The organism is Saccharopolyspora flava, from assembly GCF_900116135.1.
GTDB classification, from domain to species: Bacteria; Actinomycetota; Actinomycetes; order Mycobacteriales; family Pseudonocardiaceae; genus Saccharopolyspora; species Saccharopolyspora flava.
This window is the reverse complement of the sequence record NZ_FOZX01000015.1, coordinates 57,672-112,473: the sequence shown is the minus strand read 5'-3', so window position 1 is coordinate 112,473 and position 54,802 is coordinate 57,672. Positions and strand designations below refer to the sequence as shown.

At 70.5% G+C, this 54,802-nt stretch carries 61 protein-coding genes (2 of these 61 only partly in view); 36 read left to right on the top strand and 25 right to left on the bottom strand.

Annotated elements, in window-relative coordinates; genetic code table 11:
* The 7 genes from BM424_RS27750 to BM424_RS27720 all read left to right on the top strand — a co-directional run.
* Positions 1-104, top strand: partial view of a sodium/solute symporter gene (locus tag BM424_RS27750; protein WP_093424147.1) — the 3' portion only. 1,570 nt of this gene lie to the left of the window's left edge; the window shows 104 of its 1,674 coding nt (coding positions 1,571-1,674); its start codon lies beyond the left edge, outside the window; it ends in the stop codon at positions 102-104.
* 167 nt (positions 105-271) lie between these two features.
* A complete protein-coding gene (locus tag BM424_RS27745) occupies positions 272-613 on the top strand; it encodes a DUF485 domain-containing protein (protein ID WP_093424144.1) in 342 nt (113 codons plus the stop codon).
* Between the two features lie 18 nt (positions 614-631).
* The gene (locus BM424_RS27740; RefSeq protein ID WP_093424141.1) at positions 632-2,239 is read left to right on the top strand and encodes a solute symporter family protein; all 1,608 of its coding nucleotides are present in this window, start codon (positions 632-634) and stop codon (positions 2,237-2,239) included.
* A 411-nt stretch (positions 2,240-2,650) separates the two neighbouring features.
* The gene (locus tag BM424_RS27735; protein ID WP_217649864.1) at positions 2,651-4,123 is read left to right on the top strand and encodes an FAD-binding protein; all 1,473 of its coding nucleotides are present in this window, start codon (positions 2,651-2,653) and stop codon (positions 4,121-4,123) included.
* Positions 4,124-4,287: 164 nt separating this feature from the next.
* Positions 4,288-5,277, top strand: coding sequence for a TerC/Alx family metal homeostasis membrane protein (locus BM424_RS27730; protein ID WP_093424139.1), 990 nt, complete (start codon positions 4,288-4,290; stop codon positions 5,275-5,277).
* Positions 5,278-5,426: 149 nt separating this feature from the next.
* Positions 5,427-5,783: an ArsR/SmtB family transcription factor gene (locus tag BM424_RS27725; protein WP_175548293.1), complete on the top strand. Its 357-nt coding sequence runs from the start codon at positions 5,427-5,429 to the stop codon at positions 5,781-5,783.
* A gap of 2 nt (positions 5,784-5,785) precedes the next feature.
* Complete coding sequence (locus BM424_RS27720) at positions 5,786-6,271, top strand: SRPBCC family protein (RefSeq protein WP_093424135.1); 486 nt, start codon at positions 5,786-5,788, stop codon at positions 6,269-6,271.
* A 101-nt stretch (positions 6,272-6,372) separates the two neighbouring features.
* Here the strand turns inward: BM424_RS27720 and BM424_RS27715 are convergent, their stop codons facing one another.
* The gene (locus tag BM424_RS27715) at positions 6,373-6,597 is read right to left on the bottom strand and encodes an HC3 family zinc finger protein (protein ID WP_093424132.1); all 225 of its coding nucleotides are present in this window, start codon (positions 6,595-6,597) and stop codon (positions 6,373-6,375) included.
* Positions 6,598-6,762: 165 nt separating this feature from the next.
* Complete coding sequence (locus BM424_RS27710) at positions 6,763-7,986, bottom strand: helix-turn-helix domain-containing protein (RefSeq protein ID WP_093424130.1); 1,224 nt, start codon at positions 7,984-7,986, stop codon at positions 6,763-6,765.
* Between the two features lie 225 nt (positions 7,987-8,211).
* Here BM424_RS27710 and BM424_RS27705 point away from each other — a divergent pair, with 225 nt between their 5' ends.
* Positions 8,212-8,754, top strand: a complete 543-nt coding sequence (locus BM424_RS27705) for a GNAT family N-acetyltransferase (protein ID WP_093424127.1) — start codon at positions 8,212-8,214, stop codon at positions 8,752-8,754.
* Here the strand turns inward: BM424_RS27705 and BM424_RS27700 are convergent.
* From BM424_RS27700 to BM424_RS27685, 4 genes are all read right to left on the bottom strand, one after another.
* Entirely contained in the window at positions 8,745-9,521 is a 777-nt protein-coding gene (locus tag BM424_RS27700; protein WP_093424125.1) for a nucleotidyltransferase domain-containing protein, read from the bottom strand. The two genes, BM424_RS27705 and BM424_RS27700, sit on opposite strands and share 10 nt — an antisense overlap.
* Before the next feature lie 245 nt (positions 9,522-9,766).
* Positions 9,767-10,279, bottom strand: coding sequence for a hypothetical protein (locus tag BM424_RS27695; protein WP_093424122.1), 513 nt, complete (start codon positions 10,277-10,279; stop codon positions 9,767-9,769).
* An 87-nt stretch (positions 10,280-10,366) separates the two neighbouring features.
* Positions 10,367-10,996 carry an MBL fold metallo-hydrolase gene (locus tag BM424_RS27690; protein WP_093424120.1) on the bottom strand — a complete coding sequence of 210 codons (630 nt, stop codon included), beginning with the start codon at positions 10,994-10,996 and terminating at the stop codon, positions 10,367-10,369.
* Entirely contained in the window at positions 10,993-12,078 is a 1,086-nt protein-coding gene (locus BM424_RS27685) for an S-(hydroxymethyl)mycothiol dehydrogenase (RefSeq protein WP_093424118.1), read from the bottom strand. The genes BM424_RS27690 and BM424_RS27685 overlap by 4 nt, the downstream gene beginning before the upstream one ends.
* Positions 12,079-12,225: 147 nt before the next feature.
* Between BM424_RS27685 and BM424_RS27680 the strand changes: the two genes are divergently transcribed.
* Positions 12,226-13,473 (top strand): helix-turn-helix transcriptional regulator, encoded by a 1,248-nt coding sequence (locus tag BM424_RS27680; protein ID WP_093424115.1) that lies wholly within the window; start codon positions 12,226-12,228, stop codon positions 13,471-13,473.
* A gap of 131 nt (positions 13,474-13,604) precedes the next feature.
* Here the strand turns inward: BM424_RS27680 and BM424_RS27675 are convergent, their stop codons facing one another.
* Positions 13,605-14,360 (bottom strand): IclR family transcriptional regulator, encoded by a 756-nt coding sequence (locus BM424_RS27675; RefSeq protein WP_093424113.1) that lies wholly within the window; start codon positions 14,358-14,360, stop codon positions 13,605-13,607.
* 144 nt (positions 14,361-14,504) lie between these two features.
* On the opposite strand from BM424_RS27675, the gene BM424_RS27670 reads away from it, so the two are divergent.
* The 8 genes from BM424_RS27670 to BM424_RS27635 all read left to right on the top strand — a co-directional run bounded on the left by BM424_RS27670 (position 14,505) and on the right by BM424_RS27635 (position 22,115).
* On the top strand, positions 14,505-15,215 hold the full coding sequence (locus tag BM424_RS27670) for a CoA transferase subunit A (RefSeq protein ID WP_093424110.1): 711 nt from the start codon (positions 14,505-14,507) through the stop codon (positions 15,213-15,215).
* A 9-nt stretch (positions 15,216-15,224) separates the two neighbouring features.
* On the top strand, positions 15,225-15,875 hold the full coding sequence (locus BM424_RS27665) for a 3-oxoacid CoA-transferase subunit B (protein ID WP_093424107.1): 651 nt from the start codon (positions 15,225-15,227) through the stop codon (positions 15,873-15,875).
* A 64-nt stretch (positions 15,876-15,939) separates the two neighbouring features.
* Positions 15,940-16,833: a LysR family transcriptional regulator gene (locus BM424_RS27660; RefSeq protein WP_139274188.1), complete on the top strand. Its 894-nt coding sequence runs from the start codon at positions 15,940-15,942 to the stop codon at positions 16,831-16,833.
* 73 nt (positions 16,834-16,906) lie between these two features.
* Positions 16,907-17,860: a fumarylacetoacetate hydrolase family protein gene (locus tag BM424_RS27655; RefSeq protein WP_093424101.1), complete on the top strand. Its 954-nt coding sequence runs from the start codon at positions 16,907-16,909 to the stop codon at positions 17,858-17,860.
* Positions 17,857-18,765: an MBL fold metallo-hydrolase gene (locus tag BM424_RS27650; RefSeq protein WP_093424098.1), complete on the top strand. Its 909-nt coding sequence runs from the start codon at positions 17,857-17,859 to the stop codon at positions 18,763-18,765. The genes BM424_RS27655 and BM424_RS27650 overlap by 4 nt, the downstream gene beginning before the upstream one ends.
* Positions 18,766-18,791: 26 nt before the next feature.
* Positions 18,792-19,829: a VOC family protein gene (locus BM424_RS27645; RefSeq protein WP_093424096.1), complete on the top strand. Its 1,038-nt coding sequence runs from the start codon at positions 18,792-18,794 to the stop codon at positions 19,827-19,829.
* Positions 19,830-19,866: 37 nt separating this feature from the next.
* Positions 19,867-21,099 carry an FAD-dependent oxidoreductase gene (locus BM424_RS27640; RefSeq protein ID WP_093424093.1) on the top strand — a complete coding sequence of 411 codons (1,233 nt, stop codon included), beginning with the start codon at positions 19,867-19,869 and terminating at the stop codon, positions 21,097-21,099.
* On the top strand, positions 21,099-22,115 hold the full coding sequence (locus tag BM424_RS27635; RefSeq protein WP_093424090.1) for an amidohydrolase family protein: 1,017 nt from the start codon (positions 21,099-21,101) through the stop codon (positions 22,113-22,115). The genes BM424_RS27640 and BM424_RS27635 overlap by 1 nt, the downstream gene beginning before the upstream one ends.
* Here the strand turns inward: BM424_RS27635 and BM424_RS27630 are convergent.
* The gene (locus tag BM424_RS27630; RefSeq protein WP_175548292.1) at positions 22,102-22,362 is read right to left on the bottom strand and encodes a DUF3040 domain-containing protein; all 261 of its coding nucleotides are present in this window, start codon (positions 22,360-22,362) and stop codon (positions 22,102-22,104) included. The two genes, BM424_RS27635 and BM424_RS27630, sit on opposite strands and share 14 nt — an antisense overlap.
* Positions 22,363-22,501: 139 nt before the next feature.
* On the opposite strand from BM424_RS27630, the gene BM424_RS27625 reads away from it, so the two are divergent.
* Complete coding sequence (locus BM424_RS27625; RefSeq protein ID WP_093424084.1) at positions 22,502-22,783, top strand: 4a-hydroxytetrahydrobiopterin dehydratase; 282 nt, start codon at positions 22,502-22,504, stop codon at positions 22,781-22,783.
* On the opposite strand, the gene BM424_RS27620 is transcribed toward BM424_RS27625, so the two are convergent.
* On the bottom strand, positions 22,780-23,175 hold the full coding sequence (locus tag BM424_RS27620; RefSeq protein ID WP_093424081.1) for an ArsI/CadI family heavy metal resistance metalloenzyme: 396 nt from the start codon (positions 23,173-23,175) through the stop codon (positions 22,780-22,782). The two genes, BM424_RS27625 and BM424_RS27620, sit on opposite strands and share 4 nt — an antisense overlap.
* Before the next feature lie 75 nt (positions 23,176-23,250).
* Between BM424_RS27620 and BM424_RS27615 the strand changes: the two genes are divergently transcribed.
* The 4 genes from BM424_RS27615 to BM424_RS27600 all read left to right on the top strand — a co-directional run bounded on the left by BM424_RS27615 (position 23,251) and on the right by BM424_RS27600 (position 25,993).
* Entirely contained in the window at positions 23,251-23,601 is a 351-nt protein-coding gene (locus BM424_RS27615) for an ArsR/SmtB family transcription factor (protein WP_093424078.1), read from the top strand.
* Positions 23,598-24,653, top strand: coding sequence for an ACR3 family arsenite efflux transporter (arsB, locus tag BM424_RS27610; RefSeq protein ID WP_093424075.1), 1,056 nt, complete (start codon positions 23,598-23,600; stop codon positions 24,651-24,653). Before BM424_RS27615 ends, arsB begins: the two co-directional genes overlap by 4 nt.
* 9 nt (positions 24,654-24,662) lie before the next feature.
* Entirely contained in the window at positions 24,663-25,055 is a 393-nt protein-coding gene (locus BM424_RS27605) for an arsenate reductase ArsC (RefSeq protein WP_093424072.1), read from the top strand.
* 83 nt (positions 25,056-25,138) lie between these two features.
* Positions 25,139-25,993: a S1 family peptidase gene (locus tag BM424_RS27600; RefSeq protein WP_093424069.1), complete on the top strand. Its 855-nt coding sequence runs from the start codon at positions 25,139-25,141 to the stop codon at positions 25,991-25,993.
* On the opposite strand, the gene BM424_RS27595 is transcribed toward BM424_RS27600, so the two are convergent.
* Positions 25,986-27,059 (bottom strand): NAD(P)-binding domain-containing protein, encoded by a 1,074-nt coding sequence (locus BM424_RS27595; protein ID WP_093424066.1) that lies wholly within the window; start codon positions 27,057-27,059, stop codon positions 25,986-25,988. The two genes, BM424_RS27600 and BM424_RS27595, sit on opposite strands and share 8 nt — an antisense overlap.
* Positions 27,060-27,201: 142 nt before the next feature.
* On the opposite strand from BM424_RS27595, the gene BM424_RS27590 reads away from it, so the two are divergent.
* Complete coding sequence (locus tag BM424_RS27590) at positions 27,202-27,873, top strand: TVP38/TMEM64 family protein (protein WP_093424064.1); 672 nt, start codon at positions 27,202-27,204, stop codon at positions 27,871-27,873.
* Here BM424_RS27590 and BM424_RS28620 read toward each other — a convergent pair.
* Positions 27,807-28,280 (bottom strand): hypothetical protein, encoded by a 474-nt coding sequence (locus BM424_RS28620; protein WP_139274187.1) that lies wholly within the window; start codon positions 28,278-28,280, stop codon positions 27,807-27,809. The two genes, BM424_RS27590 and BM424_RS28620, sit on opposite strands and share 67 nt — an antisense overlap.
* A 504-nt stretch (positions 28,281-28,784) precedes the next feature.
* Between BM424_RS28620 and BM424_RS27585 the strand changes: the two genes are divergently transcribed.
* The 4 genes from BM424_RS27585 to BM424_RS27570 all read left to right on the top strand — a co-directional run bounded on the left by BM424_RS27585 (position 28,785) and on the right by BM424_RS27570 (position 32,230).
* Positions 28,785-29,642, top strand: a complete 858-nt coding sequence (locus tag BM424_RS27585; protein WP_093424061.1) for a helix-turn-helix domain-containing protein — start codon at positions 28,785-28,787, stop codon at positions 29,640-29,642.
* Between the two features lie 20 nt (positions 29,643-29,662).
* Positions 29,663-29,869 (top strand): DUF397 domain-containing protein, encoded by a 207-nt coding sequence (locus BM424_RS27580; protein ID WP_093424058.1) that lies wholly within the window; start codon positions 29,663-29,665, stop codon positions 29,867-29,869.
* A gap of 361 nt (positions 29,870-30,230) precedes the next feature.
* A complete protein-coding gene (locus BM424_RS27575) occupies positions 30,231-31,892 on the top strand; it encodes a class I adenylate-forming enzyme family protein (protein WP_093424055.1) in 1,662 nt (553 codons plus the stop codon).
* A 50-nt stretch (positions 31,893-31,942) separates the two neighbouring features.
* Positions 31,943-32,230 carry a putative quinol monooxygenase gene (locus BM424_RS27570; protein ID WP_093424052.1) on the top strand — a complete coding sequence of 96 codons (288 nt, stop codon included), beginning with the start codon at positions 31,943-31,945 and terminating at the stop codon, positions 32,228-32,230.
* Between the two features lie 383 nt (positions 32,231-32,613).
* Here the strand turns inward: BM424_RS27570 and catC are convergent, their stop codons facing one another.
* From catC to BM424_RS27550, 4 genes are read right to left on the bottom strand one after another with little or no spacing between them, the layout of a single operon-like run.
* Positions 32,614-32,895: a muconolactone Delta-isomerase gene (gene catC / locus BM424_RS27565; protein WP_093424049.1), complete on the bottom strand. Its 282-nt coding sequence runs from the start codon at positions 32,893-32,895 to the stop codon at positions 32,614-32,616.
* A 13-nt stretch (positions 32,896-32,908) separates the two neighbouring features.
* On the bottom strand, positions 32,909-33,754 hold the full coding sequence (gene catA, locus BM424_RS27560; RefSeq protein WP_093424047.1) for a catechol 1,2-dioxygenase: 846 nt from the start codon (positions 33,752-33,754) through the stop codon (positions 32,909-32,911).
* Between the two features lie 30 nt (positions 33,755-33,784).
* Positions 33,785-34,888 (bottom strand): mandelate racemase/muconate lactonizing enzyme family protein, encoded by a 1,104-nt coding sequence (locus tag BM424_RS27555; RefSeq protein ID WP_093424045.1) that lies wholly within the window; start codon positions 34,886-34,888, stop codon positions 33,785-33,787.
* On the bottom strand, positions 34,885-35,793 hold the full coding sequence (locus tag BM424_RS27550) for a LysR substrate-binding domain-containing protein (protein ID WP_093424043.1): 909 nt from the start codon (positions 35,791-35,793) through the stop codon (positions 34,885-34,887). Before BM424_RS27550 ends, BM424_RS27555 begins: the two co-directional genes overlap by 4 nt.
* A gap of 235 nt (positions 35,794-36,028) precedes the next feature.
* Here BM424_RS27550 and benA point away from each other — a divergent pair, with 235 nt between their 5' ends.
* The 4 genes from benA to BM424_RS27530 all read left to right on the top strand — a co-directional run bounded on the left by benA (position 36,029) and on the right by BM424_RS27530 (position 43,427).
* A complete protein-coding gene (gene benA, locus BM424_RS27545; protein ID WP_093424041.1) occupies positions 36,029-37,387 on the top strand; it encodes a benzoate 1,2-dioxygenase large subunit in 1,359 nt (452 codons plus the stop codon).
* A 41-nt stretch (positions 37,388-37,428) separates the two neighbouring features.
* Entirely contained in the window at positions 37,429-37,959 is a 531-nt protein-coding gene (gene benB / locus BM424_RS27540) for a benzoate 1,2-dioxygenase small subunit (protein ID WP_093424039.1), read from the top strand.
* An 11-nt stretch (positions 37,960-37,970) separates the two neighbouring features.
* Complete coding sequence (gene benC, locus BM424_RS27535) at positions 37,971-40,676, top strand: benzoate 1,2-dioxygenase electron transfer component BenC (RefSeq protein ID WP_093424037.1); 2,706 nt, start codon at positions 37,971-37,973, stop codon at positions 40,674-40,676.
* A gap of 81 nt (positions 40,677-40,757) precedes the next feature.
* A complete protein-coding gene (locus tag BM424_RS27530; RefSeq protein WP_093424035.1) occupies positions 40,758-43,427 on the top strand; it encodes a helix-turn-helix transcriptional regulator in 2,670 nt (889 codons plus the stop codon).
* Between the two features lie 30 nt (positions 43,428-43,457).
* Here BM424_RS27530 and BM424_RS27525 read toward each other — a convergent pair whose 3' ends face one another.
* Together BM424_RS27525 and BM424_RS27520 are read right to left on the bottom strand one after the other, a co-directional pair.
* Entirely contained in the window at positions 43,458-44,201 is a 744-nt protein-coding gene (locus BM424_RS27525) for an enoyl-CoA hydratase-related protein (RefSeq protein WP_245776176.1), read from the bottom strand.
* A gap of 77 nt (positions 44,202-44,278) precedes the next feature.
* Complete coding sequence (locus BM424_RS27520; RefSeq protein WP_093424181.1) at positions 44,279-45,232, bottom strand: LysR family transcriptional regulator; 954 nt, start codon at positions 45,230-45,232, stop codon at positions 44,279-44,281.
* 119 nt (positions 45,233-45,351) lie between these two features.
* On the opposite strand from BM424_RS27520, the gene BM424_RS27515 reads away from it, so the two are divergent.
* Positions 45,352-46,455 carry a PrpF domain-containing protein gene (locus tag BM424_RS27515; protein ID WP_093424033.1) on the top strand — a complete coding sequence of 368 codons (1,104 nt, stop codon included), beginning with the start codon at positions 45,352-45,354 and terminating at the stop codon, positions 46,453-46,455.
* A gap of 33 nt (positions 46,456-46,488) precedes the next feature.
* Positions 46,489-47,739 carry an SLC13 family permease gene (locus BM424_RS27510; RefSeq protein ID WP_175548291.1) on the top strand — a complete coding sequence of 417 codons (1,251 nt, stop codon included), beginning with the start codon at positions 46,489-46,491 and terminating at the stop codon, positions 47,737-47,739.
* A 34-nt stretch (positions 47,740-47,773) separates the two neighbouring features.
* On the opposite strand, the gene BM424_RS27505 is transcribed toward BM424_RS27510, so the two are convergent.
* A complete protein-coding gene (locus BM424_RS27505; RefSeq protein WP_217649863.1) occupies positions 47,774-48,367 on the bottom strand; it encodes a TetR/AcrR family transcriptional regulator in 594 nt (197 codons plus the stop codon).
* Positions 48,368-48,431: 64 nt separating this feature from the next.
* On the opposite strand from BM424_RS27505, the gene BM424_RS27500 reads away from it, so the two are divergent.
* A complete protein-coding gene (locus BM424_RS27500) occupies positions 48,432-49,757 on the top strand; it encodes an oxygenase MpaB family protein (RefSeq protein ID WP_093424028.1) in 1,326 nt (441 codons plus the stop codon).
* Here the strand turns inward: BM424_RS27500 and BM424_RS27495 are convergent.
* Both BM424_RS27495 and BM424_RS27490 read right to left on the bottom strand, forming a co-directional pair.
* Entirely contained in the window at positions 49,744-50,382 is a 639-nt protein-coding gene (locus BM424_RS27495) for a carboxymuconolactone decarboxylase family protein (protein ID WP_093424025.1), read from the bottom strand. The genes BM424_RS27500 and BM424_RS27495 overlap by 14 nt on opposite strands.
* A complete protein-coding gene (locus BM424_RS27490) occupies positions 50,366-50,938 on the bottom strand; it encodes a VOC family protein (RefSeq protein WP_093424023.1) in 573 nt (190 codons plus the stop codon). Before BM424_RS27490 ends, BM424_RS27495 begins: the two co-directional genes overlap by 17 nt.
* Positions 50,939-51,040: 102 nt before the next feature.
* On the opposite strand from BM424_RS27490, the gene BM424_RS27485 reads away from it, so the two are divergent.
* Both BM424_RS27485 and BM424_RS27480 read left to right on the top strand, forming a co-directional pair.
* The gene (locus BM424_RS27485) at positions 51,041-51,682 is read left to right on the top strand and encodes a TetR/AcrR family transcriptional regulator (RefSeq protein ID WP_093424021.1); all 642 of its coding nucleotides are present in this window, start codon (positions 51,041-51,043) and stop codon (positions 51,680-51,682) included.
* A gap of 61 nt (positions 51,683-51,743) precedes the next feature.
* Entirely contained in the window at positions 51,744-52,208 is a 465-nt protein-coding gene (locus tag BM424_RS27480) for a carboxymuconolactone decarboxylase family protein (RefSeq protein WP_093424018.1), read from the top strand.
* A gap of 167 nt (positions 52,209-52,375) precedes the next feature.
* Here BM424_RS27480 and BM424_RS29030 read toward each other — a convergent pair whose 3' ends face one another.
* The 5 genes from BM424_RS29030 to BM424_RS27455 all read right to left on the bottom strand — a co-directional run.
* Positions 52,376-52,537 (bottom strand): hypothetical protein, encoded by a 162-nt coding sequence (locus BM424_RS29030; RefSeq protein WP_175548290.1) that lies wholly within the window; start codon positions 52,535-52,537, stop codon positions 52,376-52,378.
* 235 nt (positions 52,538-52,772) lie between these two features.
* Positions 52,773-53,384: a GTP-binding protein gene (locus BM424_RS27470; protein ID WP_093424013.1), complete on the bottom strand. Its 612-nt coding sequence runs from the start codon at positions 53,382-53,384 to the stop codon at positions 52,773-52,775.
* A complete protein-coding gene (locus BM424_RS27465) occupies positions 53,365-53,736 on the bottom strand; it encodes a DUF742 domain-containing protein (protein WP_245776172.1) in 372 nt (123 codons plus the stop codon). Before BM424_RS27465 ends, BM424_RS27470 begins: the two co-directional genes overlap by 20 nt.
* 9 nt (positions 53,737-53,745) lie before the next feature.
* Positions 53,746-54,195, bottom strand: a complete 450-nt coding sequence (locus BM424_RS27460; RefSeq protein WP_342742659.1) for a roadblock/LC7 domain-containing protein — start codon at positions 54,193-54,195, stop codon at positions 53,746-53,748.
* On the bottom strand, positions 54,188-54,802 hold the final stretch of the coding sequence (locus tag BM424_RS27455) for a sensor histidine kinase (protein ID WP_093424010.1). Its footprint extends 1,743 nt past the window's final position; only the last 615 of its 2,358 coding nucleotides appear in the window; its start codon lies off the right edge, out of view; the stop codon is at positions 54,188-54,190. The genes BM424_RS27460 and BM424_RS27455 overlap by 8 nt, the downstream gene beginning before the upstream one ends.

The window sequence follows — 54,802 nt, the reverse complement described above, 5'->3', positions numbered from 1 at the left end:
TGGCGTTCGCGACCATGATCGCGATCTCGCTGCGCGGCAAGACCCCGCCGTGGGCCGAGACCGCCGTGCTGCGCCTGCACCTCGACGAAACGTCGCGTCGCTAGCGGTTGACGCGCGTGTCACAGGCCGGACACCAACCGGACCGCTCGTCGTGGTCGACCGGCCGTTCGTCGACCGTTCGTCCCGCGGGCGTCGTCATCGGTCCCGCACGCCTCCCGCGGCGGCTCGCGGCTTCCTTAGCGTGGCGCTCCTCACACGTTAGGGAGGATCCGTGAGCACCACCGACTCCGCCAACCCGCCGCCCACCGACGACGTCTGGCACGAGGCGCACGCCAGCGAGGACTTTGCGCTGCTGCGCCGGCGGTTGCGGGCGTTCGTCTTCCCGGTCTCGGCGCTGTTCCTGGTCTGGTACCTGGTCTACGTGCTGCTGGCCGACTACGCGCACGGGTTCATGTCGATCAAGCTCGTGGGCAACGTCAACGTCGGCCTGGTGCTGGGCCTGCTGCAGTTCGTGTCCACGTTCGCCATCACCACGATCTACGTGCGCTACGCCAACCGGAACCTGGACCCGGTGGCCGAGCGCGTCCGCGCCCGCGTCGAAGACGCCTCCTGACCCCCACAAGGAGCTGGGATGAACCACCTCGCGCAGGGGTTGCAAGGAAGCAACCCGCTGCTCAACATCGGAATCTTCGCCGCGTTCGTCGTGGTGACGCTGGTCGTCGTGCTGCGCGCCAGCCGCAACACCCGCAGCGCCGCCGACTACTACGCGGGCGGCCGCGCGTTCTCCGGGCCGCAGAACGGGATCGCGATCGCCGGTGACTACCTGTCGGCGGCGTCGTTCCTGGGCATCGTCGGCGCAATCGCGCTCTACGGCTACGACGGGTTCCTGTACTCCATCGGCTTCCTGGTCGCCTGGCTGGTCGCGCTGCTGCTGGTGGCCGAACTGCTGCGCAACACCGGCAAGTACACGATGGGCGACGTCCTGGCGTTCCGGATGCGGCAGCGCCCGGTGCGGGCCGCGGCGGCGACCTCGACGCTGATGGTCAGCTTCTTCTACCTGCTGGCGCAGATGGCCGGTGCGGGCGTGCTGGTCTCGCTGCTGCTGGGCGTGTCCAGCGGCACCGGTCAGGCGGTGGTGATCGGCGTCGTCGGCGTCATCATGATCGTCTACGTGCTGGTCGGCGGCATGAAGGGCACCACGTGGGTGCAGATCATCAAGGCGGTGCTGCTGATCAGCGGTGCCGCGGTGATGACGGTGTGGACGCTGGCGATGCACGGCTTCGACTTCTCCGGCCTGATGCAAGCGGCCGTGGACCGCGCGTCCTCCGGCGAGAAGCTGCTCAACCCCGGTGCCAAGTACGGCAAGTCGGAGGTCAGCAAGCTGGACTTCCTGTCGCTGGGCATCGCGCTGGTGCTGGGCACCGCGGGTCTGCCGCACGTGCTGATGCGCTTCTACACCGTGCCCACCGCCAAGGAGGCGCGGCGTTCGGTGGTGTGGGCGATCTGGCTGATCGGCCTGTTCTACCTGTTCTCGCTGGTCCTGGGCTACGGCGCGGCGGCCGTCGTGGGTCCGGAGGCGATCAAGGCCGCACCGGGTTCGTCGAACTCCGCGGCACCGCTGCTGGCCCAGGCGCTGGGCGGGCCGCTGCTGCTCGGGTTCATCGCTGCGGTCGCCTTCGCCACGATCCTGGCGGTGGTCGCGGGTCTGACCATCACCGCCTCGGCGTCGTTCGCGCACGACATCTACGCCAACGTGATCAAGAAGGGCGAGGTCGAGGACAAGAACGCGGAGGTGCGGGTCGCCCGGATCACCGCGGTGGTCATCGGCCTGGTCGCGATCGTCGGCGGCATCCTGGCCCGAAACCAGAACGTGGCGTTCTTGGTGGCGCTGGCGTTCGCGGTGGCGGCCTCGGCGAACCTGCCGACGATCCTGTACTCGCTGTTCTGGAAGCGGTTCAACACCTCCGGCGCGCTGTGGAGCATCTACGGCGGTCTGACCACCACGGTCGTGCTGATCGTGTTCTCCCCGGCGGTGTCGGGCAGCGAGGAAGCGATGCTGCCGAACGTGGACTTCCACTGGTTCCCGCTGCAGAACCCGGGCCTGGTGTCGATCCCGGCGGCGTTCTTCTTCGGCTGGCTGGGCACGGTCCTGTCCAAGGAGCACCTGGAGGACAAGTACGCCGAGATGGAGGTCCGCTCCCTAACCGGAGCAGGCGCCGAAAAAGCAGCAACCCACTGACCCCAGCTACCCACTGACCCCAACGATCCACTGATCCACCCCCGACGCGCGGTGGTCCCGACCCCAGGGACCACCGCGCGTCCACGCGTCCGGTGGTCGCGCAGTTTTCATGAAAACTTCCCTCCCCCGGGGAACGGGAGGTTTTCATGAAAACTGCGATCTCCCCGAACCCGTCCCAGGTCAGAAGGTCCTCCTGGAACCGTCACCTCTGGTGGGGGAGGGAAGTTTTCATGAAAACCTCCCTCCCTCGGAGAACGGGAGGTTTTCATGAAAACTTCCCCCACCCACGCAGCAGTAGAACATGTTACAGTCCGACTTGGTCCGGTCGTCGGGCGTCGAACATCGACTGGGAACAGGGTGTTTCGGCGTTGGTGTGTGATCGGGTGGTTGTGACGGTGGAGCGCGTTCTAGGTGGGTGGGCTCGTGGGTGTGGAGATCCCTGATCCGGTGTCGGTCGAGTCGGTGAGCGCCTGGTCCGACGAGGTCGACGTCGTCGTGATCGGCGCGGGCATGGCCGGCGTGAGCGCCGCGCTGGAAGCCCGCTCGACGGGCGCGAACGTCCTGGTCCTCGACGCCGGTGGCCGCCTGACCTGCACGAGCGCGATGGCCGGCGGGCACTTCTACCTCGGCGGCGGCACCGAGGTCCAGCAGGAGACCGGCTGGGACGACTCGCCGGAGGCGATGGCCGACTACCTCGCGCTGATGTCACCGGAGTGCGACCCGGCCAAGATCCGCGCCTACGCCGACGACAGCGTCGAGCACTTCCGGTGGCTGGAATCCCTCGGGTTCCGGTTCAACCGCTCGTTCTACCCGCACAAGGCCGTCGTCCAGCCGGGCACCGAGGGTCTGAGCTTCACCGGCAACGAGAAGTGCCTGGACGTCGCCGACGTCGTCAAACCCGTTCCGCGCGGCCACAAGGTCCCGGTCGCGGGCGACACCGGCGGCGCCGCGCTCGTCGTCGGACTGGCCTTGGACAAGTTAGCGGAGCAGGGCGTGGAGGTCCGCTGGGAGACCTCCGCGACGGCGCTGGTCCTCGACGGCGACCGGGTCGCGGGCGTGACCTGGAAGGACCTCGACGGCACCGGTGCCATCAAGGCCGGCGCGGTGGTGATCGCCGCGGGCGGATTCGTGCTCAACCGCGAGATGCTGGAGACCCACGCCCCCGACCTGCTGGCGGTGGAGAGCAACGGCATGGCGCTGGGCAACACCTACGACGACGGTCTGGGCATCCGGATGGGCCAGTCCGTCGGCGGTGTGGCCGACCACCTCGGTGAGGTGTTCCTGACCGGCCCGTTCTACCCGCCGGGCGAGGCGCTGCGCGGCATCGTCGTCAACAAGCTCGGCAAGCGCTTCGTCAACGAGGACTCCTACCACTCCCGCACCTCGGCGTTCGTCTTCGAACAACCCGACCGCGAGGCCTACCTGATCCTCGACGAGGCCACGATGGTCGAGCCCAGCTACCGCTTCCAGCCGCTGGTCGACGGCTGGGACACCGTCGAGGAGATGGAGCAGGCCCTCGGCATCCCGGCGGGTGCGCTGGCCGCGACCCTGGACTCCTACAACGAGGCCGCGGCCCGCGGCGAGGACCCGGAGTTCCGCAAGGCCCCCGAATACCTGACGCCGCTCGACAACGGCCCGTGGGGCGCCTACGACCTCACCCCCGGCAAGTGCTTCTACGCCGGTTTCTCCTGCGGCGGCCTGCGCGTCACCGTCGACGGCCGGCTGCTCCGCGAGGACGGCACGACCATCCCCGGCGCCTACGCGGCCGGGGCCTGCGCCTCCAACATCGCCGTCGACGGCAAGGGTTACGCCTCGGGCATCCAGCTCGGCGAGGCCTCCTACTTCGGCCGCCGAGCCGGCCGCACCGCAGCCCGGCAGGACTGACCGGAGGCGTTTGCCCGCCCCCGATCTGGGATATCCCGGGTCGACGGGGGGAGTACTTCGCAAACGGTCGCGCCGGTCAGCACGGACGCCCCACGCGTCCCCGGCGGGCCGGCCCGGGAGGGTGAAGGAGACCCCGGACCGCCACGTGCTGTTCGGGAGTCGCCATGCTCGTCCTCGCCTCCGCTGATGTCTCGGTGGGATCACCCTGGATGTGGGCGGTCAGCATCGCCGTGCTGCTCGCGCTGCTGGCCCTGGACTTCGCCATCACCCGCAAACCCCACGAGGTCGGGATGCGCGAAGCGCTCGGCTGGTCGGTGTTCTACATCGCGCTGCCGCTGCTGTTCGCGCTGCTGCTGTGGGGCTGGCACGGCGGGAGTCCGGCGCTGGAGTTCTTCACCGGCTACGTGGTGGAGAAGTCCCTGTCGGTCGACAACCTGTTCGTGTTCATGCTGCTGCTGTCCGGGTTCTCGGTGCCGAGCGCCCTGCAGCAGCGGGTGCTGCTCTACGGCATCGTCGGCGCGCTAGTGCTGCGCGGGATCTTCATCGCCCTCGGTGCCGCGCTGCTGCAGGCCGGGACCTGGGCGTTCCTGGTGTTCGGCCTGGTCCTGTTCGCCACGGCCGTGAAGATCCTGCGCGAAGCCCTGTCCGGTCAGGAGTTCGACCGCGACGTCTCCGAGATGCGCTCGGTGCGGCTGCTGCGGCGGCTGATGCCGGTCACCGACGACTACCGCGGTCCCAAGCTGGTGGTGACCGAGGCCGGGCGTCGCGCGCTGACGCCGCTGGCGGTCGTGGTGGTGGCGGTGTTCGCCACCGACGTGGTGTTCGCGGTCGACTCGGTTCCCGCGGTCTACGGCATCACCGCCGACCCGTACCTGGTGTTCACCACCAACGCCTTCGCCCTGCTCGGCCTGCGCGCCCTGTACTTCGTGCTGCACACGGCGCTGGCCAAGCTCGTGCACCTCAACCACGGGCTGGCGATCATCCTCGGGTTCATCGGGGCGAAGCTCGTCCTGCACTGGGCCCACGGGATCTGGCCGCAGGTCCCGGAGATCCCCACGCCGATCTCGCTGGCGGTCATCGTGCTCGTGCTCGCCGCGGTCACCCTGACCAGCCTGCGCGCCCGCCGCTCCGCACGTCCCCACCCCGGGAGCTGACCATGCTCTGGACCGAACTCCTCGCGACCGCACTCGTCCTGGCCGCCCTGGTGATCACCTGCGCGGTCCTGTCCTCGGCTCGCCCGCCGCGCGGACCGCACACCCGTCACCACTTGTGATCTACAACCAATCGGTTGTACGTTGGTCGTGTGGACGACACCGAGGCGGAGGACAGGGCGGACGCGCTGTTCCACGCGCTCGCGGACCGCACGAGACGTGACATCCTGCGCCGCGTTCTGGTCGGGGAGCACTCGGTGACCGCGCTGGCCGCGAACTACGACATGAGCTTCGCGGCGGTGCAGAAACACGTCGCCGTTCTCGAACGCGCGGGCTTGATCACCAAGCGCCGCAGCGGCCGGGAGAACCTCGCCACCGGCGAGGTGGAGGCGGTGCGCTCAGTGGCATCCATGCTGGGCGAACTGGAGGAAGTGTGGCGCGGCCGCGTCGCCCGCATCGACGAACTCCTCGCCACCGAGGAGCCGACCGGAACCAGCGATGGAGAATGACCATGCCTGTCACCGACGTTCAGCACAGCCTCGACGAGCTGACCCTGACCATCACCGCGGAGTTCGCCGCCCCGGTGCAGCGCGTCTGGCAGATCTACGCCGACCCGCGTCAGCTGGAGAAGATCTGGGGCCCGCCCACCTACCCGGCCACGTTCGTCGACCACGACCTGACCCCGGGCGGCCGGATCAACTACTACATGACCAGCCCGGAAGGGCAGAAGCACTGCGGCTGGTGGGAGGTCAAGACCGTCGACGAACCCCGCGAGTTCACCTTCGAGGACGGCTTCGCCGACGAGGACTTCAACCCCCTGCCGGACATGCCGGTCTCCCACAACACCTACACCTTCGAGGCGGTCGAGGGCGGCACCCGAGTCACCTACACCAGCCGCTACACCTCGGCTGAAGCCCTCCAGCAGGTCCTCGACATGGGAGTCGTCGAAGGCGCCTCCGCAGCCATCAACCAGATCGACGACCTCCTCGCAGCCTGACCCGTCCCGGGGACAAATACCGCAGGTTTTGACCGGTCAAAAACCGCAGGTTTTGTCGGGTCGAATACCGCAGGATTTGTCCCCGGGGTCGGTGTGCGGGGTCAGCGGGCGGTGGTGGCGCGGGGTTCGAGGGCGGGGTCGTCGGGGCGAAGTCGGTCCCAGCACCGGGCGCAGGTCGGATCGGTGATCCAGTTGAGCTCGGTCGGGATGTCGGGGATCTCGGCGATCTCGCCGCAGAGCGCTTCGGCGTCCCGGGCGTCGGTCAGGTCTGCGGGAAAGGCGTGGCGGGCGCCCGCTGCGGGTCGCCAGTGGAAGCGGGTGGACACGGTCCGAGCGTGACGGTCTCGGTCGGTGTCGTTGTTGGATTCGGTGCGGCTGCCCGAACATGTTCCGTACATGCGCGCAACTCTGGACCGCGAAGCGCGCGACGCCGGGTACGGAATGCCGCACCGCAGCGACGGGTACGGGGTGTACCTCGCTGCGCGGACGGGTTACACGGTCAGCCCGAGCTGCTGGGCGAGTCCTCGCGCATCCGACTGGATCATGCGCCCGCCTGAGGTCACGAGGTCACCGGCGATGCCTCGCGACACCGGGTGGCACTGCATCGACTCGGCGGAGATCTTCGTGGCTCGCTGCAGCACGTGCAACGTCGCGGTGTAGTCCTTGCGCTGGTGGTACGCGCGCGCTGTTTCCAACCACAGCCGGGCCCGGCGGTCCACCGACGGCACCGAATCGGGGTCGATCTGCTCGGCCGCGTCGATCGCACGCCCGGACTTTCGGAGATCGACGTGCACCGACACGCCCGTGAGGTCGGTATTGGCGCGACCGAACAACGTCCACGGGTGCGCGTAATCGCCGGGGAGCCGTTGCGCCATCGCGTCCGCCTGGTCGAGATCCCGGAGTGCGTCGCCCTCCCGCCCCATGCGGGCGGCCGTGATGGCCGTGTGCAGGCGGCACGATCCCCACAACGCCCGGACGGTGTCGCCGTTTTCGCTGTTGAGGTGCGGTTCGAGCAGGTTGGCCGCGTCGGTCATGAGGCGGTACGCGTCGTCTTCCCGTCCGGTGGCTCGCCACACGTTGCCGACGACCCACGCGGCTCCGGCGAGCGCGGCAGGGTCGTCGGCCTGCTCCGCCGAGGACATGCAGCGATCCGCCGACAACCACAGCAGCGCCGAGTCCGACACCCACGCGAGCGCCTGTTCGGCCAGGGCGTAGGCCGCTGACAGCGCGGCGTGGGCCTGCCGACGCTCGTCGCCGTCGAGGATTCGGGTTGCTCGGCGTCCGTCCCGGATGATCTGGGGGAGAACCCGTCCCACGGACGTGCGCGGCGTCGGCGAGGAGTGCCACAACGCCCATGCGTCAGTGACCCGCCGGCGCAGCACCGCCGTATCCGGTCGGGGATCCGGGGAAACACTGAGGTTGGTCTCCTCGATCGCCTCGCGCATGGCCGGGACGACTTCGTGCGTGCCCCTGGCGAGGATGGCGGTGGGCGGCTTGTCCCCGGTGAGTTCGCTCAGGTCGTGAACTCCGAGCGCATCGGCCAGCTGCACGAGCTTGTCCCAGCGCGGCGGCTGCAACCGGCCCTTCTCCACCGCTTTCAGCCATTCGGCGGAGCGGCCCACGAGTCCGGCGACGACCGGGCGGGACTTGCCACGCCGTTCCCGGATGATCTGGATTCGTTCGCCGATGCTCTTGCCCGCAAGCTCGTCGGTCACGACGGATCACCCCTTCGCGGAAGGACCTCCCCGCGCGGCCCGCGGCCGTCGACCGGGACCCTCTTCCGCGAAGAGACGACCTCGAGCGTAGCGAGAACCCGATCCGGTGACGAGAACTCGGGGCGACTTCGACCACGAGCACGACCCGGATCGGAACAATGGTGGCGAAGTGGAAGCGGTGGTGGCCGGTTCGCCGCCCCGTCCAGCGGAAGTGGGGAAGAAGCGGTGGAGTTGGCAGGGGAGAACGTGCGGCTTCGGGAGTTTCGGCCTTCCGACGTCGACGCGAGTTTGCTGGTGGTGGGCGATGACCGGGTGACCCGGTTCCTGTCGTTCGACTCGCGGTCACGGGATCAGGCCGAGGCGATGATCGCCGGCACCGTCGAGCGCGCGGCCCTGGAACCCAGGACGGAGTTCTACCTGGCGGTGACGCCGAAGGACGGCGACGAACTGGTGGGCTTCGCCCGACTCGGCCTGACCGGCGTCAAGGCAGCCAAGCTCGGCTATGCCATCGCCGCCGACCACCAGGGCAAGGGCTACGCCACCGACGCCGCCCGCACGATCCTCAACCACGCGTTCGGTTCTCTGGGGCTGCACCGCGTCACGGCGGCCATCGGCCCGGACAACGCCGCAAGCCTCGCGGTGGTCGAGAAACTCGGCTTCGTCCGCGAAGGAACCCTCCGAGACCACGTCTTCACCAACGGAGCCTGGCGCGACTCCCACCTGTATTCCGTCCTGGCAACCGAGTGGGCCGACCAGGCTCAGGCCTGATCAGTGCCGACCGCTTCGGCGAGGGCGTTGTGGAAGAGGCTTTCGGCATCGGTGATGGCGCGGTGAAGGGCTGGGGTGTCGGGTGCCAGGCGTGCGGTGATCGAGTCGATGTCGCGCAGGTCGGCCCGGTGCAGTAGCCGCTTCTCGTTGGTGACCCATTCGCCGCGTGCTGCGAGAACGGCGTGCGCGGTGTGCATGGCGGCCGTGGCCAGGGCGCCTGCGACCTCGGTGGCTTGGCCACGGTCGGCGTAGGCGCCGCGGGTGTACTGGAGCGTGAGGTTCGCCCGGTCGCGCCAGATCGGTGGAGCCGATTTCCGGAGCGCCTCCGGGAAGTCGGGACGCGGGAGGTCACCGCGCAACGTGCGGTTCAGGGCGAGTTCGGCGACCACGAGGTAGGTGGGGATACCGGCGAGGTGGAACATCAACGGCTCCCAGCGGAACCGCCCGTCCCGCGCCTCTGCGAGTTCGCGCTCGACGACGTCGAGATCGCGGTAGTGCACGTCGACGTGCCGGTCGTCGATCGTGAGCCACGCCCCACCGTTGAACACCCCGCCACCCCAGCCGCCGAGCTCGGAGACCTCACCCGGCCACCCGATGGCCCGCAGATCGCCCGGGTCGAAGTCGCCCCGGTAGTAGATCGCGAAATCCCAATCGCTCATCGGCCCGTGAGTGCCTCGAGCACGCGACCCGCCGAGCGTCACGGCCTGAACCCCCGGCAACTCCATCAGCCGATTGGCGACGTGGTCGAGAAAGCTCTCGTCGTCCATGCTGCTCCGATCGCTCCCGCACTCGGTCGTCGACGGGACTCGCCGCACTTAAGCATCGCGAGGTGGTCGCCTTCAACCGATTTTCGGGGTGATGGGTGCGTCTTGAGGGGTCGTTCGTGGCTGTCGTGGTGGGGAGGGGACAGTTTTAGTGAGAACTGTCCGGGCAAAACGGATATTGATCATGGGTGATTCGAGGAAAAACTGTCCCCTGCCGAGGGTTCGCGGGCGACGGGGGTGGGCAGCGCTCAGTGGCTGAGGATTTTGATTCCGACGACCAGGATTCCGAGGGCGAGCAGGACGAGGACGATGAGGATGCGCTTCCACCACGGGAGCCGGGTGCGTCGGGCGGCCAGGAGGGCGAAGAGGCCGAGGGCGCCGACGGAGAGGCCGACCGCCGTCCACAGGGCGATGTGCAGGGGCAGCACGCCGAGGGCGGCGAGCAGGACGAGCAGCAGCGGGGCGATCGCGGCTTCGAGGATCTGCCCGGAGGCGCGCAGCGCGTGCAGGAGTTCCGCGCCGCGCGGGCCCTTGCCGTGGGCGGTGAGGTGCGCGAGGTAGTCGGCGAACAGGCTCGCGGCCCAGAGGCTGCCGTTGGTCACCGCGACGTCGAGGAACGCCGACCAGGCCGACGGGCTCTCATCGAGGTGGCGCAGCAGGACGAGAAGCGTGCTCAGGCAGGCGATACCGCCGTAGATGCGTTCGCGCAGCAGACTCGCGATCTGCTCCGGCGCGAGGGTCGATCGTCGTGCGGCGGTCATCGCGTCCTCCCCGGGTTCGCGGAGGACGTTAGCGCGTCGAGGAAGCGCGGCGCGCAGCGCGGGGTTCGCGCTGCGCGCCGGGGCGGATCAGTAGCCGCGGGCCTTCCAGTCGTCGAGGTTGGGGGCCTCGGTGCCGATCGTGGTGCCGTCGCCGTGTCCGGTGTGGACTCGGGTGTCGCCGGGCAGGGTGAACAGGCGCTCGCCGATCGAGGTGATGATCGTCGGGAAGTCCGAGAAGGACCGCCCCGTCGCGCCCGGTCCGCCGGAGAACAGGGTGTCGCCGGTGAACAGCGCCTTGGCCTCGGGCAGGTGCAGGCACACCGAGCCGGGGGAGTGGCCCGGGGTGTGCAGGACCTCCAGGGAGGTTCCCGCGACCGGGATCAGGTCGCCGTCGGCCAGCTCCCGGAACCGCTCGCCCTCGTGGGTCATGTCCCACAGCCGCTGGTCGCCCGGGTGCAGCAGCACCGGCGCGTCCAGCTCGGCTCCCAGCTGCGGGGCGACCGTGACGTGGTCGTTGTGGCCGTGGGTGCACAGGACCGCGGTGACGTTGCGGTCGCCGACGGCCTCGATGATCGGCTCCTTGTCGTGGGCCGCGTCGATGACCACCACGTCATCGTCGTCGCCGACGAGCCAGACGTTGTTGTCGACCGCCCACTCGCCGCCGTCGAGGGCGAAAACCCCCGAGGTGATGACTCTTTCGACGATCAGCTCGCTCACAGGACCACCACCGACCGCAGCACGTCGCCGGCGTGCATGGTGTGGAACGCCTCCTCGACCTCGTCGAGCTTGATGCGCTCGGTCACGAACTTCTCCAGCGGCAACCGGCCCTGCTGGTGCAGGTCGACCAGCATCGGGAAGTCGCGCTCCGGCAGGCAGTCGCCGTACCAGGAGGACTTCAGGGAACCGCCGCGGCCGAAGACGTCCAGCAGCGGCACCTCCAGGGTCATCTCCGGCGTGGGCACGCCGACGAGCACGACGGTGCCGGCGAGGTCGCGGGCGTAGAAGGCCTCCTTCCACGTCTCCGGGCGGCCGACCGCGTCGATGACCACGTCGGCGCCGAAACCGCCGGTCAGCGCCTGGATCTCGGCGACGCTGTCGTTCTGGGAGGCGTCGATGGTGTGGGTGGCGCCCAGGTCGCGGGCCCAGTCCAGCTTCCGGGCGTCCCGGTCCACGGCGATGATCTTCGACGCCCCGGCCAGCCGGGCGCCCATGACGGCCGCGTCGCCGACACCACCGCAGCCGATGACCGCGACCGTGTCGCCGCGGCTCACCCCGCCGGTGTTGACCGCGGCGCCGAGCCCGGCCATGACGCCGCAGCCGAGCAGGCCGACGACGGCCGGGTCGGCGGTCGGGTCGACCTTGGTGCACTGACCGGCGTGCACCAGGGTCTTGTCGGCGAACGCGCCGATGCCCAGGGCCGGGGACAGCTCGGTGCCGTCGGTCAGGGTCATCTTCTGCTCGGCGTTGAACGTGTCGAAGCAGTACTGCGGGCGACCGCGCTTGCAGGCCCGGCAGGTGCCGCAGACGGCGCGCCAGTTGAGGACCACGAAGTCACCCGGCTGCACCGTCTCGACGCCCTCGCCGACGCTCTCCACCGTTCCGGCGGCCTCGTGGCCGAGCAGGAACGGGTACTCGTCGTTGATCCCGCCTTCGCGGTAGGTCAGGTCGGTGTGGCAGACCCCGCAGGCGGCCACGGACACCACGACCTCGCCCGGACCGGGGTCGGGGACGACGATGTCGACGAGCTCGACGGGGGCGCCCTTGGCGCGGGCGATCACGCCGCGGACCTGTTGTGGCATGCGTCCTCTTCTTTCTTCGCAGGTGAACCGATGCGCGCGCGGGGCACGACCGAGGAAACCGTATGGCCGTGACGGCGTGCGGCCACCTGATCGGAAGGACGGACAAACCCCGACCTCCGTCGAGTTCAGGCCGGTAGGATCCGCGTCGTGTTCGACGTCGAAGACGCCCTGACCTCGCTGCGCACCGTGATCGACGGGCCGCTGCACGAGATCGCGCCCCGGTTCTCCCGGGCGCTGGCCGACCGGTGGCCGCACACCGCGCTGGTCATCTTCACCCGCGAGTGCACCGGCCGTCCCCGCAAGATCGCCGGTGCTCCCGGCGTCGTGGACAAGATCACCATCGAGGAGCTGGACCGGATCAAGGCCGATGTCGAGCTCGGCGGCTGGTCCAGCACCACCGCCACGCTGGGCGGTGGCGAGCGCCGGGTGTGGGCGATGCGGGACCGGATCGGCACGCTGCTGGTGCTGGTGCCACGCGGCTCGGGACGGCAGGTGCCGCAGCCGGAGCTGCTGGCCGGGCTGTTCGGCATCGTGGCGACCTCGATCCGCCAGCAGGTCGCGCAGGCCAGCCCCGACTACCTCGCCGAGTCGCGCGCGGCGTCGAGCGAACGCGCCCGCACCATCGCCGAACTCGTCGCCACGCACGAGACGGCGCTGGTCACGATCCTGTCCGCGCTGCGCTCCAGCGGCCTGGACGACCACCGCGCCCGCATCGCCGCCACCGAAGCCGCGGCCTCGGCGCTGGTGGCGACCCGCTCGGCCCCGCAGTCCGACGCCGCCCTGTCGGAGGAGCCCGCCCAGTCGGCGTTCGGCGAGCTGCGCAAGGAGATCCGCGAGACCTTGCGGCATCACGAGGCCGAGGTGGAATTCGTCGCCCCCGCCAAGGACTCCCGGCCCCTGCCGGGCGAAATCGCCTACGCGGCACGGGCGATGACCCGCACCGTCGTGCTCGCGTTCACCGCTCAGCCGGAGCTGACCCGGCTGCGCATCGCCTGGTTCTGCAGCGAGGACTCGCTGCGCGTGGACGTCCGCGACGACCACTCCGGTGCTCTGGACGTGACGATGCTGCGGCGTCAGCTCGACGGCCGCGCCCGCACCCTCGGCGGCAGCATCGACCTGGAGGCGACCCCGGGCTGGGGCAGCCGTGCCGTCATCGACCTGCCCCTGGAGACCACGCCCGAGCACGCGGGCGAAACCCGCCTGGCCGGCCTGAACCGCCGCGAACTCGACGTCCTCACCCTGGTGGCGCGCGGCAAGCGGAACAAGACCATCGCCGCCGAACTCGGCGTCACCGAGAGCACCATCAAGTTCCACATGGGCGGAGTCCTCAAGAAGCTCGAAGTCACCACCCGAGGCGAAGCGGCGGCCCTCGCCATCGCAGCGGGCATCACCTGACCCGCGCCACCCGACACGCCACCCGGGACAAATCCTGCGGTATTCGACCGGTCAAAAACCGCGGTATTCGACCGGTCAAATCCTGCGGTTTTTGACCCGACGAATACCGCAGGATTTGACCGGTGGGGTGGTCAGCGGGGGTTGAGGGTTCGGGTGAGGGTGTGGGCTTCGTGGAGGAGGAGGGTGCCGAGGTCGGGTTGGCGGGTGGGTTTGAAGCGGGACTCGATGCCGGTGAGGGTGAGGGCCCAGGCCGGTTGGCCTTGGGGGTCGAAGACCGCGGCGGCCATGCCCCAGCTGCCTTCGACGACCAGGCCCGGGTTGAGGGCGTAGCCGGTCTGCCGGGTGCGGGCGATGCGGTCGCGGATCGCCTCCGGGGCGTGCTCGGGTCCCCAGCGGGTGGTGAGGTCGGTGCGGGCCAGGTAGGCGTCGATGGTCGCGTCGTCCTGGAAGGCGAGCAGGACCAGGCCCGCCGAGACCACGCCGAGCGGGAAGCGGGCGCCCTCGTAGAGGACGAAGGAGCGGATCGGGAAGTCGCCGTCCTCGCGCACCAGGCAGACCGTCTCCTCGCCGCGCAGCGCGGAGAAGAACGCGCTCTCGCCGGTCTTGGCGGCCAGCCGGTGGACGCTGTCGCGGGCCTGCCGGGTGACGTCGTAGCGGGTCCCGGCGGTCTGGCCGAGCAGGTACAGCTCCGGGCCGAGGAACCAGCTGCCCGTCTGCTGGTCGCGGTCGACGAAGCCCTCCTCGGCCAGCGAGGTCAGCAGCCGGTGCGCGGTCGGGCGGGGGAGCCCGGTGTCGCGGGCGAGGTCGGTCGTGGCCGCGCCGGTGTTCCTGGCCGACAGCGCGCGCAGCAGGGCGCCGATCTTGCCGACGAGATGGTTGTCCGCCACGACCCGACAATAGCGTCCGCTGAGTGAACGCGACACACCACCGCTGCTCGGTGGGTGACCGGATCACGCGCGAATCTTGCGGTCAGCAGCAGCATCCGCCTTTACTCCCACGCGTCCGGTAGTTGGACGGGAAGAGGTGACGAGGTGTCGAAGCTGCGGAGCGACGCGCAGGAGGCGCTGGCCGGCGTGCTCACCGACGGCATGACGCTGGCGGTCGGCGGGTTCGGGCTCAGCGGCGTGCCCAACGACCTCATCGAGGTCGTGCGCGACAGCGGGGTCACCGGGCTGACGGTGGTGTCGAACAACATGGGCGTCGACGGCAAGGGCCTCGGCCTGCTGCTGGAGAACCAGCAGGTCGCCAAGGCGATCTCGTCCTACGTCGGGGAGAACAAGCTGTTCGCCCAGCAGTACCTCGACAAGACCCTGGAGGTCGAGTTCGCGCCGCAGGGCACGCTGTCGGAGCGGATGCGGGCCGGGGGAGCGGGCATCGCCGCGTTCTACACCCGCGCCGGGGTCGGCACCCCGGTCGCCGAGGGCAAGCCGCACGCCGAGTTCGACGGGCGCACCTACGTGCAGGAACGCGCGATCGTCGCCGACGTCGCGTTGGTGCACGCCCGCACCGCCGACCCGGCGGGCAACCTCGTGTACCGGGCGAGCTCCCGCAACTTCAACCCCGTGGTCGCCACCTGCGGGCGGGTGACGGTCGTGGAGGCCGAGCACCTCAGCGACGAGCACCTCGACCCCGAGCACGTCGTCACCCCCGGCATCTACGTGAACCGCCTCGTGCGGGCCCGGCCGCGGGTCAAGGACATCGAGAAGCGCACGGTGCGCCCCCGCGCCGCCGCGACGAACTAGGAGCAGCACATGGCCTGGACTCGGGACGAGATGGCGGCTCTGGCCGCCGCCGAACTCCGCGACGGCGACTACGTCAACCTCGGCATCGGCATCCCCACCCTGGTGGCCAACCACGTCCCCGACGGCGTGGAGGTGACGTTGCAGAGCGAGAACGGCATCCTCGGCGTCGGCCCGTTCCCGTTCGAGGGCGAGGAGGACCCGGACCTCATCAACGCGGGCAAGCAGACCGTCACGGTCAACCCCGGCGCGAGCTTCTTCGACTCGGCCGCCTCGTTCGCGATGATGCGAGGCGGGCACATTGACATCGCCGTGCTGGGCGCGCTGCAGGTCGGCGCCAACGGCGACCTGGCGAACTGGACGATCCCGGGCGCCCTGGTCAAGGGCATGGGCGGCGCGATGGACCTGGTCGTCGGCGCGCGCCGGATCGTGGTGCTCACCGATCACGTCGCCAAGGACGGCGGCCCGAAGCTCGTCGAGCGCTGCGCGCTGCCGCTGACCGGGGCGGGCGTGGTCGACCGCGTGATCACCGACCTCGCCGTCCTCGACGTCACCCCCGACGGCTTCGCCCTGGTCGGCCTCGCGCCGGGCGTCACCGAGGAGGAGGTGGTGGCCAGGACCGGCGCCCCGGTCAGGCGGGTCGCCGCGCCGACCCCGGGCTGAGCGGGCTCGTAGGATCGCGGGGTCGCAACGGCGCTGGAAGGGGGCCCGGGTGAACCTCGCTCAGGTGGATCTGAACCTGCTGGTCGTGCTGGACGCGCTGCTGCGCGAGCAGAACGTCACCCGCGCCGCCGAGCGGCTGCACATGTCGCAGCCGGCGACCAGCACGGCCCTGGCCCGGCTGCGCAAGATCCTCGGCGACCCGCTGCTGGTCCGGCAGGGCCGCTACCTGCGGCTGACCCCGCGCGGCGAGGCGCTGATCGAGCCGGTGCGGGAGGTTCTGGCCACCATCGAGCAGCACATCGTCGCGCCCCCGGATTTCGACCCGGCCCGCGACGAGCGGACGTTCAACCTCGTGGCCAGCGACTACGTGGGCGTGGTGATCATGCGGCCGCTGCTGGCGCGGGTCAACGGGCTGGTGCCCAACGTCCGCCTGGAACTCGGGTCGCTGTCGGGCGATGCCGCGCGGATGGTCGAGCGCGACGAGGTCGACCTGGTCATCCTGCCCGAGGTGCTGGGCGAGGAGATGCTGTCGGGTTCGTGCTCCAGCGCGCCGGTGGTCCGGGACCGCTACGTGGGCGCGGTGTGGTCGCAGCACCCCCTCGCCGAGGCCGGGGTGCTGCCGCTGCGGGCCCTGGAGCAGCACCCGTACCTGGCGTTCGCGCCGCCCAACGGCTGCAGCCTCATGGACGAGGACATCGAGCGCGCCGGGGTGACGCCGAGACCGGAGGCGACCTCGGTCAACTTCATCACCATGCCGTTCCTCATGGCAGGCACCGACATGGTCACCATCATCCCGGAGAGCCTCGGGCAGCAGCTCGCTCCCGCCGCGGGCATCGTGCTGCTGGAACCCGAGTTCGAGCTGCGGCCGGTGCGCGAATCCGCCTACTGGCACAGCCGCCGCGACGCCGACCCCGGACACCGCTGGTTGCGCGAGCAGCTGCTGTCCGTCGTGCCATAGCTGGTATTCACGCTGCGCATTTCCGCGGTCACCCTCGGGGCCCTTAGCGTCGGACGCGTCGAAGGAGGACGCGATGACGCGACGGGTCGACGGCTACGCGCTGGGGACCTTCTCGGATGGGAGCGGTGAGTTCGCCGGTCTCGTCTCGGGCGACCGGGTGCTGCCGCTGGAGGCGGCCACGGTCCGGGACCTGCTGGACGACTGGGAATCGGTGCGCACCCGGCTCCCCGACCTGGCGGCGGGGCTCGCCGACGGCGGCGGCAGACCGCTGGCCGAGCTGACCGTGAAGCCGCCGGTGATGCCGCGCCAGATCTTCCAGGCGGGCGCGAACTACCGCAGCCACGTCGCCGAGATCGTGCTGTCGGGCCGCGAACCCGATGACACCCGCAGCGACGAGGAACTGCGCCGCGAGGCCGAGACGATGATGGACGAGAAGGCCCGCACGGGCAGCCCGTTCTTCTTCGCCGGACTGCCCGCCGCGATCTGCGGCCCGGACGACGACGTGCTGCTGCCCGCCGAGTCGGCGAAGGTCGACTGGGAGGTCGAGCTGACCGCGGTGATCGGCAAGACCGCGCACCGGGTGCCGCGCGAACGTGCGATGGAGCACGTCGCCGGGTTCACCGTCTGCAACGACATCAGCGCCCGCGACCTGCAGTTCCCGCCGGAGCACCGGCCGCTGGGCGGCGACTGGATCCGCGCGAAGAACCGGCCGACGTTCCTGCCCACCGGCCCGTTCATCGTCCCGGTCGAGGTGCTGCCGGACTACCGGGAGCTGGAGATCACCCTCGACCTCAACGGCGAGCGCAAGCAGTCCGACGTGCCGGCGAACCTGCTGTTCGACGTGGAGGCGATCATCGCCGCCGCGTCCACGGCCACCACCCTCCACCCGGGCGACCTGGTGCTGACCGGCAGCCCGGCGGGCAACGGCGGCAAGTGGCAGCGCTGGCTCGGGCCCGGCGACGTGATGGAGGCCGGGATCTCCGGGATCGGCGTGCAGCGCAACACCTGCGTGCAGGAGCCGCGATGAGCGGGCCGCGGCCGGGACGAGCCGAGGAGATCTCCGACGGCGTGCACGCCTTCGTCCAGCCCGACGGCAGCTGGATGATCAACAACAGCGGGTTCGTGGTCGGCCGCTCGGGCGTGGTGTGCATCGATGCCTGCGCGACCGAGCGCCGCACCCGCGAGCTGCTCGCCGCCATCGGCGAGGTGACCAGCGCCCCGGTGCGGACCCTGGTCAACACCCACCACCACCCGGATCACACCGCGGGCAACGGGTTCTTCCCGAACGCCACCATCGTCGCCCACGAGCGGGCGCGGGCGGAGATGAGCGCCCTGGGGCTGCCCGCCAACGACGGCATCTGGTCCGAAGTGGACTACGGGGATCTGGAGCTGCAGCTGCCGTTCCTGACCTTCACCGACCGGATCTCGGTGTGGGCCGACGACCTGCGCTGCGAGCTGATCCACCCCGGGCGTCCGGCGCACACCAGCAACGACGTGGTGGTGTGGATCCCGGAGCACTCGGTGCTGTTCGCCGGGGACCTGGTGTTCCACGGCGGCACCCCGTTCCTGCTGTCGGGATCGGTGCGCGGATCCATCGAGGTGCTGGAGAACTTCCTGAAACCCCTGGGCGCGGCCACGATCGTGCCCGGCCACGGGCCGGTGTGCGGCCCGGAGGTGATCGACGAGGTGCTGGACTACCTGCGCTTCGTCCTCGACGTCGCCGCACGCGGCCGCGAAGCCGGGCTGAGCCCGCTGGAACTGGCGCGCGAGACCGACCTCGGCCGCTTCGCCGAGTGGACCGACGTCGAGCGCATCGTCGGCAACCTGCACAGCGTCTACGCCGAGGAGTCCGGGCAGCCGCTGAACCCGGGCGCCGCCTTCCGCGACATGGTCGCCTACAACGGCGGCCGCCCCCTGACCTGCTGGGCCTGAAACCCCTTCTCCCCGAGGAGCGTTCGATGTCGGAGATCCTGTTGTCGCAGCTCGCGCACGTCGAGCTGATCAGCCCGAAGCCCGCCGAGACCGTGGAGTGGATGAAGGAGGTCTTCGGCCTGGAGGAGACCACCCGCGAGGGCCAGTCGGTCTACCTGCGCGGCTGGGCGGAGTGGCTGCACTCCAGCCTCATCATCACCGAGGGCCGCGAGCCCGGCGTGGGCCGGATCGGCTGGCGCACCTACGGTCCCGGTGACCCGGAGCTCGTCGCCCAGCGGCTCGCCGACACCGAGGAGGCCGTGGGCTGGGTCGACGACTGGGAGGGTCACGGCGCCACCTACCAGTACCGCGCGCCGCACGGCCGCCACCTGCACGAGGTGTTCTGGGACGTCGAGCGCTACCAGGCGCCGCCGGAGAAGCAGGACCCGGTGATCAAGAACCGGCCGCAGCGCTTCTCCGGCAAGGGCATCGGCGCCCGCTACCTCGACCACGTGACGATGCCGACGCAGAACATGCGCGGCGACATCGACTTCTACAAGCGCCTCGGCGCCCGCCACACCGCCCAGACCGAGGTCGAGCCGGGCTTCGCGGTGTTCTCCACGTTGACCTGCAACGGGATTCGCTCCTCGCACGACCTCGCGCTGGTGCCGGACTTCAGCGGCATGACCGGGCGCGCGCACCACATCGCCTTCCGCGTCGACCAGCGCCAGGACGTGGAGCGGGCCGCCGAGGTGTTCCTGGCCAACGACACGCCCATCGAGTTCGGGCCGGGCGTGCACGGCATCGACGAGATCACCTACCTCTACGTCCGCGAGCCCGGCGGGTTCCGGATGGAGATCAACTCCGGCGGCTGGCTCAACACCATGCCCGACTGGGAGACCACCACCTACCAGGCCGCGGGCGGCAACCCCGGGCAGAGCATCTGGCGCAACGTCGAGGCACCGGAGGGCTTCCACGAGGCCTGGCCGCTGCCGGCCGGCGAGGCCGCCGCCAAGAACGACGAGGCCCTCGCCGACGAGAACGTCCGCGACTTCTTCGGCGACAACACCACCGGCACGCGCTGAACGCGCGGCGGGCGCCCGCTCGACGAGGAGCGAACAGATGGCGAACACGAAACCGGGGCGGGTGGCCGTCATCGGCGGTGGTCCGGCGGGAATGGCTGCGGCGTTGTCGCTGCACCAGGCCGGGCACGAGGTCCGGATCCTGGAGCGCTACCCGCGGGCGCGACCGGCGGGCAACATCCTCAACCTCTGGCCTCCGCCGATCAAAGCCCTGCGTCTGCTGGGGGTGGACACCGACGACCTGGGCGCGCCGTGCCGCTCCGAGTTCCGCCGCTCCGACGGGCGCCGCCGGGCTGTGGTCGAGCTGCCGGAGCAGGTGGTGCGCGACTACGGCGGCGGGTTCATCGGACTGCTGCGCCCCGAGCTCTACGAACGGCTGCTCGCCGCGCTGCCACCGGGGATCCTGGAGATCAACCGGCAGGTCGACCGGATCGAGCAGGACGACAGCGGAGTGCGGCTCGCACTCTCCGATGGGGAGGAGGTCGAGTCGGACGTGCTGGTCGGCGCCGACGGGCTGCACTCGCTCGTGCGGCGCCACCTCTGGGGCGAGGAACCGATCCGGCACCACGACCTGCACGTGATCGGTGGTTTCACCTTCGAAGCTCAGCCGGCCGCCGAGCCGGGCGCGGCGATCATCTCCCACGATCGCACCGTGCAGGCCAGCTGGACCTCGATCCGCAACGAGGGCCGCGACGGCTACCAGTGGTGGACGCTGTCGGCCCACCCGGGCGGCACCGAGTTCACCGAAGACCCGCACGGCGCCGCGACCCGGATGGCGGCCGGGTTCGCCGCACCCCTGCCGCAGCTCGTCGCCGCCACGCCGCCGGAGAACGTGCAGCGCTGGGAGCTGCGCGACCGCAAGCCCCTCCGGCAGTGGTCGAAGGGGCGCGCGACGTTGGTCGGGGATGCCGCCCACCCGACCTCGCCGTACGCCGCCTACGGCGCGGGCATGGCCATCGAGGACGGCTACTTCCTCGGTCGTGGGCTCGCCGGCGTGGACCTGAGCGATCCCGCGGCCGTGCGGCGCGCGCTCGAGGCGTTCGAGGCGCCGCGCAAACCCCACACCGCCCGTCAGGTGCAGCAGGCCTGGGTCCTGGGGCGGGTGTTCCACCACGTCCCCGCACCGCTGCGGCTCGCCCGCGACCTCGTGCTCGATCGGACTCCGCTGCTGCGCAAGGTCGTGGGGGAGTCCTCGCCGGGAGAGATCGTGAAGCAGATCGCCGAGATCGACCGCGCCGAGGCCCGGTTCGCCCGGGCGATGGAGGAGAGCTGATGCCCGAAACCGTTCCGGCCGTGGATGTTCACGCTCATGTCGGGGTTCCCGCCGTGGACGCGCTGATCGCCGAGGAGCCGGGGTTGGCCCGGCAGCGGGAGATCGACGGCGTGTCGCTGGGGCCGGAGTCGGCGGCCTACAACGTCGAGCAGATCCGGTCGCTGGCGGTGAAGCTGACCGATGTGGACGCCCGGCTCGCGGCGATGGACCGTGCGGGGGTCGACGTCCAGGCGGTCAGCCCGGTTCCGCTGCCGCACAGCTGGGCGTCGCGGGAGCTCGCCGACCGCATCACCGCGCTGGCCAACGACGCGGTCGGCGAGCTGGTCGCGGCCCGGCCGGACCGGTTCGTCGGCATCGGCGCGGTCTCGCTGCAGCACCCCGACCTGGCGGTGAAGCAGCTGCGCGACGCCGTGCGGGAGCGGGGGATGCGGGGCGTGCAGATCTCCACCGCCGCCGCGCCCGGCATCGAGCTCGACGACCCGTCGTTGGCGGAGTTCTGGGCCGCCGCCGAGGAACTGGACGCCGCGATCCTCATCCACCCGTGGGGCTGCACCCTGGGCGAGCGGCTCAACGCGTACTACCTGTTCAACACCGTCGGCAACCCGGTGGAAACGGCCCTGGCGCTGTCCCGGATCGCCTTCTCCGGACTGCTCGAACGACACCCCCGGCTCAAGATCTGGTCCGCGCACGGCGGCGGCTACCTCGGCAGCTACCTCACCCGCGCCGACCACGCGTGGTCGATGCGCGCCGACGCCCGCACCACCGAGGCCCCGCCCAGCGAACTGCTGCGGCGCACCTACGTCGACTCCCTGGTCTACACCGCCGACCAGCTCCGCCACCTCGTCACCACGATGGGCCCCACCCAGATCACCTTGGGCAGCGACTACCCGTTCGACATGGGCGTCGAGGACCCGGTCGACCGGCTCCGGGCGGCGGGTCTCGACCCCGCCACCGTCGAGGCGATCCGGGGCGGCAACGCGATCCGCCTGCTGGGGGAGGTGCCTACGGGCTCCTGAAGGTCCAGTCCCGGGTCAGCAGCAGCGCTGCCGCGAGCAGGGCGGTGGTGAAGAACGCCGCGCCCTCGCCGAGCGCCAGGCACAGCAGGGACAGGGCCGCCACGGCGAGCGCGAAGGCCCGGCGGCGGGTCAGCCACGCGCGGAAGGGGATGCGGGTGCTGGTCATCCTGTCCGCCAGCGCGGGGTCGTCGCCGGCCAGCTGCCGTTCCATCTCGCCGAGGATGCGGAGCTCGTGTCGTCGCAGCATGGTGCCCTCCCGGGAGTCGACTCGCGCGGTCACCATCGCGCGGCCCGTCCGGGGCCGGTAGGGGCGATGGACCCTGATCCGCGGCTACCCCGGACGTAGACTCGGGCACACCTGCGTCCCCGTTGCAGAAGGAGTCGAGATGCTCAGCGACGACGAGGTGGCTCGCGCGCTGGAGGACGTGCCCGGGTGGGCAGGCGGCGGTCGCTCGATCAGCCGGACGTGGACGCTGAAGGGCTTCAACGGCGCGATGCAGCTGGCCAACGTGGTGGCCTTCGTCGCCAACCGCGCCAACCACCACCCCGACATCAGCATCCACGACTACAAGCAGGTCACCGTCACCTCCACCACCCACGACGGGAACGGCACGACCGAGCACGACATCGCCCTGGCCCGCCGCCTCAACGAGGTGCTCGACGCCTAGGCGCAGCAGGTCTCGTCGAAGGTCTCCGAGTCGGCCTTGACGACGTAGACCTCCCACGGTTCGCGGCCGGGGCCGTGCACCCAGACCTTGTCCTGCCGGGCGTAGCAGCAGGTGGTGTCGGCCTCGACGTCGGTGAACAGCCCGAGCGCGTCGAGACGCGCGGTGGCCTCCTCGACCTGCTCGGTGCTCCCGACCTCCACGCCCAGGTGGTCCAGCGCGGTGTCCTGGCCGGGCTCGCCCTCCAGGAGCACCAGCTTGAGCGGGGGATCGGTGACGGCGAAGTTGGCGTAGCCGGGCTTGCGCTTGGCCGGTTCGGTGCCGAAGAGCTTCGAGTAGAAGGCGACCGAGCCCTCCAGGTCGCTGACGCGCAGCGCCAGTTGCACACGGGACATCGCTGCTCCTCTGATTCGATGACTGTCGAAACAACCACCTTGCTCCTCTGCTTCGATGGATGTCAAGATAGAAGCATGTCGAAACAGGCTGATGACCGGCTGTGCTGCTCGCCCGTGGTGCGGGAGCCGCTGGGCGCCGAGCAGGCCGTCTCGCTGGCCCGGGTGTTCAAGGCGATCGGTGAGCCGGTGCGGCTGCGGTTGCTGTCGCTGATCGCCTCGCACGAGGGCGGCGAGGCGTGCGTGTGCGACCTGACCGGCGCGTTCGAGCTGTCCGGGCCGACGATCTCGCACCACCTCAAGGTGCTGCGCGAGGCCGGGGTCATCGAGGGCGAACGGCGCGGGACGTGGATCTACTACCGCGTGAATCCCGAGACGCTGCGCCTGGTTTCGGACTCCCTCTCGCCCGCCTCGGCGGTGACCGCGTGACCGCGCCCGTCCGGGAAGCCCCCGCGCGCCTGTCCACACTGGACCGGCTGCTGCCGGTGTGGATCGGCGCGGCGATGGTCGTCGGCCTGCTGGCCGGGCGCTGGATCCCCGGCCTCGGGCCCGCGCTGGACGCGGTGCAGGTCGACGGCGTCTCGCTGCCGATCGCGCTGGGCCTGCTGGTGATGATGTACCCGGTGCTGGCCAAGGTCCGCTACGACCGTCTCGACACCGTCACCGGCGACACCCGGCTGATGATCTCCTCGCTGGTGCTGAACTGGGTGCTCGGACCCGCGCTGATGTTCGCCCTGGCCTGGGTGTTCCTGCCGGACCTGCCCGAGTACCGCACGGGCCTGATCATCGTCGGCCTGGCGCGCTGCATCGCGATGGTCGTCATCTGGAACGACCTGGCCTGCGGCGACCGCGAAGCCGCCGCCGTGCTGGTCGCGCTGAACTCGGTGTTCCAGGTGATCGCCTTCGCCGGGCTCGGCTGGTTCTACCTCTCGGTGCTGCCCGGGTGGCTGGGGCTGCCGGTGGCCGGGCTGGAGGTCTCGGCGTGGGAGATCGCCAAGAACGTGCTGATCTTCCTCGGCATCCCGCTGCTGGCCGGGTACCTGACCCGCCGCCTCGGCGAGCGCTCGCGCGGGCGCGACTGGTACGAGTCGCGGTTCCTGCCGCGCATCGGCCCGCTGGCGCTCTACGGCCTGCTGTTCACCATCGTGATCCTGTTCGCGCTGCAGGGCGACGCGATCACCTCGCAGCCGCTGGACGTCGCCCGGATCGCGCTGCCGCTGCTGGCCTACTTCGCGGTGATGTGGGCGGGATCGTTCGCGCTGGGCAAGGCCATCGGCCTGAACTACGAGCGCACCGCGACGGTGGCGTTCACCGCCGCGGGCAACAACTTCGAGCTGGCCATCGCGGTGGCCATCGCGACCTTCGGCGTCACCAGCGGCCAGGCCCTGGCCGGCGTCGTCGGCCCGCTGATCGAGGTCCCGGTCCTGGTCGCGCTCGTCTACGTCTCCCTCGCCGCCCGCCGCCGGTTCGCCACTCGGTAAGGAACTCCCATGCCCGAAGTCCTCTTCGTCTGCGTCCACAACGCAGGTCGCTCCCAGATGGCCGCGGCTCTGCTGCACCACCACGCCCGGGGCGAGGTCACCGTGCGCTCCGCGGGTTCCGCCCCGGCGGAGACCCTCAACCCCGCGGTGGTGGAGGTGATGGGCGAACTCGGCCTCGACCTCTCCCAGGAGTTCCCGAAGAAGCTCACCACCGATGCCGTCGAAGCCGCCGACGTGGTCATCACGATGGGCTGCGGCGACGCCTGCCCGGTCTACCCCGGCAAGCGCTACCTCGACTGGGAGCTCGCCGACCCCGCAGGCCAGGACACCGACGCGGTCCGCGCCATCCGCGACGACATCGACCACCGCGTCCGGAACCTCCTCACCGAACTCGTGCCCTGATCGGGGCCCGAGTCGGGGTGGTCCGGGTCGAGGACGGGGTTCTTCCGGATGTCGGCGTGCCGGGTGGTTGCGATCTTCGGTGCATGGCCAAGACTCTCGTGAAATTGCTGGGTGCGGTGGCGGCTGGAGCGGCGTTGGTGGGAGCCGTCGCGACTCCGGCTTCGGCGGTGATCGGTGGTGTTGCGGGCAGCACCGAACGCGATCCGTGGATGGTGTTCCTCGCGGATCCGCACGCCGCGCCGGACCTGCCGTCGCACTACTCCTGCGGTGGTGCGCTGGTCACGCCGACCAAGGTCGTGACGGCGGCGCACTGCGTGGACAGCGTGGTGCCCGGAACCCTCGACGTGGTGGGCGGCCGGACGGATCTGCGCTCCCGCGCCGGTGAAGTGCGCGACGTGGTGTCGATCTACGAGCACGAGAAGGTTACCCCGCCGCCGGGTCCGGGCGGTGAGCCGCGTCCCGGCGGCGACGTCGCGGTCCTGACGCTGGACCGGCCGATGCCCTACCGCACGCTCCCGCTGGCGACCCCGGAGGAAGCCGAGGTGCTCTACCGGCCGGGGACACCGGCCAGGGTGCTCGGATGGGGCATCAGCAGGGAGGAGCAGGCGCAGCTGCCACCGGCCCAGTCCGTCACGCCGGTCCTGCAGCAGGCTCAGCTCCCCCTGATGTCCGACGAGGACTGCCTGGACACGGCGTTGCACGGGTCGCCGTGGCCCGTGCGGTTCGACCCGGCACACTACGTGTGCGCGGGGTACGAGCAGGGCGGGGTGACCAGTTCCGGCGGCGACAGCGGAGGTCCGCTCGTGGTCGACGGCAAGCTCGCCGGTGTCACCTCGATGATGATCCCGCGCGGTGAGCGGCCCAGCCTCACCCGGGCCGTCACCGGCTACAGCCGGATCAGCACCTTCCACGACGAGATCGCCGAACACCTCAGGTGACGGCGGGTTCTCGGAGGTGGCGGGCCAGGGCGGTGACGGCTTCGCGGCCCGCTCGGTTGGCGCCGACCGTGGACTGGGACGGGCCGAAGCCGATGAGGTGGATGCGCGGGTCGGCGACGACCTGCGTGCCCCGGACCTGGATGCCGCCGAGCTCGTTGCGCAGCCCGAGCGGGTCCAGGTGGGTGAGCGCGGGCCGGAATCCCGTGGCCCAGAGGATCGCGTCGACGGGGGTGAAGGTGCCGTCGGCTTCGCGGACGCCTCTCGGTTCGATCCGGGTGAACATCGGCCGGCGCCGCAGCGCTCCGCGCCGGTGGGCCGCCAGCGCGTAGGAGGACCAGCCGAGGCCGGTGTAGGAGACGATGCTGCCGCTGGGGCGGCCTGCCTCCACGTCGGCGGCGACGTGGGCGACCACTTCGCGCCCGGCGTCGCTGTCGAACTCGCCGTCGCGGAACACGGGTTCGCGGCGGGTGTACCAGAACGTGGTGGCGACCCGGGAGATCTCCTCCAGCTGCTGGATCGCGGAGATGCCACCGCCGACGATCGCCACGCGCATCCCGGCGAAGTCCTCGGCGGAGACGTAGTCGCGGGTGTGCAGCTGGGTGCCGGTGAAGCTTTCCTGGCCGGGGTAGTGGGGGAGGACCGGGTTGGTCCAGGTGCCGGTCGCGTTGATGATCGCTCGGGTCCGCCACGGGCCGTCGTCGGTCTCCACGATCAGGTCGGGGTCGTCGTCGCGGACCGCGGTGACCCGCACCGGCCGCAGGATCGGCAGGTCGGTGGCGTCCTCGAAAGCGCCGAAGTAGCGCGGCACCGCGTCGCGGCTCGGCTCGTCCGGGTCGATCGGGGGTTTCGCGAAGCCGGGAAGGTCGAAGATCCCGTTCACGGTCGCCATCCGCAGCGACTCCCAGCGCTGCCGCCACGCCCCACCGGGCGCGGGCGAGGCGTCGAGCACGACGAAGCTGCGCTCGGACTGCTCCAGGGCGCTCGCGAAGCCCTTCCGCCGCAGGTGGTACGCCGCCGACAGGCCGGACTGCCCGCCGCCGATGACCACGACCGTCGCGAACCGCATTGAACCCTCCTCGCCTCGCGCACGCGGTTCAACACCCCGCGACGGCGTCGGCTTCCGCATCGGGCAGGGAAGTGTCGCAGCCCACCGGGGTAGCCTTCCCGCGGTGCTCCGCCCGCGAGCACGGGTGCTGAAGGGAAGGTCGATGACGGCCCGGTCGTGGCTCCTGCTCGCGCTGCTCGCCGCAGCGGTGGGCGTCGGGTTGTGGCTGGTCCCCGGGACGTCGTTGCTGCAGGTCGAGTCGTGGCGATCGGCACCGTGGCTGTTCCTGCTGTTCTTCGCCGTCGCCGCACTCGTGTTCGTGCCCCGACCCGCGCTGGCCGCCGTCGCCGGGACGCTGTTCAGCCCACCGATCGCGCTGCTCGTCGTGGTCGCCGGGACCGTGAGCGGAGCGGGACTCGCCTTCGGCATCGCACGCCTGCTCGGCCGCGACGCCCTCGCACCCCGCCTGCGCCGCGGACGCCTCGAAACCCTGGACTCCCTGTTCGCGCGCCGGGGTTTCACCGCGACGGTGCTCTGCCGCCTGCTCCCGGTCATCCCCTACGGAGTCATCAACTACGCCGCCGGAGTGACCCGGATCCGCCTGGCACCGTTCCTCGCGGGCACAGCAGTCGGCACCCTCCCCGCCAACCTCACCTACATCACCGCGGGAAACGCCCTCACCTCAGGCACCTGGACCCCGTTCCTCTGGCTCGCTCTTGCCGCCGCGGCCCTACTCGCCGCGACCTGGGGCGCTCGGCGGCTCGCCCGTCATCCGCTGCTTGGAAACGTTCGATCTGACGGGCTTTCCAGGGCGCATTCCGCGCAGGACTCGTAGTCGGCGGGTACCTCGCCTCGGACGAGGAAACCGATGACGCCGCAGGCGCAGATCACGGCATCGCGACCCTCGAAGCGCGTGGTGACGGGGTTCGCGGCGATCCGGTGTTGGACCCGTTCCCCGCGCAGGCCTATCGCGTAAGGGTTTCCGGCGGCGTTCGGCGGGGGAGCGGGCGGCAGACTCGCGGCGGTGGCGTCGCCGGGGAGCAGATCGGCGGGCATGGCGGCGAGGCAGAGTTCGCACCCCATGCCGGAGATCTCGCCGACCGGAACGAGCAGCGTTGCGGGCGCGGTGAACCCGCAGAGAGCGCGGCGTCGATCGCGATGGGCGCGCTGGTCGGTGGGGAAGACGTGGACGACCTGGTGGATCGGACCGAAAAGCTCGGGACGTGGTCGGGCGAGGATCATCGGCGCTCCTCGCGGGTTAGATCCGCGATGGGATATATGGCCTGCCTGCCCCGGCTGAGGGGAGGTGGTGCCGGAGCGGGCAGGTGCTCGTTCGCGCAGTTCGGTCGCGCTTCGGGGCATCGCGCCCAGACTTGGCGAGTCGTGCGCCGCGCACGGCGCATGAGCCACCACTGCCGAACGAGCGGAAGGTCGGAGATCACCGCAACCGAGGGCATGACCACGAGAAGCCCGAAGAGCACGTAGAAAGCGGTCACGTGTCACCTCACGTCCGGTGCTGTTGCGCTTCTCGTCATCGCTTCTCCCAGGGGTGGGGCTGTGCGTAGCCAGATGATCACGGCGAGTAGCGTTCGGTTCCTGCTGCAGCATTCCTGCGCCGGAAGCATTGCAGATAGGATCCTAAAAATGCATTCCTAGGTTCAGGGATTGCCGGATCGGGTGATCGTTTGAGCTGCGGACCTGTGGCAGACACATCAGCGCGACTACGCATGAAGCCTGGAGGACTGGATGGCAACCCCCACGGTCAGGAGGCTCCAGCTCGGCAACGAGCTGCGCCACGCACGGCAGGCGGCAGGTTTGGAGCAGGCGGATGCCGCGAAAATCCTGGACTGCGCCGTGACGAAGATCAGCCGGCTGGAGCTGGGGCAGTCCGGGATCAACAAGGGCGACCTGGTCCTGCTGCTCAACGAGTACGGCGACACCGACGAGCACAAGCAGTGGATGATCGAACTCGCGCGTGCTCGCAGCGCCCGTGGTCGGTGGGGCGGCTATCGCTCGGTCTTCCCGGAGTGGTTCCGGATGTACGTCGACCTGGAGACCGACGCGAACGACATGCGTCAGGTTCAGACGGAGCTCATCCCCGGAATACTCCAGACGGAGGCCTATATCCGAGCGTTGGAGACGTCGTCGCCGCGAGCCAACGACAGTGACGTTGATTCGAGCGTTCGGGCTCGGCAAGAGCGTCAGGAGCTCTTGACCGGCGCGAATCCGCCGAACGCCGCCTTCATCATGTCCGAATCCTGTCTGCGCAGGCAGATTGGCGGACCGGCGATCATGAAGGACCAGATTCGCTACCTCGAAGAGCTGGCGTTGATGGATCACATCCACCTGCAGGTCATGCCCTTCGACGCGCAGACCCACGCGGGTGCGATCAGCTACGGGTTCACCATGCTGACGATCTCCTCGCCAGGTTCGACCCCGGACCTGGAATTTGTCTACGTCGAATCTTTTGATGACGCCCGCTACTTGGACGACAAGGGCTCAGTGGCCGATTACGTTAGCTTGTGGAACAGGTTGCAAGCCGCCGCGCTCGGTCCGAAGGAGTCGCTCGACCTGATGGGCGCGGTGGCGAAGCAGTACAGCTAGCGCAGAGAGGGGCGCCACCGATGCAGAGCCTGCCGGACTTCTCGGAGGCCCAGTGGTTCAAGAGCAGTCGTTCGCAGACGCAGAACGCGTGCGTGGAAGCCGCGCACGTTCCCGGATTCGCGGGCGTGCGTGACACCAAGGATCGCGAAGGTGGAACTTTAGTGTTCAACTCCCGCCAGTGGTCGGCGTTCCTCGACGACGTGAAGAGCGGCTTGGTCGACCGCTGAGTCAAAGGCAGTGCCTGCCTCCGGTCCAAGGACCGGAGGCAGGCACTTTCGTTTCGAGGGGCGAAAACTCCTGTCCGTGCTGGAGAACCTCGCCCTCGACGCCGATCCCGACGACGTCCTCGGGAACCTCTGATCGAGGGCTTCGCCGGGCGGTGGGTCCTGAAGGGGGACAGTTTTTGCCCGAACTGCCCACGGGCGAGAGCCCGGGCAGTTCGGGCAAAAACTGTCCCCCTCCGCAGCGAAGGCACCCTTCGCGCCCAGCGCCCTAGCTGACGGGCGGTGGTCGTGGGTCGTCTTGTGCTCGGGGTGTCGAGATGGCTGTATGGCCTGGTCGGGGAACCCGAGCCGTTGAGGAGGCGTTGTGAGCGCGTACGACGACAAGCCGTGGTTGGACCGCTACGCCGCAGGTCAGCCCGCTGAGATCGCGGTCGAGCACGACAACGCCGTGGACATGTTCGCCGCGGCCGTGGCGCGCGACCCGGACTCCGACATCATCCGGTACTTCGACGGGCGGATCACCCTGCGCGAGCTCGACGAGCTCAGCGACGCCTTCGCCGCCGGGCTCGCCGACGCGGGGTTCGCCGCAGGGGACCGGCTGGCGATCTACGCCCAGAACGTGCCGCAGTTCGTCATCGCCCAGCTCGGCACCTGGAAGGCCGGCGGGATCGCGGTGTCGGTCAACCCGATGAACCGCGAGCGCGAGCTGGAGCTCATCCTCCGGGACTCCGGAGCGAGCGTGCTGGTCTGCCTGGAGGACCTCTACCGCGACGTCGCGCGCAACGTCGTCGCCAACACCGACGTCCGCACCGTCATCACCACCTCGGAACTGGAGTACCAGACCCGCAACGACGAGCGCCTGTTCGCCCGGGTCACCCGGGACCCCGATTTCGAGGGAAACCGGGTCGACATGAGCGAGTTGATCGACCGGCACCGGGGGAGCGCCCCGCCGGAGGTGTCGCTCGGTCCGGACGACGTGGCGTTCCTGACCTACACCTCGGGCACGACCGGGCCGCCGAAGGGCGCGATGACCACGCACCGCAACGTGGTGTTCAACGCCCAGACCTACCGGGACTGGATCGGCATCGGGCCCGACGACGTGATCCTGGGCGTGGCGCCGCTGTTCCACATCACCGGACTCATCGGGCACGCGGCCCTGTCGCTGCTGGTCGGCGCGCCGCTGGTGCTGATGTACCGGCTGGACCCGGCCGTCACCCTGGAGACGGCACGCGCGGAGCAGGCGACGTTCACCGTCGGGTCGATCACGGTGTTCATCGCGCTGATGAACGCGCCCGGCGCGCAGAAGGACGACCTCGCCAGCCTCACCAAGGTGTACTCGGGCGGGGCGCCGATCCCGCCGAGCACCGTGCGGGCCTTCCAGGAGACCTTCGGGCACTACATCCACAACATCTACGGGCTGACCGAGACGACCTCGCCGTCGCACGGCGTTCCGCTCGGCGCCGACGCCCCGGTCGATCCGGCCTCGGGTGCGCTGTCGGTCGGTGTGCCGGTCTACAACACGGTGGTGCGCATCGTCGGCGAGGACGGTGCGGATCTGCCGCCGGGCGAGATCGGCGAGCTGGTGACCTCCGGCCCGCAGGTGGTGCCCGGGTACTGGAACAAGCCGGAGGAGACGGAGAAGGCCATGGGCGGCGGCCGGTTCCGCACCGGCGACGTCGGCTACATGGACTCCGACGGCTGGTTCTACCTCGTCGACCGCAAGAAGGACCAGATCAACGCCGGTGGCTACAAGATCTGGCCGCGCGAGGTCGAGGACGTGCTCTACGAGCACGAGGCCGTCCGCGAGGCCGCGGTCGTCGGCGTCCCCGACCCGTACCGGGGCGAGACGGTCAAGGCGTTCGTGAGCCTGCGGCCCGGAACCAGCGCCGAACCGGAGGAGCTGATCGCGTTCTGCAAGCGGCGCATGGCCGCCTACAAGTACCCGCGCCAGGTCGACGTCCTCGACGAGCTGCCCAAGACCGTGACGGGCAAGCTGCTGCGCCGCGAGCTGCGCGAACGCGAGTAGCGCGCTCCGGGCGGTTACCATCGGCGCAGCTCAACGACCTAGGAGGGAACGTGTCCTTCGCCGTCATCGCCCGCTACACCTGCGCCAGCCAGGACGTGGAGGAGGTCCGCGCCGGTCTGCTCGACGCCCGCGAGCAGAGCCTGAAGGAACCGGCGAACGAGGCCTACGTGGTGCACCAGGACGTCGACGACGAGTGCGTGTTCGTGCTCTACGAGCGCTACACCGACCGCGCCGGTTTCGACGCGCACACGGCCAGCGATCACTACGCCGAGCACATCGCCGGCCGGGTCCGCCCGAAGCTCCTGGACCGCACGGTGACCTTCGCCCACGTCCTCTGAGGCGGCGGAAGCGGAATCGCCCGGGATCTCACGAGATCCCGGGCGATTTCCTTTTCACCGTTGAGGGGTTTCCCGCTCGACTGGTCACGATTCCCCTCGGGTGGGGGAAGTTTTCATGAAAACTTCCCCCACCCCACGAACAGAAGGTTTCATGAAAACTTCCCCACCACCAACCCCCTCGGAAGCCAAAAGTCCTGGTGAGAACACGAATTCGTGAACCCGTCCCGGGGTCTTCCAGGGGGCCGTTCGGTGGTGGGGGAGGGAAGTTTTCATGAAAACTTCGTCTACCTAGTGGGAGGGAGGTTTTCATGAAAACTTCCCTCCCACTGATGTGCGCCGGGGGACGCCGGGTGTCTGATGTGGACGTCCGGCGTCCGCGGGTCTTACTGGTCGATCTTGTTCGGGTGTACCGCGAGGGGTGTGACCTCGATGTCCATGTAGGGGAACAGCGGCAGGCCGGAGAGCAGGGCGTGCAGTTCGTCGTGGTCGGCGACGTCGACTACGGAGACGTTCGCGAACTCCCCGGCGACCCGCCACAGGTGCGGCCAGTGGCCGTCGCGCTGGGCCTGCTGGCTGTAGGCGCGTTCGCGGGCCAGCAGGTCGGCGCGCTCCTCCGGATCCATGTCGGCAGGCAGGTTCACGTCCATCCGGATGTGGTAGAGCACGGTGCCTCCCGGATCAGGCGGGGTCGAGGACGAAGCTGTAGTCGATGGCCTCGCCGCCGGAGACCGGCTTGGGGTCGAGCATGAGCTCCGGCTTGACCGCCGAGGCGATGTCGTCGTCGTTGTGCTCGTCGCCGGGGAAGTACAGCTGCGCGGTCAGCAGCTCGTGGCCCGGGGCCGAGACCTTGACGTGCAGGTGCGCCGGGCGCCACGCGTGCCACCCGGCCGCGGCGATGAGCTTGCCGCAGGCCCCGTCGGTGGGGATCTGGTACGGCGCGGGCCGCACCGTGCGGATCTCGAAGTTGCCCTCGGCGTCGGTGGTGAACGAGCCGCGCAGGTTCCACTCCGGCAGGTTCGGCGCGAACTGCGAGTAGAAGCCGTCGGCGTCGGCGTGCCACAGCTCCACCTTCGCCCCGGCCAGCGCGGAACCGTCGGTGGAGGTGACCTTCCCGTTCCAGGTCAGCGGCGTGCCGGGCTCGTTCTCGCGCATCGGGACCGCGCCGTTGGAGCCCTGCTCGGGGGCGTCGGGCACGTAGTACGGGCCCTCGATGGTGCCCTTGTTGCCCTCGCGGTGTTCGGTGGCGACCTCCTCGACGACGTGCTCGACCCACACGTCGAGGAACAGCGGCCACTCGCCGTCCTCGCCCACGCTGATCAGCCACGCCTTGAGCGCGTTGTACTCGTCGTAGGTGACCTTGTGCTTGCGGATGGTGCTGTGGACGGCCTCCAGCACCTCGCGGGCCAGCGCGCTGACCCGCTCCGGCGGCGTGTTCTCCACCCCGAGGAGCTTGTCGCTCTTGAACCGCTCGGTGGCGCTCGCGCCGGAAGCCGCGGCGGTGGCCTCGTCGTGTGCCGTGGTCATGGGAATCCTCCTTGATTCGCGGTGGGTGGGTCAGCGGTCCTGGCGGTAGTGCCGGAGCTTGTCGGGATCGAGTTCGGCGCCCAGCCCGGCGCCGGGGCGGACGGCGAGTTCACCGTCGCTGATCGTCAGCGGTTCGGCCAGCAGGTCGTCGCTCATGTCCAGGAAGTTCGACAGCTCCCCGGCCCGGCGGGAGGTCAGCGCGTGCGCGGCGCCGAAGGCCACGGTGCACAGCGACCCGATCTGGCCGTCGATCTGGTTGCCCATCACCACTTCCAGGCCGAGGCCCTCGGCGAGGTGGTGGGTGCGCTGGGAGCGGGTGAACCCGGTGCGCGCGGTCTTGATGCTCACCGCGGTGGCCGAGCCGCCCAGGACCTCGCGGGTGACGTCGGCCGGGGTGACGGCGGATTCGTCGGCGATGAACGGCACGTCGAGCTGCTGCACCAGCCAGCGCCGCCCCAGCACGTCGTCGGCCGGGCACAGCTCCTCGGCGAAGAGCAGGTCGAGGTCGGCCATCTCCTTCATGGCGCGCGCCGACTCGGCGGCCGTCCAGCCCCGGTTGCCGTCGACGTAGAGCTCGACGGCGTCGCCGAGCCCCTCGCGCAGGGCGCGCACCACGGCGGTGTCCAGCGAGACCGGGCTGCGCCCGACCTTGACCTTGAACGTGGTGATCCCGTAGCTGTCGCGCATCTTCTCGGCCTCGGCGACCATCGCGGCCGGCTCGTCGAAGCCGAGCATGTGCGAGACCCGCATCCGGTCGGTGAAACCGCCCAGCAGCTCGGTCACCGAGACGTCGAGGCTGCGCCCGAGCGCGTCCCACATGGCCATGTCGACGGCCGACTTCGCCGTCGGGTTGCCGACCGTGCGCGACATGCGGGCGTGGGCGACCTCGCGCTCCAGCAGGCTCAGCCCGGTCACCTGCGGGCCGAAGATCGAGTCGATGGCGGTGATGATCCCGGCCTGGGTCTCGCCGTAGGTGAACGGCCGCGGCGGCGCTTCGGCGACGCCGACGACCCCGTCGTCGGTGTGCACCCGCACCAGCACGTGCTCGGCGGCGTGGACCTCGCCGGAGGCGAAGCGCAGCGGCTTGCGGTAGGGGATGGCGAACGGGATCGCCTCCACCCGGGTGATCTTCATCGGCCGGCCTCCGCGGCGGTTCGTGCGGACGGGAAGACGTCCTCCAGCTCGGCGAGGACGGTGTTGACCAGAGGTGAGTCGGTGTCGCGGTGCCAGGCCACCGCCAGCTCCACCGACGCCGACCCGGACAGGTCGCGGAACACGACGCCGGCCAGCGGCAGCGCCCGCGCCGAGGCGGGCACCACCCCGACGCCCAGGCCGCCGGCGACCAGCGCCAGCAGCGCGGCGGTGCCCGGAGCCTGGTGCTGCTGGACCGGGGTGAACCCGGCGTCGCGGCAGCTGCGCAGCACCGCGTCGTGCACCACCGAGTGCCGTCCGTCGTAGGTCACCAGCGGTTCGGCGCGCAGGTCGGCGGTGGAGACCACGGGTTCGACGGCCAGCCGGTGATCGGCCGGAACCGCCAGGATCAGCGGCTCGACCTCGATGACCCGGTAGTCGATGTCGTCGGCGGTCACCGGCGGGCGCAGCACCCCGATGCCCAGCGAGCCGTCGCGCAGCTGCGCGCACTGGTCGGCGGTGAGCAGCTCGGCCCGCACCTCCAGCTCGACCTGCGGCAACCGCTGGGCCAGGGCCCGGGCCAGGTGCGGCAGGTGGGAGAACGCGGCGGTGCCGGTGAAGCCCACGCGCACCAGCCCGGACCGGCCCTCGCCGAGGCGGCGCACCCCGCGCACCCCCTCCTCGACGGCGGCCAGCACCCGCTGGGCCTCGCCCAGGAAGAACTCGCCGGCCGGGGTCACCCGCACCTGCCTGGTGGTGCGCTCCAGCAGCGCCACCCCGAGCTCGTCCTCCAGCTGCCGCACGGTGTGCGACAGCGCGGGCTGGGCGATGTGCAGCTGCTCGGCGGCGCGGCCGAAGTGGCACGTCTCGGCGACGGTGGCGAAGTAGCGCAGGTGGCGGAGTTCCACGGTGAGCCTCCTCTCGTCCTCGTCGCCGATCGCTTTCACGGTAGGCAGCGCGCTGATCGAAGACAAAGACCTGGTTTCGCGTGATTGATACACGCCATCGATGAATCGCACCCTAGGTCAGGTCTAGGTCTTTGTCCGGTGTGACCGGCGCCACGGGCTGCCATCGTCCTTGGTCAACGCCACGGCGGCCCCTCGGTCGCCGCGATCAGAGTCGATCCGGGCAGTTGGAGGATCCATGACCGAGATGCTGAACCACGTCGCCGCGGTCGTCGCCGACGCCGTCGTCGAGGACCGCGAGGCCGGGGTCTACCGGGCCAACCGGCGGATCTTCACCGACGAGGAGATCTTCGAGCTCGAGATGAAGCACATCTTCGAGGGCAACTGGATCTACCTCGCCCACGAGAGCCAGCTGCCCAACCCCGGCGACTACTTCACCACCTACATCGGCCGCCAGCCGGTCGTGATCACCCGGGACAAGGACGGCGAGCTGCACTGCCTGATCAACGCCTGCGCGCACCGCGGCGCGATGATCTGCCGCCGCAAGGCCGACAACCGCAGCACGCTGACCTGCCCGTTCCACGGCTGGACGTTCCGCAACGACGGCAAGCTGCTCAAGGTCAAGGACCCCGACGGCGCCGGCTACCCGGAGACCTTCGACCGCGACGGCTCGCACGACATGACCAAGGTCGCCCGCTTCGAGTCCTACCGCGGGTTCCTGTTCGGCAGCCTCAACCCGGACGTGGTGCCGCTGGCCGAGCACCTGGGCGACACCACCACGGTCATCGACATGCTGGTCGACCAGTCCCCGGAGGGGCTGGAGGTGCTGCGCGGGGCCTCCACCTACACCTACGACGGCAACTGGAAGGTGCAGGCCGAGAACGGCGCCGACGGCTACCACGTGACCGCCACGCACTGGAACTACGCGGCCACCACGGCCCGTCGCGGCACCGGCGAGTCGAAGAACAGCACCAAGACCCTCGACGCCGGCAGCTGGGGCAAGTCCGGCGGCGGCTACTGGTCCTACCCCAACGGGCACCTGTGCCTGTGGACGTGGGCGGGCAACCCGCAGGACCGCCCGCTGTGGCCGCGCATGGACGAGCTCAAGCAGAAGTACGGCGAGGCCAAGGGCGAGTTCATGGTGCGCGGCTCCCGCAACCTGTGCCTGTACCCGAACGTCTACCTGATGGACCAGTTCTCCACGCAGATCCGGCACTTCCGGCCGATCGCGCCGGACAAGACCGAGGTCACCATCTACTGCATCGCCCCGAAGGGCGAGAGCGCCGAGGCGCGGGCGTGGCGGATCCGCCAGTACGAGGACTTCTTCAACGCCTCCGGCATGGCCACCCCGGACGACCTGGAGGAGTTCCGCTCCTGCCAGCTGACCTTCCGGGCCACCGCCGCCCCCTGGAACGACATGAGCCGCGGCGCCGAGCACTGGCTCACCGGGCCCGACGAGGTCGCCGAGGCGCTGGGCATGCACGGCGTGATCTCGGCCGGTCAGAAGAACGAGGACGAGGGCCTGTACCCGGTGCAGCACGGCTACTGGCAGCAGACCATGCGCGCCGCCATCGCCGCGGAACGCGCCGCCCAGTGACCCCGTGACCAGTGACCGCTTCGACCGCCAGGAGAGTCCCGATGACCGTCACCGCTGACGTCACCGCCCAGCAGAGCAGCAAGCAGATCACCCAGCAGGACATCGAGCAGTTCCTCTACCGGGAGGCCCGCTACCTCGACGACCGCGAGTTCGAGAAGTGGCTGGAGTGCTACGCCGACGACGTCGTCTACTGGATGCCCTCGTGGGGCGATGACGACCTGCTCACCGAGGACCCGCAGACCGACATCTCGCTGATCTACTACCCGAACAAGGGCGGGCTGGAGGACCGGGTGTTCCGGATCCGCACCGAGCGCTCCAGCGCCACGTCCATCCCCGAGCCGCGCACCAGCCACAACATCAGCAACGTGGAGCTCATCGAGCGGCGCGGCGACATCGTGGACGTGCGGTTCAACTGGCACACCATGTACTTCCGGTACAAGACCGTGGACCCCTACTACGGGACGTCGTTCTACACCATCGACTTCTCCGGGCCGGCGCCGCTGATCCGCCGCAAGACCGTGGTGCTCAAGAACGACTACATCCACCACGTCGTCGACGTCTACCACATCTGAGCGAGGCGGCCATGAATCACCCAGTCGCCCAACAGGATTCGTCCCAGCACCAGGTGGCGCTGTCCTTCGAGGACGGGGTCACGCGGTTCATCACCTGCGCGCCGGACCAGACCGTGGCCGACGCCTCCTACCGGCAGCGCATCAACATCCCGCTGGACTGCCGCGACGGGGCCTGCGGGACGTGCAAGGCGTTCTGCGAGTCCGGGGACTACGACGGCGGCACCTACATCGACGACGCGCTCACCGCCGACGAGGCCGAGGAGGGCTACGTGCTGCCGTGCAGCATGACGCCCAAGTCGGACCTGGTGCTGCGGATCGCCAGCACCTCGGCGGTGGCCAAGACGCAGGCCGCGACCTTCCCGGCGACGGTCACGGCGGTGGAGCGGCTCTCGCCGACCACGATGTCGCTGACGCTGAAGACCCCGGACCGGGACGAGCTCGCGTTCCTGCCCGGCCAGTACGTCAACATCGCGGTGCCCGGCACCGAGGCGACGCGGTCGTACTCCTTCAGCAGCGCGCCCGACGAGGAGGAGCTGAGCTTCCTCATCAAGATCACCCCCGGCGGGGTGATGTCGGACTACCTCACCGAGCGCGCGAAACCCGGCGACGAGCTGACCTTCACCGGCCCGCACGGCAGCTTCTTCCTGCGCGAGGCCGGGCGTCCGGTGCTGCTGCTGGCCGGCGGCACCGGACTGGCGCCGATCCTGTCGATCCTGCGCACCATGCGGGCGTCGGGCTCGACGCGGCCCGCGCACCTGATCTACGGGGTGACCACCGACGACGACCTCGTCGAGATGGACACCGTGCGGCAGTTGGCCGCCGAGATGGAGAACGTGACGTGGGACTACTGCGTCTCCGACAGCGCGAGCACCGCGCCGAACAAGGGCTACGTCACCACCCTCATCCGCGACGAGCACCTGCACGGCGGAGACCTCGCGGTCTACCTGTGCGGGCCGCCGCCGATGGTGGAGGCGGTGCGCAAGCACTTCGCCGACGACGGCTTCGAACCGACCGGCTTCTACTACGAGAAGTTCGCCCTGGCCACGACTCCCGACCCGACTCCCGAACCCGCGGCTGGTCCCGAGGGGGAGGGAAGTTTTCATGAAAACTTCCCCACCCCCACCACCCACCCCAACCCGATCACCGAGAGTGAGGGGGTGCCGGAAACCGTTCCTGAGCTGGGGGAGAACGTTACCGAGGGGCGGAGATTGGCCGGGCAGGAGATCTTTCCCCGGGTTGAGCGGACCGCATCGGGTGGTGGGGTTGTGCGTTCCGTAGCCGAGGACATCGACGTGGCGAGTCGTGTTGCCGGGCAACGGATTTGGGTCGGTACCGGGAACGGGACCCGGGAGCTCGACGCTGGGGAGGGGCTGCGGGAGAACGCCGAGGCGCGTGGCATCGCCGGGCAGCAGGTGCTGGCCGCGGAGGCGATCGAGCCGCTGGTCGCGCCCGCGCCCGGCGGGTACGAGATCGGCGAGGAACACCCGTCGGTGCACGAGTCGGACGCGGTGTTCGAGGCGCGGCAGGCGCTGGAGCTGGGCGCGCTGGAGCTGACCATCGGCAGGCTCACCTCCCAGCAGCTCGCCGGGTACCGGCTGCTCGCCGAGTCCGCCGTGCCCTACGTCGACGGCGACCGCTTCGTCGACGCCGCCGCCTACACCGAGACCAACGCGGCCTTCCACGACTACCTGTTCAGCCTCACCGGCAACGAGCACCTCCTGCAGGCCTACCGCGCCCTGGGCGTCAAGGGCCACATGGAGACCACGCTGCGCAACGCCACTTGGTGCGACCCCCGCTGCACCCAGGACCACCTCGACATCGTCACCGCCTTCGAATCCGGCGACCGCGCCACGGCCCGCCGCCTGATCGTCGAGCACGCCGAGCGTTCGAAGGTCACCACCCGGCGCGCCATGGCCGACGCCGAGGCCGCCAAGCGACCCCGGTTCATCACCCCGGGCCGCTTCGACGGCAAGGTCGTGGTGGTCACCGGAGCGGCCCAGGGGATCGGCGAGCAGACCGCGCGCCGCATCGCCGCCGAAGGCGGGGAACTCGTGCTGGCCGACCGGTCCTCGCTGGTCGAAGGCCTCGCCGAGGAGCTGTCCGGGCACCCGGTGACCGCGGACCTGGAGACCTGGGACGGCGCCGAGGCCGCGGTGGCGGCGGCGCTCGCCCGGCACGGCCGGATCGACGTGCTCATCAACAACGTGGGCGGAGCGATCTGGTTCAAGCCGTTCACCGAGTTCACCCCCGAGCAGATCGAGGCCGAGATCCGCCGCTCGCTGATGACCACGCTGTTCACCTGCCGCGCCGCGCTCCCCGCGATGACCGGGCGCGGGCAGGGCGTGATCGTCAACGTCTCCTCGGCCGCCACCCGCGGCGTGCACCGCATCCCGTACTCGGCGGCCAAGGGCGGCATCAACGCGATCACCGCCTCGCTGGCCCTGGAGTGCGCCGAGTCCGGCATCCGCGTCGCGGCCACCGCCCCCGGTGGCACCGACGCACCCCCGCGCCGCATCCCCCGGGGCGGCACACCGCCCGAGACCGACCAGGAGAAGGCCTGGTTCCAAGCCCACATCGACCAGACGCTGGAGACGTCGCTGATGAAGCGCTACGGCACGCTCGACGAGCAGGCCGCGGCCATCACCTTCCTCGCCTCCGACGAGGCCTCCTACATCACCGGCACGGTCCTGCCGGTCGCCGGCGGCGACCTCGGCTGAGGCCGGTCGCGACGACGGCCGGCGCTCCGGGCGCCGCTTAAGCTGGTCGGCGGCGGACGCCGACCCACGAAGAGGTGGACGTTGACCGGACCAGCGCACCCGCCGATCGGGCGGGGCGAGCTCGTGGCCGCTCTGGAGGACCTCCTCCGGAGCGGCCGGAGTCGTTTCGTGCTGCTCAGCGGCCCACCCGGAATCGGCAGCTCCACGCTGGCCGAACACCTCGCGCACCGGCACGACGGCCCGGTGCTGCGGGCCACGGCCGCCAAGTGGGAGTTCGACCGGCCGCACGCGCTGCTGACGCAGCTGTTCCCCGACCTGCCGGAAGCGGGGCCGCTGGACACGGCGGCAGAACTGGCCGAGCGGCTCGCGCCGCGCACCCTGCTGGTCGTCCACGACGCCCAGTTCGGCGACCTGGACTCGCTGCGCGCGCTCGCCTCGACCCAGCGCCACCACCCGCAGGTCGCGCTGCAGGTCGTGGCCACCTGCGCCACCGGTGACCGGCGCGCCGCCGCCGAGGTCCTGGACCTGCTGCCGCGCATCGCCACCGACGCGCCCGCGCTGCCGCCGTGGGAGGCCGCCGAGATCAGCGAGCTGGCGGCCGCGCACGGGGTCGCGCTGCACCCGTCGATGGCCGAGCGGTTGCGCCGCCACACCGGGGGCCGACCGCGACCGGCCGTGCAGCTGCTCACCGAGCTGCCGCGCGCCATCTGGTCGCAGTTCGAACCGAACCTTCCCGCACCCGCCGCCGTGCAGGCCCGCGTGCGCGAAGACCTGCGCGCCTGCAGCCCGGTCGCGCGTCGCTTCGCCGAGGCCGCGTCGGTGCTCGGCGCCGACACCCCGGTGCGCGACGTGATGTCGCTGGCCGAGCTCGACGTGCCCCCGCTGCCGCTGGTCGACGAGACGACCGAGGCCGGACTGGTCGCGCTCGCCCCGCGCGGCCTGACCTACGTCAGCCCGCCGGACCCGATGGTGCGCGCCGCCGTGCTCACCGAGCTCGGCCCGGCCCGGCGCGCCGAGCTGCAACGACGCGCCGCCGCCCTCGTCGAGGACCCGGTGCGGTCGTTGCGGCTGCTGGTGGCCGCCAGCCCCGTCCCGGACGCCGACATCGCCTCCCGGCTCGACGAGCTGGCCCGCGAACGCGCCGCCGAAGGCGCCTGGGGCACGGCCGCGACGCTGCTCAGCGACGCCAGCAGGCTCACCGACGACCCCCGGCACCAGCAGGACCTGATCACCCGGGCGGTCGACGCGCTGATCGGCGCCGGTGATGTCTTCCGCGCCACCGCGCTGATCCCGGAGGTCGAGAGCATCCGCGAAACCCCGCTGCGGGATGCGGTTCTCGGCTACCTCGCGCTGGTGCGCGGTCGCGCGGCCGAAGCGGGCAACCGGCTTCGCCGCGCCTGGAACATCGTCAACACCACCCGCGAACCCGAGACCGCCGCGCTGATCTGCCAGCGCTACGTCCTCGACGCGCTGTGCCGCTACGACGGCCGCGACCTCGTGCTGTGGGCCGACCGCGCCATCGAGCTCGCCCCCGGCACGCCGACGGCGATCGAAGCCGAGGCGATCCGCGGCATCGGCCTGGCCGCCACCGGCAGCGCCGCCCAGGCCCTGCGCGATTACGACCGGCTCATCACCCGGCTGCGCCACGGCGCCCAGTGGCAGCGCGCCACGATGGCGCGCGGCTGGATCAACCTCATCGGCGACCGCATCGACGACGCCCGGGTGGACTTCGAAAGCGCCCTTCCCACAGCGCCTCTCGGTGGTTCGGCGCGGATCTCGCTGTGGGCGCGTGCGTGGCTGGCGCGGGTCCAGTTCCTCACCGGCGAGTGGAACGAGGCGCTGACCACGGTCCGCGAGGCGCTGGAGATGCAGGAGCGTACCGGAATCCTGGTCACCGGCCCGATCCTGCTGTGGACGGCCGCCGCGATCCACGCCCTGCGCGGCGAGACCGAGGCGACCGAGGCGGTGCTGCTGCAGAGCGCCACCGGCGCCGGCGACTACCGGATCATGCGCGTGCCGGGCCTGCTCGCCCGCGCCCACGCGGCCGAGGCCCGCGCCGACTCCGACGGGGTCCTGCGCGCCCTGCACCCGCTGACCCGGCCGTCGCCGAGCTCCAGCACCGACTCACCGGGCCACTGGCCGTGGCAGGACATGCACGCCCACGCCCTGATCCTGCTCGGCCGCCTCGACGAGGCCGACGAGTTCCTGACCCCGCACGAGAAGCTCGCCGAGCAGCGCGGACATGCCTCGATGCGTGCCCGGCTCGCCGCCGCTCGGGGACGCCTGCACGGCGCCCGGGGCGACGTGACCGCGGCCTCGGCGTCGTTCGACGAGGCCCTGGAGCTGATCAGCGCGCTCCCGCTGCGCTATGACCAGGCGCGCATCAACTTCGCCTACGGCCAGACGCTGCGGCGCCTGCGCCGCCGGGCCCGCGCCGACGTCGTGCTCAACGCCGCCCGCGACGGCTTCGCCGCGATGGGCGCAACAACCTACGTCGAGCGCTGCGACCGCGAGCTCAAAGCCGGTGGCGTGCACCGAATCCGACCCGAGCAGAGCCCGAACGCCCTGACCCCGCAGGAGGAATCGGTCACCCGCCTGGTCGCCCGCGGACTGTCCAACAAGGAAGTGGCGGCCGAGCTCTACCTCTCCAGCAAAACGGTCCAGTACCACCTCACCCGCGTCTACGCCAAGCTCGGCATCCGCTCCCGAGCAGAACTCGCCGCCCGAGAAAACCCCACCCACGACAGCTGACCGGTGCCAGGCCTCGGGATGGGACCGAGGTCAGGAGTTGGTCCAGCGGGGTTCTCGTTTGGTGAGGAAGGCGTCGACGCCCTCGGTGGCGTCGGCGGAGGCGCGGGCTCGGGTTTTGGCGAGAGCGGTTCGGGCCCAGTCTGTTTCGTCGTCGGCCGGGTGGGCCTCCTCGACGGCGCGGAGGGTTTCGCGGACCGCGATCGGGGCCTGGGCGGCGATGCGCTCGGCCAGCGACACCGCTTCGGTCAGGGCCCGGCCCGGGTCGGTGAGGCGGTTGACCAGGCCGAGGTCGTGGGCGCGCTGGGCCGGGAGCCGGTCGCCGGTGAGCAGGAGTTCGCGGGCGACGTTGAGCGGCAGGGCGCGCGGGGCTCGGAACAGGCCGCCGCACTCGGCGATGAGGCCGAGGCCGACCTCGGGGAACGAGAAGTGCGCGGAGATCGAGGCGACGATCATGGTGGCCGACAGGGCGATCTCGAAACCGCCGCCCGCCGCGGCGCCTTCCACGGCGGCGATCACCGGCTTGGTCAGCGCGCGCCCGGTGATGCCGTAGGGCCCGCCGCGCTCGGTGGGCTCACCTGCCCACGCGCGGATGTCGGTTCCGGCCGAGAAGAAGTCCGCGCCGCCGGTGAGCACCGCGACCCGCGCGGAGTCGTCGTCCTCGAAGGCGTTGAGCGCGGCGTCCAGGGCGCGGGTCATCTCGCCGTCGAAGGCGTTGCGCTTGTCCGGCCGGTCCATCGTGATGATCCGCACCGGTCCGGTGCCCTCCGCTCGCACGGTCAACGCCGCCTCCTCGTTCGATGTGCCGTGGTGCCATTCGAACACGACGCCGCCGGGCGTGCCCGCAGCGGGGATCAGCCGGTGCGGACCGTGCCGAGCTGGGTGCGGTGCAGGTTGGAGTCGGTGAAGCGCTGGGCGACGGCGCGCATGATCTCGGTCATCGCCGAAGCGGCCGGGGTCGGCGGCCGGTTCGCGGTGCGGGCCAGCAGGATTCGCCGCGTCGGGGCCGGGACGTCGTCGGCGAAGTGCACCAGCCGGACGTCGTGCCTGCGGTTGGTCAGGGCCAGGCGCGGGGCTATCGCGATGCCCAGACCGGCGGCCACCATCGCCTGGGCCTCCTGGTAGTCGTGCGACTCGTAGGAGATGCGGGGTTCGAACCCGGCCAGCCGGCAGCTGCGCCGCAGCACCTCGGCGACCGGGTGGTTGTCGGCGCGGATGATCCACTCCTGCCCGGCCAGGTCGGCGAGGCTGATGCGCGGTTCCTCCAGCAGCTCCGAGTTCGCCGGGACCACCAGCACCGTCGGGTCGTCGAGCAGGTGCTCGACCTGCAGCGACTGCTCGTCGGTGCGGTTCCACTCGTAGTCCCACAGCAGCGCCAGCTCGATCTCGCCGGTGTCGAGCAGGTCCAGCAGGTCGTCGAACAGCGCCGAGCGGACCGAGGTCCGCAGACCCGGGTGCTTGCGGGAGAAGCGGGTCAGCGCCAGCGGCAGCAGCGACGCGCTGGCCGTCGGGAACGAACCCAGCCGCAACGTGCCCCGGTCGAGCTGGGCCAGCGACTCCAAATCCGCTTGCGCGCCCCGCAATTCGCGCCGGATCGCGCGTCCCCGCTCGGCCAGCGCGGCACCCGCGTCGGTGAGCCGGACGCCGCGCGGCAACCGGTGCAGGAGCGGTTGCCCGACCTCCGCTTCCAGCCGCGACATCTGCTGCGAGGCGGCCGACGGCGTGATGGCCAGCGCGTCGGCCGCCGCGGTCAGCGAGCCGAGTTCGGCGGCCTCCACCAGCAGCAACACTCTGCGGACGTCGAGCACGCGCACTCCCAAGAGGTATTAGCTCAGCTTAAGGATGGGTAAGGGTTCGAACATTGTACTGAACTCGGAGGTCTTGTCAGGGTGAGCGCCAACGATTCGGAGCGAGGAAGAAGGTTGGCGTGCACGTTCCGGCAACGCTGGTCCGCGGTGGCACCAGCAAGTGTTGGTTGTTCGACGAGGCCGAGCTGCCCACGTCGGTGGGCGACGTCGAGGCGCTGCTGGTCAACGCCTACGGCGCCGCCGACCCGGTCCAGCTCGACGGCATCGGCGGGGCCACCCCGACCACGTCGAAGGCCGCCGTGGTGCGCCCGTCCGGCACGCCGGGTGCGCACGTGGACTACCTGTTCGCGCAGGTCGGCATCGGCACCGGCCGGGTGGAGTGGGGCAGCAACTGCGGCAACTGCGCGACAGCGATCGCCCTGTGGTCGGTGGCGCGCGGACTGGTCCCGGCCACCGGCGACCGGACGCGCGTGGTCATGCGCAACACCAACACCGGCGCCGTCCTGGAGGCCGAGGTCGACACGCCCGGCGGTCAGGTGCCCGAGTTCGGCACCCAGACCGTGCCGGGCACGCGAGCCGGGGGAGTGGCCGTGGGCCTGACGTTCCTGGACCCGGCCGGCGGCACCACCGGGTCGCTGCTGCCCGGCGGCGAGGTCGCCGAGGACTGGGAGATCGACGGGCTGCGCGCCCGGGTCACCATGATCGACGCCGGTGCGCCGATGGTGCTGCTGCGCGCCGACGGGCTCACCGGGGCCGAAACCCTCCGCGAGGTGGAGGAACTCGTCGAACCGCTGCGGCGGTTCCGGCACCGCGCGGCCCACCGGATGGGGCTGACCGCGCCAGGCGACCCGGTCACCGACGCGGTGCCCAAGGTCGGTCTGGTCGGCCCGCCCCGGGACTACCGCACGACCCTGGGCGACGAGATCTCCGCCGCCGACCACGACGTGTCGGTGCGGATGCTGTCGATGAACGCCCCGCACCCCGCCATCGGCCTCACCTCGGCCGTCGGCGTGGCCGCCGCCAACCTGCTCGACGGTTCGGCGGTGCACGCCGCCTCCGCCTCGCCCGGCGGCTGCGAGCTGCGCATCGCGACCGCAGCCGGTGTCATCACCGTCACCAGCGGTGATCTCACCACGTCAGGACCCCGGCGGGTCACCGTCCGCCGCGCGGCCCGCATCCTCTGCGCGGCCGACATCGTGGTCCCCGAGCCGATTCCCGCTTAGCATTCCGCCTGATTCCCACCCGCAAGGACAATGATGTCTGCTGAACTGATCTCCATCGCCGCGCTCGGCGTGATGTTCGTCGTCGCGACCCTGTTACCGATCAACATCGGGATCCTCGCCTTCATCGGCGCGTTCGTCGTCGGCACCGCCTCCCTCGGGCTCAGCGAGGACGAGATCTTCGAGGGCTTCCCCGTCTCGCTGTTCGTCACCATCGTCGGCGTCACCTACCTGTTCTCGGTGGCGCAGCGCAACGGCACGATCGACCTGCTGGTGCGGGTCGGGATCAGATTGGTGCGGGGCAGAGCCGCGCTGGTGCCGTGGGTGCTGTTCGGGGTGGCGGCGGTGCTGACCGCCTTCGGCACCTTCACCCCGGCCGCGGTGGCGCTGCTGGTGCCGGTCGGCATGAACTTCGCCTACCGCTACGGCATCAGCCAGCTGATGGTCGGCATGATGGTCATCAGCGGTGCGCACGCCGGAGCGTTCTCGCCGATCGCGGTGTCCGGGGCGCTCGTGCTGGGCATGGTCGACGGCACGCCGCTGGCGGTGTCCCCGCTGGCGCTGTTCCTGGCCAGCTTCGCCTTCAACGCGCTGCTGTCGGCGCTGACGTTCCTGCTGCTGCGCCGCACCACCCCGGAAGCCGCGCCCTCACAGCTCGGCGAGGAGACCGAGCAGACCGGTGCGGCGGGAGTGACCTGGCGGCAGGGGCTGACCCTGGTCGCGCTGGCGGTGCTGGTGATCGGCGCGCTGGGCTTCCACCTGGAGATCGGGTTCCTCGCGCTGGCGGCCGGTGCCGTGCTGGCTCTGGTGGACATGAAGAACCAGTCGAAGGCCGTCGAGGGCATCAGCTGGCACACGATCCTGCTGGTCGCGGGCATGGTGACCTACGTGGGAATCCTGGAGAAGGCGGGCACGATCGACACGATCTCGCGCGGTGCCGCCGGGATGGGTGCCCCGTTGTTCGTCGCGCTGCTGCTGTGCCTGGTGGTCGCGGTGGTCTCGGCGTTCGCCTCGTCGACGGCGATCCTGACCGCCATCATCCCGATCGCGGTGCCGCTGCTGCTGGCCAGCCACGTCAGCGCGGTGGGTCTGGTGGCCGCGCTGGCCATCTCGACGACCATCGTGGACACCTCGCCGTTCTCGACCAACGGCGCGCTGGTGCTCAGCAACGCGCGCGGAGTCGACCGGGAGCGCTTCTACAAGCGGATCATCGGGTACACGGCGGGGATCGTCGGCATCGGACCGGTGCTGGCGTGGGGTTTCCTGGTGCTGCCCGCCTCGCTGTGAGAGCCGCTGATGCCGGTCGCAGGCGCGGCCGGCATCAGCTCGCCGACAGCGTCCAGGTCCGGACCTGGCGGACCAGCGCGGTGAGCCGCTCGGTGGTGGCGTGCTCGGGGTCGGCCAGGCGGCGCTGCAACAGCTCGCGGCCCGAGGCGTGCACCATCCGCGCGGTGTACTCGGGGTCGGGGAGTCCGGGCAGGGACTTCTCGATCTCCTGCTGCAGGAAGCGCAGCACCAGCTCCTCGGACTCGGCCAGCCGCCGGTGCAGCTGCGGGGGAGCGCCCTGCGGCGGGAACAGGAACAACCGCCAGGTCGCCGGGTTGTCGTCGACGGCGTCGAGCATCCCGCAGAAGGTGCTGATCAGCCGGTCCTCGTCGGAGAGGTGCGCGGTGGCGCGGGCGAACTGGGCGCTCGCGCGCTCGGACTCGCGGTCGACGAGTGCGACGAACAGGCTCGGCAGGTCGCCGAAGAGCTGGTAGAGGACCGGGCGCGTGATGCCGGCGGCCTCGGAGATGCGGTTCGGCGTCGCCGCGTGGAACCCGTCGGCGTCCACGATCTGGTGGGTCACGTCGAGGATCTGCTCGCGGCGGTCGACCGCGCTCATCCGTCTGCGCGCGCTGGAGGACCCGGTCACCCTTGACACTCTATCCGACACCCGTCAACCTGTAACTAACAGGTTGAAAGTTGAGGTGTCACCGATGACGCTCCACCACCCTGAACTCGCCGAAAGAGCCCGCGCGCAACGGGATCGGCTCCCCGACCTCTACGGTTGCATCGACTTCGACACCACCCCGCACCGGTTCACCACCGACCCGGGCGTCAAGTCCGACCTGCCCGAGTGGGTCGGCGATCGCGACGCCGTGCTCGCCGACGACCGGGCCGTGGAGCTCATCCGCACCACCACGATGCTCGGCGACGTCGTCGCCGACGCCTACGCCGCCCTCTCCCGCGAGCGCGGCGTGAACCCGCTGATCCGGATGCTGCAGCAGGCCTGCCGGTCCGGTGTGGACACCGTGCCCGACGCGCCCGACGAACTGCGGGCGCTGATCGCGGCGATGGAGGACACGCCCGACTGGCTCGACATGGACCTGGTCGAGGAGGGCGCGCGCCAGCTGCGCATCGGCGCCGCGTTCCTGTCGCCCTACATCACCCGCGGCGCGTTCCTGGCGACCTTCATCAACACCTACGCCGCGCTGCCGATGGCGCTGACCGGAGCGCTGACCGGGCGGCGCGCGGCCCGGCGGGTCAACGAGACCGCCAACTTCTTCACCGTCACCACCCTGCCCGGCGCGCTGGGGCGCTACGGCGAGGGCTTCGAGGCGGCCGCGATGGTCCGGCTGATGCACTCGGTGGTGCGCTGCAACGCGCTGAGCAGCCCCGAGGGGTGGGACCCCGAGGTCTACGGGGTGCCGGTGCCGCAGGCCGACCAGATGCCGGCCGGGCTGATCAACATGTACCTGTCGGCGATGATGGCCCTCGGCGCCGGCCGCGGCGAGTTCACCGCGCGCGAGCGGGCAATGCTGGAGGTCAGCCGCTACCGCTGCTTCCTGCTGGGCCTGCCCGAGGAGCTGCTGCCCACCACCGCCTCCGGCATCGTCGAGGTCTTCCACGCCCGCGCCGCGACGCTGCGCCGCGGGTTCGACGACGCCACCTGCGGCGAACTCGTCCGCTCCACGATGGCCGCCGACCTCCGCCCCGGGCGCTCGTTGCTGGACCAGGCCGCCGAGACGGTCGAGCGCAGCTGGAGCCGGGCGTTCTTCCTCGGGATCTGCGGCGGCGACCGCAAGCGGGCCGAGCGGATGAACGTCCCCTTCGGACTGCTCGACGCCGCCTGCGTGGCCACCACCGCCCCGTTCGTGCTGGGCCGCTTCGTGACGATGGCGATCGCCGCCGAGCAACCGCTGCTGCGCAGGATCGCCGACGGCTACACCACCCGCGTCGTCAAGCAGCGCCTCGCCGAGTACGGCAACGCCGAGTACACGACCCACGCCGCCACCTACCGCCGGGAGGTCACGACCCCGTGAGGTCGGCGGAGAGGTCCCGCGTCCCGTACCCGTCCGGCGCGGCGACCTCGGTGACCGGCTCGGGGCGGTCGTCGAACTCCAGCCGCAGCGCCTTGGCGATCGTCGCGTGCATCTCGTACATGCAGGTGATGTAGGTCAGCTGCAGGATCTCCGGTTCGGTGAGGTGCTCGCGCAGCCGGTCGAACACGGCGTCCGGGACGCGGCCGCCGTCGAGCACCAGCGCGTCGGTATAGGCCAGCACGGCCCGCTCCGGCCGCGAGTAGCAGTCGGCGACCTGCCAGGACGGCAGAGCGGCGATCTTGTCCTCGGCCACGCCGAGGGCCCGCAGCTGCTTGCAGTGCTGGGAGAACACGAATTGGCTGCCGCGCGCCCACCCCGCCCGGCACTGCCCGAGCTCGCGCAGCACCGGGTCCAGCGCGGACTCCCGGTACAGCGCGAAACCCCGCACCGCGTGCCGGAACACCTCGGGGGACTGGGCGAACACCGTCCACCAGTCCCCGGGCGAGCCGGTCGCGGTGCCGTGCTCGACGGCCGGATCGCGGTCGGGCCCGAACAGCCGGTCGTAGAAGAACCGGATCCGCTCGTCGGTGACCTCAGCGCGCGGGACCTCACGCAGGCGCGGCATGGCGCTGCACCGTCCGGTCGGCGGCGGTCTTGGGGGTGTGCGAGACGTCGGCGTCGGTGAACTCCCTGGTCCAGCAGGCGAATTCGAGCAGGATCCCGTCGGGGTCCTGGAAGTAGAACGACCGCACGAACACCCCGTCGTGCATCTCGCGGGCCACCGTCGACGGGCTGTTGTCGTGGTTGAGGATCGGGCTCACCTCAACGCCCTTGTCCCGCAACCGATCCCGGTACTGCTCGAACTTCGCGACCGGCACGTGGAAGGCGACGTGGTTCATCGATCCCACGGCGCTGAGCAGCTCGCCCTCACCGGGCATCGAGGCCGGCGCCGAAACGCCGGGCACGGGATCGGGGGCGTCGGGGAACCAGAAGAACGCCACGCAGTCCCCGCCGCCGCAGTCGAAGAAGAAGTGCTGGCCGGAGCCGCCGGGCAGGTCGATGGTCTTGATCAGCGGCATGCCGAGCACCCCGCTGTAGAAGTCGATGGTGCGCTGCATGTCGGACGAGACGAGCGCCAGGTGGTTGATGCCGCCCAGCTCGAACTCCGGATTGGTCGCCATTGACGCCTCCGCGCTGACTTGACAGTCATATCAACTTTTCAGACGCTGTCAGCCTGAGCCGGGCGGCACCGGCTTGTCAAGGTCCGGCGGGAGGGGAAAACCGTGTCCAGCAGCCAGGATTCACCCGACCGGCCGCTGACCGAGCGCGGCGCCCGGACCCGCGAGAAGCTGCTGGCCGCGGCCCGGGAGGTCTTCGAGGAGCGGGGCTTCCCGGACACCCGGATCGCCCACATCGCCGAGCGCGCGCGGGTCGCCTACGGCTCGTTCTACACCTACTTCCCGTCCAAGCAGGCGGTGTTCCTGGAACTGGCCGACCGGCTGTTCGCGGAGATGACCGACCGGGGCGCGCTGCCCGCCGGTAGGTCACCGGCGGCCCGGATCCGCCGCGCCAACCGCGCCTACTACGAGGCCTACCTGCGCAACGCGCGGATGATGGCCATCGTCGAGCAGGTCGCCACCCTCGACGAGGAGTTCCAGGAGCTCCGGCGCAAGCACCGGGCCCGGTCGATCACCCGGACGGCCCGCGCGCTGCGCCGCTGGCAGCGGGAGGGGCTGATGCCCGGCGACCTCGACCCGGAGCTCACCGCCCGCGCGCTGGCGGCCATGATCGACCACTCGCTGTACCTGGGCATCGTCCAGGGCGACGACCCGCCCGACACCGAGCGCCTGCTGGACACCCTCGACCTGCTGACCCACCGTGCTCTCGGTCTCCCGGCCGAGACCGGGAGCGGTGGCCTCGGGTAGTTTGCGGCGACGGTGCGGCGCGGGAGCGCGCCGAGCGAGCTGCGCGAACGGAGCGGAACCGATGGCGGACCGGATCTTCCTCGACAAGCAGACGCCCTCGGCGTTCAAGGCGCTGTCGGCGACGGCCACCGAGATCCGCTCGCGCGCGCGTGAGGCCGGCCTGGGCCGGGTGCTGCTGGAGCTGGTCAACATCCGCGCGTCGCAGCTCAACGGGTGCGCGTTCTGCCTCGACCGGCACACCCGCCTCGCCCTGGAGGCGGGGGAGACCCCCGAGCGCCTGGGCGTGCTGCCGGCCTGGCGCGAGACCGAGCTGTTCACCGCCGAGGAGCGCGCCGCGCTGGAGCTCGCCGAGGCGGTGACGCTGGTGGCCGCGCAGCGGCCCGACCAGGACACCTACGATCAGGTCCGGAAGGTGCTGTCCGACGACCAGGTCTCGGTGATCACCTGGGCCGCGATCACGATCAACGCCTTCAACCGCGTCTCGATCCTCTCCGGCCACCCGGTCCGCGCCCGCACGACGTCCTGACGGGCGCCCACGCCGTGGGGTGCCGTGTTGGGGAATGCCCGTCAGCCCGAGCGGTGGGTTTCTTTCCCGGCGCGCCCAGCGTTTTGCGTCCCGCGCGGCGGGGAAATCCCGTCCCGAGAACGCTGTTCGGCGTGCGAGTCGAAAGGTTCCTGGGGAACCCTTGATATTCACCTGAAAGAGCTGGACTCCCGGGCATTTCGGCCCTGTCCAGGCGTGCAGTGATGCACGGTGCCACCCATCGCGATCAGCACGCCGCTCGCGCCGGCGGCGGCGATGATCGCTGCCGTGCGGCGCGTTCTCTCGCTGCGCGCGCGGTTGTTGTTGGACATCACGGTCTCCTCCCGCATGTCATGGGAATCCGTACACGGGGGAACGCCCGCCGGGAGGAGAACCTTTCGAATTGTCCGCAATCAGACCAAGTGACGGTCGGTGCTCGGGGTAGGGGAAGTTTTCATGAAAACTTCCCCATCACGAGCAAAACCCGAGGTCAGGGATATCCCATTCCCTCGCGTTCTCGAGGGGGTGGGGGAAGTTTTCATGAAAACTTCCCCCACCCAGGGAATCTCAACGTCGTGCCACCGGTCCGACGTAGGTGGCGGGTTCGGGGCGGCGCTGGGCGTAGGTCCGGCTGGCGTGCTCGACGAGGGCGATCAGGATCTCCTTGGCGGAGTCCTTCTCCCGGACGTCGCAGAGCACGACCGGAATCCCCGGATCCAGATCGAGCGCGGCGGCCACGGTGGTGGTGTCGTAGTGGCGGGAACCGTCGAAGTGGTTGACCGCCACGATGAACGGGATCTCCCGCCGCTCGAAGTAGTCCACCGCCGCGAAGCAGTCGCGCAACCGCCGGGTGTCGGCGAGGACCACGGCACCGAGCGAACCCTGGGCGATGTCGTCCCAGAAGAACCAGAACCGGTCCTGGCCGGGCGTGCCGAACAGGTAGAGCGCGAACCGGTCCCGCAGGGTGATCTTGCCGAAGTCCATCGCCACCGTCGTGGTGGTCTTGCGCTCCACCCCGTCGATGCTGTCGACCTGGGCGCCGGCCTCGGTGAGCCGCTCCTCGGTGCGCAACGGCTGGATCTCGCTGACGGTGCCGACCATCGTGGTCTTGCCGACGCCGAAACCGCCCGCGATGAGGATCTTGAGGGCCATCGGGCCGTCAGAGCGCGCGGAGACCATCGATTACCTCCTGGAGGATGTTCTCGCTCGGCAGCTCGCGAGCCGGGGTCGGGCGCTCCACCCGGATGTGCCCGGCTTCGACGAGGTCGGCGAGCAGGACGCGGACGACGCTCAGCGGCAGGTCCGAGCGGGCCGAGATCTCGGCGACCGGCGTCGGACGCCCCCGGCACAGGTCGAGGATCCCGGCCTGCTCGGGGGTGAGCGTCATGTCATGCTCGGGCGTGGTGCGGGCGGCGACGAGGGCGATCACGTCCAGACCGGTGGCCTGGGGTTTCGCGCGACCCTGGGTCAGCGCGAACAACCGGACCATCGGGCCCGCCTCGTCGTCGAACCAGTGCTGATCGGAGTTCACGGTCCCGCCTCACGCATCGCGGAACCGCTCGGCGGTGAACATGTGCTCGCCGACCTGGTTGATCAGCCGCGCCATCTCGTAGGCGATGAAGCCGATGTCGGCACCGGCGTCGGCGAACACCGTCAGGCAGGTGCCGCCGCCGGCGGCCACCACGAACAGGTAGCCGCCGTCCATCTCGATCATGGTCTGGCGGACCGATCCGGCGTCGAAGTGCCTGCTGGTGCCCTTGGCCAGGCTCTGCAGGGCGGAGGCCACCGCCGCCAGGTGCTCGGACTCCTCGGCGCTGATCGACGCCGAGGAGGCCATCGCCAGGCCGTCGTTGGACAGCAGCAGGGCGACCCGCACCATCGGCACCTTGGTGGCCAGGTCGTCCAGGAGCCAGCTCAGCTCCCGGGTCTGCTCGGTCGCGTGCATCGCGTCGTTTCCCCTCGTGTCGGTCGTCCCGGTCACCTCAGTCATCGCGGTCGCCGCGGCCGCGGGCGAAGCCCTCCTGCAGCGCCGACATCATCGAGCGCGCCGTCTCCGGCGAGACCCGGTCGCCGAACGGCGCCGGTCCGTCCTGAGTCGTGCCGCGGGTGTCGCGGGCCTTGAGTCCGGGCGCGAGGTTCTCCTGCCGCTTGCGGCGGGGGAGCCCGGCGAACTCCTCGTCGTCGTCGAGCCGTCCCTCGAAGTGGGCCGGTGGTTCCGCGACCGGGCCGGGTTCGACGGGGGCGGCGTCGACGACCTCGGGCGCGGTCCACGCCGGCTCCGGGTGGTCGTCGGGCAGCCGGGTGGCCACCGCGGGCACCGGCTCCCGCTCGGGGAACGCCTCGGCGGGCGGAGCGACGGGTTCGAGGGAGTCCATCGTGGACTCGGCGTCGCGCACCGGGTTGACCAGGATCGACGACGGGATCAGCACCACGGCGGTGGTGCCGCCGTAGGGGGAGCGGCGCAGCGAGACCTGGATGCCCTGGCGGTGCGCCAGGCGGCTGACCACGAACAGGCCGAGCTGACCGCTGTCGAACAGCTCCAGCCGGTGCGCCTCCCTGACCCGCTGGTTGGCCTCGGCCATCCGCTCCGGCGCCAT

What these genes read in the sequence shown, in the direction of transcription:
- BM424_RS27740 (WP_093424141.1), top strand. Translation starts at nt 632, where the DNA reads ATGAACCACCTCGCGCAGGGGTTGCAAGGAAGCAACCCGCTGCTCAAC.
- BM424_RS27730 (WP_093424139.1), top strand. Translation starts at nt 4,288, where the DNA reads ATGCTCGTCCTCGCCTCCGCTGATGTCTCGGTGGGATCACCCTGGATG.
- BM424_RS27720 (WP_093424135.1), top strand. Translation starts at nt 5,786, where the DNA reads ATGCCTGTCACCGACGTTCAGCACAGCCTCGACGAGCTGACCCTGACC.
- BM424_RS27700 (WP_093424125.1), bottom strand. Translation starts at nt 9,521, where the DNA reads ATGGACGACGAGAGCTTTCTCGACCACGTCGCCAATCGGCTGATGGAG.
- BM424_RS27695 (WP_093424122.1), bottom strand. Translation starts at nt 10,279, where the DNA reads ATGACCGCCGCACGACGATCGACCCTCGCGCCGGAGCAGATCGCGAGT.
- BM424_RS27685 (WP_093424118.1), bottom strand. Translation starts at nt 12,078, where the DNA reads ATGCCACAACAGGTCCGCGGCGTGATCGCCCGCGCCAAGGGCGCCCCC.
- BM424_RS27665 (WP_093424107.1), top strand. Translation starts at nt 15,225, where the DNA reads ATGGCCTGGACTCGGGACGAGATGGCGGCTCTGGCCGCCGCCGAACTC.
- BM424_RS27655 (WP_093424101.1), top strand. Translation starts at nt 16,907, where the DNA reads ATGACGCGACGGGTCGACGGCTACGCGCTGGGGACCTTCTCGGATGGG.
- BM424_RS27650 (WP_093424098.1), top strand. Translation starts at nt 17,857, where the DNA reads ATGAGCGGGCCGCGGCCGGGACGAGCCGAGGAGATCTCCGACGGCGTG.
- BM424_RS27645 (WP_093424096.1), top strand. Translation starts at nt 18,792, where the DNA reads ATGTCGGAGATCCTGTTGTCGCAGCTCGCGCACGTCGAGCTGATCAGC.
- BM424_RS27640 (WP_093424093.1), top strand. Translation starts at nt 19,867, where the DNA reads ATGGCGAACACGAAACCGGGGCGGGTGGCCGTCATCGGCGGTGGTCCG.
- BM424_RS27635 (WP_093424090.1), top strand. Translation starts at nt 21,099, where the DNA reads ATGCCCGAAACCGTTCCGGCCGTGGATGTTCACGCTCATGTCGGGGTT.
- BM424_RS27630 (WP_175548292.1), bottom strand. Translation starts at nt 22,362, where the DNA reads ATGCTGCGACGACACGAGCTCCGCATCCTCGGCGAGATGGAACGGCAG.
- BM424_RS27625 (WP_093424084.1), top strand. Translation starts at nt 22,502, where the DNA reads ATGCTCAGCGACGACGAGGTGGCTCGCGCGCTGGAGGACGTGCCCGGG.
- BM424_RS27620 (WP_093424081.1), bottom strand. Translation starts at nt 23,175, where the DNA reads ATGTCCCGTGTGCAACTGGCGCTGCGCGTCAGCGACCTGGAGGGCTCG.
- BM424_RS27615 (WP_093424078.1), top strand. Translation starts at nt 23,251, where the DNA reads ATGTCGAAACAGGCTGATGACCGGCTGTGCTGCTCGCCCGTGGTGCGG.
- BM424_RS27605 (WP_093424072.1), top strand. Translation starts at nt 24,663, where the DNA reads ATGCCCGAAGTCCTCTTCGTCTGCGTCCACAACGCAGGTCGCTCCCAG.
- BM424_RS27600 (WP_093424069.1), top strand. Translation starts at nt 25,139, where the DNA reads ATGGCCAAGACTCTCGTGAAATTGCTGGGTGCGGTGGCGGCTGGAGCG.
- BM424_RS27595 (WP_093424066.1), bottom strand. Translation starts at nt 27,059, where the DNA reads ATGCGGTTCGCGACGGTCGTGGTCATCGGCGGCGGGCAGTCCGGCCTG.
- BM424_RS27590 (WP_093424064.1), top strand. Translation starts at nt 27,202, where the DNA reads ATGACGGCCCGGTCGTGGCTCCTGCTCGCGCTGCTCGCCGCAGCGGTG.
- BM424_RS28620 (WP_139274187.1), bottom strand. Translation starts at nt 28,280, where the DNA reads ATGATCCTCGCCCGACCACGTCCCGAGCTTTTCGGTCCGATCCACCAG.
- BM424_RS27585 (WP_093424061.1), top strand. Translation starts at nt 28,785, where the DNA reads ATGGCAACCCCCACGGTCAGGAGGCTCCAGCTCGGCAACGAGCTGCGC.
- BM424_RS27580 (WP_093424058.1), top strand. Translation starts at nt 29,663, where the DNA reads ATGCAGAGCCTGCCGGACTTCTCGGAGGCCCAGTGGTTCAAGAGCAGT.
- catA (WP_093424047.1), bottom strand. Translation starts at nt 33,754, where the DNA reads ATGACCACGGCACACGACGAGGCCACCGCCGCGGCTTCCGGCGCGAGC.
- BM424_RS27555 (WP_093424045.1), bottom strand. Translation starts at nt 34,888, where the DNA reads ATGAAGATCACCCGGGTGGAGGCGATCCCGTTCGCCATCCCCTACCGC.
- benA (WP_093424041.1), top strand. Translation starts at nt 36,029, where the DNA reads ATGACCGAGATGCTGAACCACGTCGCCGCGGTCGTCGCCGACGCCGTC.
- benB (WP_093424039.1), top strand. Translation starts at nt 37,429, where the DNA reads ATGACCGTCACCGCTGACGTCACCGCCCAGCAGAGCAGCAAGCAGATC.
- benC (WP_093424037.1), top strand. Translation starts at nt 37,971, where the DNA reads ATGAATCACCCAGTCGCCCAACAGGATTCGTCCCAGCACCAGGTGGCG.
- BM424_RS27510 (WP_175548291.1), top strand. Translation starts at nt 46,489, where the DNA reads ATGTCTGCTGAACTGATCTCCATCGCCGCGCTCGGCGTGATGTTCGTC.
- BM424_RS27500 (WP_093424028.1), top strand. Translation starts at nt 48,432, where the DNA reads ATGACGCTCCACCACCCTGAACTCGCCGAAAGAGCCCGCGCGCAACGG.
- BM424_RS27495 (WP_093424025.1), bottom strand. Translation starts at nt 50,382, where the DNA reads ATGCCGCGCCTGCGTGAGGTCCCGCGCGCTGAGGTCACCGACGAGCGG.
- BM424_RS27490 (WP_093424023.1), bottom strand. Translation starts at nt 50,938, where the DNA reads ATGGCGACCAATCCGGAGTTCGAGCTGGGCGGCATCAACCACCTGGCG.
- BM424_RS27480 (WP_093424018.1), top strand. Translation starts at nt 51,744, where the DNA reads ATGGCGGACCGGATCTTCCTCGACAAGCAGACGCCCTCGGCGTTCAAG.
- BM424_RS29030 (WP_175548290.1), bottom strand. Translation starts at nt 52,537, where the DNA reads ATGTCCAACAACAACCGCGCGCGCAGCGAGAGAACGCGCCGCACGGCA.
- BM424_RS27470 (WP_093424013.1), bottom strand. Translation starts at nt 53,384, where the DNA reads ATGGTCTCCGCGCGCTCTGACGGCCCGATGGCCCTCAAGATCCTCATC.
- BM424_RS27460 (WP_342742659.1), bottom strand. Translation starts at nt 54,195, where the DNA reads ATGACTGAGGTGACCGGGACGACCGACACGAGGGGAAACGACGCGATG.